Raw genomic sequence first — 57,671 nt, forward strand, 5'->3', positions numbered from 1 at the left:
CAAAAATAAGAAGAGCCAACATGTTCTGTCTGGAAAATAAAGCCGTAAATTCTCCTACTGTGAAGAAACTCACAATCCTATTTCCCCAGCTGTCCTCATTTGCTGCTTCAGTAATCATATCAGAACTTCCTGAAACCCCGGAAACCGGAAACAGATAGACTGCACAAATGGTGAAAATAGCAGCCGTCAGAATAAAAAACAGAAAGGTGAGTGCCATGATCAGAATGATCTTACCAAATTTAGACTGCTGTTCAAGAGAAGCAATAGAGTTGGATACCGCAAAAAATACAAGAGGTACAACACTTACGAAGAGAAGATTCAGGAAAATATCACCCAAAGGCTTAATGTATTCTACAAAGCCAGGAGCAACAATTCCAATAATGCTTCCAACAGTAATTCCCAAAAGTAAAAATATGATTCCGGAGTAATTTTTCAGTACCTCTTTCATGCGGTAGTTTTTATCAAAGATAGGTTTATTTTTAACACTCTGTTATGCAATTTTCAGACCTAAATTTCATAAATTTGAGTAAACATCGTTTCTATGGCTTATATAGATTACTATAAAATTTTAGGCGTAGATAAAAGCGCAACCCAGGATGATATTAAAAAGGCTTACCGGAAATTGGCCAGAAAACTGCATCCGGACCTTAATCCTGATGATAAAGAATCAGAAAAAAAATTCAAAGAGCTGAACGAAGCCAATGAAGTTCTCAGTAACCCGGAAAACCGTGCAAAATATGATAAGTACGGGGAAAACTGGAAACATGGTGAAGAATATGAAAAAGCTCAGCAGCAGCAAAGGCAGTATCAGCAGCAGAACTACAATGGTGGTTACTCTGGTGCAGACTTTGGTGAAGGCGAAGATTTCTCAGATTTCTTCCAAAATATGTTTGGAGGTTCTGGAGGCTTTGGTAAAAGCTCAAGAGGAAGAGCTTCAGGAAAGTTCAAAGGGCAGGATGTACAGGCAGAATTAACCCTTAATTTAAAAGATGCAGCGGTAACTCACCCACAAACCTTTGAAATCAATGGGAAGAAAGTAAGAATTACTATTCCTGCAGGAGTTTATGATGGCCAGAAAATCAAATTAAAAGGTCATGGAAATCCAGGAGCAAATGGCGGTCCCAACGGTGATCTTTATATTACTTTCAATATTCCGGTAGATCCCAATTTTGAAAGAGTAGGAGATGATCTTAAAACAAAAGTGGCTATTGATTTGTACACTGCCGTTTTAGGTGGAGATGTAAAAGTGAATACACTGGATGGAAGCGTTAACCTTAAAGTAAAACCGGAAACCCAAAGCGGAATGACCGTAAGATTGAAAGGAAAAGGCTTTCCTGTCTATAAAAAAGAAGGGGAACATGGCGACCTTTTTGTAACCTATGAAGTGAAACTGCCAACCAACCTTACCGATAAGCAGAAAGATCTTTTTGAACAACTTAAAAATTCCTAGGCTATGAGTGAAAGAATATCACGGGAAGAACTCGTAAGAATATACAATATAGAAATCACCTTTTTTGATGATCTTGTAGAATACGGTCTTTTAACTGTACATATTGAAGATAATATCCATTATCTGATGTATGAAGATCTGCCAGATCTGGAAAAATTTGCTAATTGGCATTACGACCTTGAAATAAACCTTCCAGGTCTGGAAGTTATTCATAATATGTTGAAGAAACTGGAAGCTTTAAAACGAAGAAACAGAGAGCTGATGAACAAACTTTCAGCCATCAGTGACCAATATGAAGATATTTAGCTTAGTTTTGTAGCTTTTTAAAGCAACCCTGTATTATGAGTGAGGAAAAAGTGATTACATTAAAACCTGAGAGAAAGAATTTTGAAGATATTTATTTTAGCGGAAATCAGGGCAGCCTGCTTTTTTCTCCTACAACTAAAAGTAAAACAATAACAACGGTTGCTGCAGCAGTTATTTTATTGGTAGCATTGCTTCTGAAAGATAATTTCAGCAAAGAAAGCCAAGGTATTTTGTACTTTTTCAGCTTTATCTTATTGCTTTGTGCTGTTTATCTGTCTGTAAGTGTTAATAAGGTTTCAAGGTGGAAAAAACAGGTCACCCGCTACCTGAACACTTTGGAACAGTGTAAAGTTTACGAAATCAGAATTGAGCAGAGTTTTTTTACAGTCAATATTGATGGGGAAAAAGAAACCAGCGAATGGAAAGATTTCGAGTTTTTCGACAGTAATCATGATTTTATTTCCCTTGAAGGAAAATACAGCTATATGTTCCCTAGAAAAGCAATGAGTGAAAGAGATTATTCTTTTCTGAAGACCATTTTAAAAGATAAAATACAGTCATAAAAAAATCAGAGCATTTTGCTCTGATTTTTATTTTATAGTGTTGTATTCTGGCTTATTCTAACCAGCCCATTTCCTTCATCCACTCATCATTGTAGATCTTCCCTACATATCTTGAACCGTGGTCGTGAAGCAATACTACAATAACATCATCCTTAGTAAACTGATCTTTCATCTGAACCAATGATGCAATAGCACTTCCTGCAGAATACCCACAGAAAATTCCTTCTTCCTTAGCCAGTTTTCTTGCATAGATTGCTCCATCTTTATCCGTTACTTTCTCAAAGTGATCAATAACAGACATATCATAATTTTCAGGAATGATGTCTTCACCAATTCCTTCTGTGATATAAGTATAAGCGTGATCGTAATGTAATTCTCCTGTTTCGTGGAATTCTTTAAGGATAGAACCGTATGTATCCACTCCAATTACCTTAATATCTTTATTTTTTTCTTTGAAGAATGTTCCACATCCTGTAATTGTACCTCCTGTTCCTGCACCTGCTACAAAGTGAGTCAGTTTTCCTTCTGTCTGTCCCCAGATTTCAGGAGCTGTAGACTCATAGTGAGCCGTTCTGTTAGATAAATTATCATATTGGTTTACATACCATCCGTTTTCTGTTTCTTTAGCCAGTCTTTTAGATACTGAATAATAGGAACGTGGATCAGTAGGTTTCACATCAGTAGGGCAAACGATTACTTCTGCACCTACAGCACGAAGGATATCACACTTTTCTTTAGATTGTTTGGAGTTAGTTACAAAGATACACTTGTAACCTTTGATGATAGCAGCTAATGCCAATCCCATTCCTGTATTTCCGGAAGTTCCTTCAATAATGGTTCCTCCAGGTTTTAATCTGCCATCTTTTTCAGCATCTTCGATCATTTTAAGAGCCATTCTGTCCTTTACAGAATTTCCTGGATTGAATGTCTCAACTTTTGCTAAAACTAATGCTGGAAAATCTTCACCCAGTACATTGTTAAGTTTTACCAATGGTGTGTTTCCTATCGTTTCAAGGATATTTTTTGCGTATTTCATAAATGTTTTATATGCGGTGCAAAGATAATGCTTTTAAAATTATCCGTACTGAGGTCACATGTGATTACAGCTCAAAACAGATGATTAAAAGCTTAATTATTTAAACCCGATAATAAGATTAATTGTATTTAATAGCTTTCACCGGAGAAATCTTGCTGATCAGATAACTTGGAATAATTAAGGCAAGTGCAGATATAGCCAGAATTCCTAATGAGATGGAAACAATGGCAACAGGGTTAAGGTCTACCGGAACTGTACTTACATAATAGTTTTCCGGATTAAGTTTAATAACCCCAAAGAATTTCTGAATAAGAATTAATCCCAATCCGATAGCATTACCATATAAAAGCCCCGGAATCATAATGATAAGGGTATAATTGATAAAGGTAGCTCTGATTTGCGCATTGCTTGCTCCTAAAGTCTTAAGTAAACCAATAGAATTGGTTCTTTCAATAATAAGGATAAGAAGAACCATAATAATATTAATAACCACCACAATCAGCATGATGATGATGATAAGTGCGATATTGGTATCAAAAATACTGATCCAGTCTGTGATTTGTGGGAATTTTTCTGTGGCTTTTTCAGCATAGTTTTTATAGCCGATCAGTTTTTCTATATCAGGGAAATCTTTATCAATATCGTTGACGTTCTTCAGGAAAATATCAATTCCACCAATCTCGTCAGGTTTCATATCCTGAATCTTTCTTGCATGGTTTATTCCGCCAATCACAAACTGTTCATCAATAAGCTTGATATCTGTTCTATAAATTCCGATGATTTTGAACTTACGGTAAAGAGGTTTTTGATCCGCTTTTAAGAAAACGGTAACAATGCTGTCATTCACCTTAAGATGCAGGTCGTTGGCTATTTTTTGTGAAACTGCCACATCATTATTGAAGCCTACTTCCGTTACTTTTGGAGTAGTCCCTGCAATAAGGAATTTTTTAAATCTTAAACTATCAAAATCCTTTCCGATTCCTTTAAATATAATTCCTGCAAAATTATGTTCATTTCGCATAATTCCGGTTACAGTTACATATTTCTGGATACTTTCTACATCCGGCAGTTCCTTGATCTTAGCAATATTTAATCCCTGATTATCTAAAACAGAGGTGTTATAAGAAGAGTTGGAGCGGGTAGACCTTACTGTAATATGTCCACTGAAATCTGCGAGTCTCTCTTTAATAGCTTTTTTGGAACCGAATCCGGTGGCTACGGTAATCAGGGAAACAATAATTCCCAGTGCTACAGAAAGCCTGCCAATGAAGATGATAACCCGTGAAAGGTTATTTTTGTTATCTTTGGAAAACGCTATTTTTCTAGAGAAATATAAAGGAAACTTCAAGCTTATGAATTTAGATTTCAAAATTAAAAATTTACTTCTGATTTGCCTAATTTTTTTAGGAGTATTCAACCAATATTATTCTCAAACTCAAGTTCAACCGGATTTTAAAACCGGAGCAGATCAGCCTGAGCTTTATTTACCTTTATTAAAGGATAAAACGATTGGAGTAGTAACGAACCAGACGGGTTTGATGAGTGACAGAACACATTTGGTGGATTTTCTAGTTAAAAACGGAGTAAAGATCAAAGCTATTTTTGCTCCTGAACACGGTTTCAGAGGGGATGCAGATGCAGGTGCGAAAGTAAAAAACGGAGTAGATGTGAAAACAGGAATTCCAATTGTTTCTTTATATGCGAGCAACAAAAAGCCGAAGCCTGAGCAATTGGCCGGGATCGATCTGGTTGTTTTCGATATTCAGGATGTAGGAGTGAGATTCTATACTTATATTTCTACATTAACTTACCTGATGGAAGCAGGTGCAGAAAATAATGTTGAAGTAATGGTCTTGGATCGTCCCAATCCCCACGATGGATATACAGATGGCCCTGTTTTGAAAAAGAAATGGACGAGTTTTGTGGGAATGCACGAAGTTCCTGTAGTATATGGGCTTACAATTGGGGAGTATGGAAAAATGGTGAATGGTGAAAAGTGGCTGAAAAATGGAGTTCAGGCAAAATATACGCTCATCCAGATGAAGAACTACCACAAAAAACTACGTTATCCTATGCTGGATAAACCGTCTCCGAATTTGCCTAATGATAAGGCTATTAATTTATATCCTAGTCTATGTTTTTTTGAAGGAACTCAGGTTTCTGTGGGGAGAGGTACAGATCAGCCTTTCCAGATCTATGGTTCTCCATGGACGGAAAATCTTCCCTATAAGTTTACCCCTAAACCAAGTTATGGAGCTAAAGATCCATTTTTAAACGGTAAGCTGTGCTATGGTGAAGATTTATCCAGCTATCCCAATGATTTAAGAGAACTGAATCTTGAATGGGTTATTAAAGCATATCAGAACTACAAAAATCCTCAGTTGGATTTCTTTTTGAAAAACCTTTGGTTTGATACTCTTTCCGGTACTGATGAATTCAGAAAGCAGATTATTGCCGGGAAATCAATTCCGGAAATTAAAGCCTCATGGAAAAAGGATCTGGAAGATTTTGAAAAGATCAGAACCCGGTATGTGGTATACGAAGATTAATAAGGACAGGCTTGAGGCTTGAAGATGGGAGCTGGAAGTTATGAAGGTTATAAAAAAGATTTTAACCTTCTTAAAAGATCAGCTAGTAGTAATACGGCTGAAAGTAACTTCCAGCCTTTAATCTAATCAAAATTCTGGGGTGGATTTTTATCGTTCTTGCCCTTATTGAGTATAAAGAGTCCAATTGTTAAACCAACAACACCTGCAAAAGCCGTTAATAAGGCTCTCTGTAATTTATCTGGAAGATCGTTTCCCAGATAGTTCATTAAAAAAAGGATCACAAAAGTGATCACTGAAATGATAATATGATTTTTTCCGAATGGCTTCATTGTACTATTTAAATTTATAAGAGATCATGACACCGCCTCTGTAGGGCATAATTTCACCACTTTTATTAAGGTTTTCTGCAGAATCGTAACGTCTGCCGGTTGTTCTATCATATCCCTTATAAAAACTTTGTGAAGTTCCTATGGTAGCATACAGGTCAAGATTCCAACGGTCGGATAACTGAAACTGGTATCCCCCGGTAATCCCCAACATGATAGAGTACCCTTTTTGGTAAAGATTAGAGTTTATAACATATTCTCCATCATCTTTTTGAACAACATTGTCATTCCAATAATTCCATTTTTGAGCATTGTAAGCTGCAACAGAAAGATTGGCTCCGATATACCAATGTTTGAAGGCTTCTTTGAAATAATATCTTCCTTCAGCAGAAACAGAGTAAAATTGTAACTCGTGTCCTGCAAAAGATTTCCAAGGTGAGATAAAGACATCTCCCTGAAGGGTATATTTAGGACTGATCTGCTTTTCTATACCCAGATTGAAAATACCTATTGGTAAAAAAAGAGCATTACCTTTTACATACAAACCTTTCTCTTCGCTTTGTTCCTGTTCCTGAGCTTTTAGTGAACCTATGCTCAGAAATGCCAAAGCTGCCATTAATACTCTGTATTTCATCAAGTGTTTATTTTATTTGTTTTAATAACTCTTCAGCTAATTTAGAGTCTCTGTTTGCCTGAACTGCCATGTTTTTAGACATTTCAGCATAGTTTTGAGCCATTTCCTTGTTTCCTGTTAAGAAATAAAGCTTAGCTAAGATATATGTGTTTTCTGAAGTTTCTCCTCTCATCACAGATTTTTCTGCCCATTCGGTTGCTTTCTTTAATGAAGCTGGAGTCTGTACATGATCTGCAAATACCCATGCTGCTCTTAAAAGTTCATCAGGATTGAATGGTTCCGGATTTTTATAGTAATCTAAGGCCGCTTTTTCATATTCCGGGAAATTGGCATTTCGCTCATAATAGTTAAGCTTGGTCTGGTTGAGCTTTGTAGTAGCTGTCTGTTTTCCTACCAATGGCTCAGCCATCTTCATAAAGTACTCGTCGTTTACTTTTTTATTTTTATCATCAACGGACTGTTCTACAATTTTTGACAGCTTTAGCTGGGCATCAAATTCATTATATGTTTCTTCTGGAAGAAATTTGATGATCTCTGCTTTTCTTGAAACAAAAGCTTTATAGTTAGAATCTTCTGTTGACTTTAAGAAAAATAACATAAACCCTATTTCATCTTTTGCAAGGGGGTCACCTGCTTTTTTGTTTTCAAAATATCTTTCAGAGGCTTTTTTAGCAAACTCGTAATCTGTATCAGAATTAAGCTTCATAATATTGATCAGGAAGTCAGGGTCTTTTTCTCCGTTAGCAAATCTTTCTTTCAGAGATCCTTTTTTACTCCCTTGTGAGTTGATATCCTGAGCCATTGTCACAAACATACTTTCTTCCATATAGCCTGTATTTCTGGAAACAAGCTCACCTTCACCGTTCAGAAAAAGATAAGTAGGATAAGAACGTACTCCGAATTTGGCAGCAAGATCTCTCCCTTCTCCTTTTTCCATATCAAATCTTGCGTTGATGAAGTTGGTATTGAAATATTCTCTCACGGATTTCTGAGGAAAAACATTTTTTTCCATCATTTTGCATGGTCCACACCAGGAAGCATACGCATCAATAAAAACCAATTTTTTTTCTTTTTTGGCTTTTGCTATAATTTCTTTAAATGGTAGTTCCTGAAACTGTATAGTCTCTTGAGCAGAGATGGCAATGGAGCAAACAATAGATATCCCGGAGATGATCTTCTTCATTTTCAAATAAGATTTGGAGCGAAGATAAATAATTTTCAAAATATAAAGGATGGAATCTGGAAGTTGAATGTTGATATTAACTAATTTTAAGACTTATATCTTCAGATTCTTGAAAGTAAGATCAAGTGGGTTGGCTTTCTTTTCTGTTATAATAAAATCATAATAATAAGGATTAGTCTTTTTTCTTAGATTCTTTATGCTCTTTACCCCAAAGTTCAAGCTGGCTGAGTACAGGGAGTAATTTTTTTCCTATTTCAGATAATTCATATTCTACTCTTGGGGGTACTTCAGCATATACTGTTTTAATGACCAGATTTTCCTGTTCCATTTTTTTGAGCTGCAGGGTAAGCATTCTTTCGGAAATATTCGGAATTCTGTTTTTAAGCTCAACAAACCTTAATCTTTCTCTTTTGAGTTGGTAGCAGATGGAAAGAATCCACCGTCCACTAATCAGGTTAACAGCATATATTTCGGAACAGCAGGATTCCATTGTCTTTCTATTCTCGTTATTGGTGGATGATTCTTTAATACTCATACTAACATTTTTGTTCGCTTCATACAATCTGTTGCATACTTGCAGGCTACAGTATCGATGATTTAAATTTACAAATAAAACAGGAAATATAGGGTGTATATCCTTTTTTCGTAGACTTTTATTATAGATTTTTTATATGGTAATGTTATGGATTTAAATAGAATTAATAAAGAACTTAGAGCGAGTATGGAAAGCGTTCCGTATTCACTGGAACTCGATGAAAATTTATTTTTGAATGCTCCCGAAGAAGTTCAGAAGGAAAGGATGGAATTTATAAAAAACCATCCTGTTCAGCAACCGGATCATATTAAGGTGAAAGATATTTTTATTTCAAGTTCAGTGGATGATGAGAAAATACGTTTACATATTTATCAGCCAGAAAAATTTGACAGAAATAAAACTCTGGTTTATTTTCATGGTGGCGGCTATGTTTTTGGTTTGCCGGAGCAGGTTGATATCCAGATGTTTGAAATAGCAGATAGATTGAAAGCAACTATTATATCAGTAGATTACAGACTGGCTCCTCAACATCCTTTTCCTGTTCCTGTTTTGGATGGTTTTGATGCGCTGAAATGGGTAATTGATAATGGCGGCACTCAATTGGGGATTGTTCCTGAAAACCTTACCATTTCCGGGGCAAGCGCTGGAGGACATTTGGCTGCATCAGTCACCCAAATGGCTGTAGATCAGAATATCAACAATATAAAGCATCAGTTTCTATTATATCCGGTTATTCATAATGGATTGAATAGCCCTTCTATGCAGGAATTTACAGATTCACCGTTATGGAACAGAAGATATGCTGAAATAGCATGGCAGCATTTTCTGGGGAAAGAGAATAAAGATAAAAGTGTTACCTATTCGGATCTGACGCATTATCGTAATTTTGCTAGGCTGCCTCAAACTACGATTGTGGCTTGTGAGCTTGATCCTTTAAGAGATGAAGGGATTGAATACTCTCAGTTATTATATCAGGCTGGAGTTGCTACAGAGTTGTGGGTGATTCCTGGAGCAGTCCATGTATTTGATCTTTTTGAATGTCCTTTAACAGATGAATACAAAGAGTTTTTGATGAATAAATTATTTAAATAAGAATAAAAACAAATGAATTTAAGAGAAAAAAGACCGGCTTTAATCCTAATAGATATTCAAAAAGGATTTCTTGATGAAGACTATTGGGGTGGAAACAGAAATAATAAAGATGCAGAAGTAATAAGCGGAAAAATACTGAAACAATGGCGGGAACTGAATTTACCAATATTTCACATTAGACATAGCTCAACCAATCCTCAATCTAAATTGCATGAGACTGATCCTGGATTTGAATTTAATGAATATGTCTTACCTCAGCATGGCGAAGATATTATTACTAAAAATGTAAACAGTGCTTTTATCGGAACAGACCTGAAGGAAAGACTGGATGATCAGAACATAAATACTTTGGTTATATTAGGAATTACCACCAATCACTGTGTCTCTACAACAACAAGAATGGCTGGGAATTTTGGATATGAAACCTATGTTATTTCGGATGCCACTGCAGCATTTGACAGGGTAGGAATACAGGGAGAAAAATATGATGCGGAATTGGTTCACCTCATGGCATTAGCTAATCTAAATGAGGAATTTGCTACGGTTCTGAATGCGGAAGAATTATTAAAAAAACTGTAAAAGCGCTGAATTTCTTAAAGTTTTAAAACTGTCATATTGGTGGCAGTTTTTACTTTTTCATAAAGAAAAAGATTTTTCACTTGAATTTTTTACCATTCACAGGTTATATTCAGAGCGAAATTTAAGATAATTTTAATTCACTCAATGGTCCTGAGATCTTTGTTATATCTTTGCAAACTAATAATTTATCCACAAAAAAGATCGTGAAAATATAGGCTTTACTTCAGGTATTGCCGGGTTTTCTTTTGTGGAAATAAAGATGCAGAAGAAATTGAGTATTAATTTTAAACACGCCTTATCCCGAAAATCTATTTATGTTGCTGCACTATCCACCTGCTTAATTGCAGTAGTGGCTTTTGCTGTTTTAAGTCATTTAATTGCAGAAGATAACCGTAAGAATAATGAAGATTTTGCGAAAAAAACCTTTTTCAGGAAATATGAATCCGTAGAAAGTGAATTCAGGAATATTGAAGATTATCAGTACCTGCTTCGTGAGCTGATCCAAAAAGACGGATTGAAAAACTATAGAGATTATTCTTTGGTTTTGAATGATTTAAATAAAAAAAGAAACCTCTTAACCTACAGTTGGTATTATTACGACAATAATAAAACAGGGAAATACGAAAGTAATAATCCTTTGTCCAGTGTTTTCAAAGACAGGAATAATGAAAAAGGGTCTGTTGCTATAAAAAATACAGGTTCCGGGCATTTTAAAGATCTTTTAATAAGTCGTAAAGACAGTATGTTCTGGGTAAGTTATGATTCTCTTGTGTTACCTCAGAAAAATGTTCTGTATTATGGCTCTACCGTAAGCCTGGATGATCTTCATCAATATTTTACCAATGTAGATAAAAGTTCCAATACCTATGCTTATGTCTTTACCAAAGAAGGCATCTGTATTACCCATCCTGAAAAAAAGTACATCGGGAAGAATGTTTCAATTTTACAGATATTAAAGCAAAAGATACTTTGTGTAATACAGTAAAAGCAGGGTATACAGAAGGACTTGCCAATTCAGAATATCTGGCGATGGAAGTTACCCGATTTATAAAACCTCTGAAAACGGATAATTTTGATGGGTATGCAGTGGTTAATTATGTCAACTTTATTACAGATGAGAATATCAATAAAGTAAAAGCGTATACGGTGTATATATTTCTGGCTGCCTTGTTTATGATTGTTACTGTTTTTATTCTGTTTCAGCGGTCTACCAGTATGGCTTATAAGGAAAAAGAAAAAATACAGTCTGAAAAAAATCTTCTGTTGATTGAAAATGAGAAAATGCACAAAGCTGAAGTAATTAACCAGCTGCAGCAGCTCAAGAATAATATCAATCCACATTTTCTGTTCAATTCTCTGAACTCTTTATATATGTTGATTGGAATTAATAAAGAGAACGCTCAGAAATTTACGATGAACCTTTCCAAGATCTACAGGTATCTGATTGTTCCGCCAAAGGAAAATATTGTGCCTGTTTCCAAAGAAATTGATTTTATTCAGAAATATATGGAGCTTCTGAAAAGCAGGTTTGATGAGGAGTTGGTTTTCCAGCTTATTATAAAAGATACTGAAAGTTTAAAGAAAAGAATTCCTTACTTATCCCTTCAGATTGTAACGGAAAATGCTATAAAACATAATGTTGCGACCATAGATCAACCTCTGGAAATTACAATAGAAGTAGAAGAGAAAGGGATCACGGTAAAGAATACCTATCAGCCCAAAACGGAAGGTGTACAGGGAGAAAAATTCGGAATTGACTATTTGAATCAGGTTTATGAGTATTTTAGAGAAAATCCGCTTCATATTTCTGTAGATGGTGAAAACTTTATATGTTTTTTGCCATTAATGAAATAAAATGGAAAAATCCATTCACTCCCGAATAATGACCTTTCACTCCCTAAAACACCCTATATAATTCACTATACCTATAGCTTTGCCAACTGAAACTAAGATATTTACTATTTGGAATGAATCGGACTATTTTAATGAAGAATTACAGACTTGCGCTGTATCTGGGATTAGCTATGGCATCGCCGGCTGTTCTGGCACAGAAAAAAGATACTGTAAAAACGACCAAGGACAAAACTGAAAAAGCAGATCTTTCATCATCAAAGAAAACAAAGAAAATTGACGAACTGATTAAGAAAGGAACGTATAAAAAAGGAATCTTCAATACCATTCAGGTAAAAACAGATCTTTATTTTGAAATTCCGGACAGCTTAATGGGACGCCAGTTTTTGGTAGTGAACAAGCTGTCTCAGGTACCATTACAGGTAAATGAGGCTGGTCTGAACAAGGGAATGAATTATGAAAATAAAATTATTTCTTTTTATAAAGACAGCGTTGCCAAAAAAGTGTGGGTAAGAACTTCTGAAGCTAAGGTATCTTCTCCTAAAAATGATGCCATTACAAAATCTGTTAAAGATAACTTTTCAGGATCTGTCATTGAAGTTTTTGATATTGAAGCTCAAAACAGTGACTCTACTTCGGTAGCCATTAAAGTGAATAAGGTTTTTGACGGAAATCAGAAAAGCTTTAATGATGTGTTGGCGAATGTTGGCCTTGGCGGATCAGTAAAATCAAGTCTTTCCTTTATTGAAGGAGTAAAAACATTCCCTGAAAACCTTGTGGTTAAATCTCAGTTAAGCACTTCAGTGAATGAAGGTGGAGTAGATTTACCGGTAACATTGGGAGTAACCAGCAACCTTGTATTGCTTCCTAAAGTTCCTATGAAACCAAGAATTGCAGATGCAAGAGTAGGATTTTTCAGCGAAAAGCACTGGTCTTTTAACGATCAGCAGCAGAAAATGGATGAGAAATTTTTCATCACCCGTTGGAATCTGGAGCCTAAAGATGAAGACAAAGAAAAATATCTGAGAGGTGAACTGGTAGAACCTAAAAAACAGATTGTTTATTATATAGATCCTTCAACACCAAAACAATGGCGTGAGAAAATCATTGCAGGAGTTCATGACTGGCAGGTTGCTTTTGAGCAGGCTGGTTTCAAGAATGCAGTGATTGCTAAGATGCCGGATGAGAAAGATGAAGATTTCGATATTGATGATGTAAGGTATTCTGTGATTACTTATGCGGCTTCTCCGAAATCTAATGCGATGGGACCTTCAGTGGTAGACCCGAGAAGTGGTGAGATCATTGAAGCAGATATCATCTGGTGGCATAATGTAATGACTTCTCTTCAGGAATGGATGAGAATTCAGATAGGACCTATCGATTCCAGAGCAAGAGGAAATAAATTCAGTGATGAATATATGGGTGAGGCTATTCGTTTTGTATCCTCTCATGAAGTAGGGCATACTTTCGGATTGAAGCACAATATGGGATCTTCCTTTGCATTTCCTGTAGAATCTCTTCGTTCTAAAGAGTTTACAGATAAAATGGGAGGAACTGCACCTTCTATCATGGATTACGCACGTTACAACTACGTAGCACAGCCGGAAGACGGAGTTACAGCCATCACTCCAAAGATCGGAATCTATGATAAACATGCTATTGAATGGGGGTACCGTTGGTATCCGGATGAATTTGTTGAGAAAAAAGCATTAAAAAATCTGATCGATAAGCACGAAGATGATCCTTTGTATTTCTATGGTGAGCAACAGAGCTACCTTGAAACCATAGATCCTCGCTCGCAGTCGGAAGATTTGGGTGATGATGCGATGAAAGCCAGCGAATACGGAATGAAAAACCTGAAAGTGGTTGCCAATAATCTTTTAAAATGGACGTATGAAGACGGTAAAGATTATACGGATGCAGGTAAATTATATATGGGTGTAATTGGACAGTGGGATTTGTATACAGGTCATGTAATGGCAAATGTAGGTGGAATCTATCTGAACAATACCGTTTTTGGAAACAAGAAAAAAGCCTATGAAGCAGTTCCTGCTGAAACCCAGAGAAGAGCGGTTGATTATTTGGTTAAAAATTCAATCCACCTTCCGGAATGGTTATTCTTTAATCCGATTACTGAGAAAACATATTCGGTGAAAAATTCACCAATGGGACCGTTTGAACAGACGCCATATACCCTGGCGAGAGGAATGCAGTATGCCAATATCTATTCCCTGTTTATGGACGACAGATTGCTTAGACTTCTTGAGAACGAGTTAAAGCATGAAGTTTCAGGTTCCAAAGAGGAAATTTATACCGTTGAAAACCTGTTTGAACAGGTGAGAACAGCTATTTTTAATAAGAAAGGAAGCCTCACGATGCTTGAGAAAATGGCGCAGAAAAATTACGTGGATGCATTGATTGTTTCGGTGAACAAATTATTCGAAAAAACAGCCGTAAAAACATTGAAAACAGATCAGACATTAAATATGCCAATGATCTGCAACTATCATGAAGAAGGTAAAAACCTAAGAAACATCAATTATTCATCCATGAAGAGAGTGTCTGAAGTTACGACGTATAAGAGAGCAGAACTGCAGAAAGTTCTGAATATACTGAACAACACCAGATACAGAGGTGATGACGCTTCAAGAGCGCATTATACAGACTTAATTATTCGTATTGAAGAGGCTTTAAACAAATAAACAGCAATGAAAAAAACTCTAATCCTTTTACCTCTTTTAGCTGCCCAGGTTGCGTTGGCTCAGGAAAAAAAGACCATTACAGGAAAGATAGAAGACGGTAATACTTCCAGCGTAATTGCAGGAGCATCCATAAAAATAGAAGCTCAGTCGGTTTCTACGAAAACCGATTTGGATGGCATTATCGAAAGTGTATCAGTAGGTACAGTAGCCGATAAAGACGGAAAATTTATATTGGAAATTCCGGTAGGTACGAAATCTATCATGGTAAGTTTTCCAGGGTATGAATCCCGCACTATTCTGATCAATGAAGATAAAACCAATTATACCGTAAGACTGGTTCCTGAAGTTTCAGATAAAAACAAAATTCAGGAAGTTATCATTACCGGATATCAGAAGATTGAAAAACGTAAGCAGACCTCTGCAGTTGCTACAGTAAAAATGGATAATATCAACCAGGCCGGGGTAGCGAGTGTAGACCAGATGCTATCCGGACAGATTGCCGGGGTAGTGGTGACTCCGGAAACGGGATCTCCAGGTGGACCTGCAAAAATCAGAATCCGTGGAACAGCTTCTTTGTCTGGCCCACAGGATCCGCTATGGGTAATTGATGGTCTTCCATTAGAAGGAAACGATGTGCCTAACTTCAGTGATAAAGATAATATCGATCAGCTTCAGAACTTCTCCATTGCAGGACTGAACCCGAATGATATTGAAGATATTACCATTCTGAAAGATGCTGCTGCAACGGCAATTTATGGAGCAAGAGCAGCTAACGGGGTAATTTCCATCACGACGAAAAAAGGAAAGAAAGGAACGATGAGAGTCAATTTCTCTGCAGATACTTTCGTAACAGCCCGTCCTGATTTTGAAAAATTAAACCTGATGAATGCATCAGAAAAAGTAGATCTTGAATTAATGCTTGCCAAGCGTGCAGATCTTACTTACCGTGCAGATAAAGGGGAGGTGATGAGAATTTTAACTCAAAACAACCAGCTTAATGATTTTAGAAAGGGTGGTCTTGATGCTTTAACTCCATTAACGCTTAATCAAATCAATGGATTAAGAAATAATACAACCGATTGGGGAAAACTGCTGTACAGAAATGCCATCAATAAACAATATGGGGTAAGTATTTCCGGAGGTGGAGAAACTTCAGATTACTACTTCTCCTTAGGGTATTATGATGAAGAGGGAACCACTATTGGTACAGGGTTTAAGCGTTATAACCTTACTTTAAAGAATAATTATAAGTTAAGTGATAAGTTAACGGCTGGGATCTCTGTTTTCGGGACTCAGAGTGAGAAAGAATCATTTATGACGGATGCAGATGCTGCTGCAAGCCCGATTAATTATTCAAGAAATGCCAATCCGTACATGAATCCGTTCAATCCGGATGGAAGCTACAGATATGATAAAGATATTGATGGTTTTGCAGATACTTATGTTCCTTTCAACTTCCTTGAAGAAAGACAGAATACAAGTTATACCTTGAAAAACCATTCCTTAAAGGCTATTTTAGACTTAGAATATAAAGTTTCAAAAAACCTGAAATTCACGTCTCAATTAGGAATTCAGTATGATACCAACAAGACGGAAAAATATGCCGGACAAGAGACCTATTTTACCAGAAAAATGAAGGAAGGTACCCGTTATTATAAAGATGGCGGATATAAATATTTCCTTCCTGCAGGAGACATCAAGCAAAACTGGGATAATGATTTCTTCCAATACAACTGGAAATTACAGGGAACTTATAACACCAAAATCAATTCTGTACATGAAATTGATTTGATGGCAGGAACAGAGCTTCGTAAGACAGAAGATAATACCACGCTTACAAGAGCTTTTGGGTATAATAAAAATACAAGAACCGCTACTCCTATTGCGTTCCCAAGTGCCAATTTTGCTGCTGAAAAGAAGTATGAAACTTACCGTGAAATGCCGCCGGTAGAGAATGCTTATGCCTCTATGTTTGCTACTGCTTCCTATACTTACGATCAGAAATATACTTTCTTCGGAAGTGTAAGATACGATGGTACCAATTTATTTGGGGTAAACAAAAAGTATAAATATCTTCCGATATGGGCTGTTTCCGGTTCATGGCTGGTAACGAAGGAGAACTTTATTCAGAATATCACTCCTGTTTCTAACCTTAGGCTGAGAGCTTCTTATGGTCTTCAGGGAAATATTGACCGTAATACTTCACCATTCTTTATTGGTGAATACAATTATACCAATATTCTTCCGGGAATGAGAGAAGATGTAATCAACGTGATCAGCCCGCCAAATGATAAACTTCGTTGGGAAAAAACAACCAACGTGAACTTTGGTCTTGATCTGGGATTATTCAAAAACCGTATCAACCTTACTGCCGATGTGTACAGTAGAAAAGGAACAGATATGATCAGTATGAAAGAAACTCCGCTTGAGTCAGGATTTGAATATACGATGATGAACTGGGGAAGTCTTACCAATAAAGGTTTTGAATTGGCTTTATCTACCAGAAATATCGACAACGAAAACTTTAAGTGGTCTACAACCATCAACTTTGCCCACAACAAGAGTAATGTATTAAGTGAGCAGCCTCGTGACAATGCGTTTCTTCCATCCAGAGAAGGGCTTCCTGTAAATGCAGTGTTTGCTTTAAAAACTGCTGGAATGGATGCCTATGGGAACCCATTGTTCTGGAAAGGAAATGAAAAAGTATCTGCTGAAGAATTCTTTAAGCTTTTTGATGTATATGCAGACTTCCTTCCGGGGCAGTTCGTAGATACAAAATTAACCAATGAGGAGATGAGAAACCTGTTTACGTATGTAGGAGACAGAGATCCTAAGTTTACAGGAGGTATCATCAATAACTTTAAGGTGAAGAATTTTGACCTTACTATTGCTGCAACATTCAACTTTAAACAGACCGTGATGCGTAGCCCGTCTTACAGAGGAATGGAGCTGGATAGAGGAAGAAATTACACAAGAGATATTTACGAAGCAGGAGGTGCTTTGCCAGGAATTACAAGTCCGGATATGGATGCAAATCCAAATGGATGGATGGCTAATAAGTGGTTTGCGGGTAACCGTTCCAATACTTACGGATTGCTTGATATATGGGCTAAAGAAGTAAGTTATCTGAGAATAAGCAGTATTCGTCTTGGGTATACATTACCAAAAGAATTTACGGTTCCTATGGGAATCAACAGTCTTAGATTAAGTGTGGAAGGACGTAACCTGTTTGTATTCAGTAATGGGTACAAAGGATTCTTTGATCCGGAAACGTATGGTAATATTTATGCACAGCCTATTGCGAAATCGGTTACAGTAGGATTTAATGTTTCTTTTTAAAACTTGAAAAAATGAAAAAAATAACAACTATTATAGCATTAGCCGTTATCAGCTTTACCACTGTAGGATGTGACAGATTTCTGGATATTCAGCCAGAAGGAAAAGTAATCCCAACTTCTGTTGAAGATTACCGTAAAGTTCTTACCTCAGCATATGCAAAATATCCTAATCACAAATCTTTATCAGTGCTTCGTACCGATGAGGTAAACATTAATGAAAATATAAATGAATTTAATGTATACCGAGAGGTTGCAATGTGGAAAGATGCAAACAATGACTCCGCAACTATAGAATTTCCATGGGTGAAGTTTTATTCAGTGATTTTTATCTGAATCAGATTATTAATGAAGGAAGCAAAACAATGGCAGACTCTCCGGAAAAGAGACAGATTCTTGCTGAAGCCTATGCTTTGCGTGCTTACACCTATTTTGATTTGGTGAATCTGTATGCAAAGCCATATAACAGCGCTACAGCTTCTACAGACAGAGGAGTTCCTATAAGTCTTGAAATGGATATTGAAGCAGTATTGAAGCCTTCCAGTGTACAGGCTGTTTATGACCTTATTCATGAAGATATGAAAAAAGCAGAAGGTCTTATGGTAGAGCAGAAGCAGACTGCCGGAATCAATTACAGATTCTCAAAGATTGCATTAACAGCTTTACAGGCAAGAACTGCTCTTTATCAAAATGACTGGAATAATGCGCTGTATTATGCAGAACAGGCATTAGCGATAAAAGGAGATCTTGTTGATTTGAATACAAGCAGTACACTTCCTCATCATTATATGGCTGTAGAATCTATTATGGCTTTGGATGATGCGTTTGACAGTGCTGCACAGAACTTATCTTTTGCGTCTTCTGAGCTGATGTCAAAATTCAATACGACTACAGATAAAAGATTTAAACTCTATTTTGAAAAAAATGGAAGCCAGTATAAAATCATTAAAAAGGGAAGTTCAGAATTTAAAGTATCCTTCAGAACTACTGAAATGTATTTCATAAAATCTGAAGCACTTCTGAAGCTGAACAAACTTGATGAAGCAAAAGTAACCTTGTCCAAGGTTCTTAAAAACAGATATACTCCTGAAGGATATACTGCTGTTCAGAATACAATAACACCTATGAATGCTGCAGATTTCATGACTTTTATCCTGGATGAAAGATCCAGAGAGTTTGCGGTAGAAGGACACAGATGGTTTGATCTGAGAAGAGCTAACCAGAAAGAAATTAAACATACCATTAACGGTAAGGACTATATTCTTCAGAAGAATGACCCGAGATATACAATAGAATATCCAATGAGTGCGAAGAAGAATAATCCTAATTTATAGAACACTTCATATTAACAACCCCTGAAACCGCTAGAATTTAACCGTTCTAGCGGTTTTTTTGTACTTTTGCAGTATGAAAATTGCCATTATTGAAGATGAGCTGCTGGCTGTTAATTATCTGAAAGATCTTTTAGATAAGCAAAACATCATTCCTGTGACGGAAATAGTAGTTCTTCGTTCCAAAAAAAAGGCAATAGACTTCTTTGAAAATGATTCTGCCGATCTTATTTTTATGGATATTCATCTTGGTGACGGAATGAGCCTTGAAATTTTCGAGCAGGTAGAACTTTTTACCCCTATCATCTTTATTACAGCCTTTGATGAATATGCAATGCGGGTTTTCAAGCATTTCACGATAGATTATGTGCTGAAACCTTTTGAAGAAGAAGATCTTCATCAGGCATTACAGAAATTTGTTTCCATCAGAAATAACTTTGACCCCGAGCCTTTATTGAAATCCATTTCCACATTACGTCAGGGAGAAGATACTGAAATGATGAAGCGTTTTATGGTAAGAGAAGGCAACAAGCTGAAATCTGTAGATGAACAGAACACGGCCTATTTCTTTGCTTCCGGAAAATATCTTTTCCTTACTACGATGGATAATCAGACTTATATTTATGATGATACCATCAAGGATATTATCCAGAAACTGAATCCTCAGGTTTTCTTTAAAGTGAGCCGAAAGTTTATCATCAATAAAGAGGCAATTACGGAGATCATCAAACATTCAAGCCAGAAAGTGGAATTGAAACTTTCTCCCAAGCCCGAAGTAAGTGATGAGGTTTTTATCAGTAAAATGCAGATTGCAGAATGCCTGAACTGGCTGAAGAATTAGATAGGTTGACAGTGATAGTGCATCATTATACCTTTTATCTTTTCTGAGCTTCTTGCTGTTGTATCTGCTTTAACCATTCCATCAATACCGAGAACAATTTTTCAAAAGCTGAATATTTCCTTCAAAATATTTAGAATGAATAGCTTCTATACGAATGTAAAGAATTTTGAAAATGACGAAAAAAGCATTAGCTTTCAATAATTTTATCAACCAGAATTATACTGAAATCATTTTATAGGTTGGAAAAATTACAGATAACAGGTTTATCATAAAAAACTTATGAAATGAGCGCAAAAATGATTTTTTTACCAATGATGATAATCAGTTTCTTACTGAAGAAGAGGCGTTGGAGCTGGGGAATTATAGAAAGCATATATGGATTAATAATGCTTTAAAGAAAGTAGAAACCTACATAGAACATCAGCTTTGGGGTGGGATTTATTATATATCACCGGAAGAAAATGTTCCTGAGGTGCTTATTGCATTGGGACAAAACCTGAAGTGGACGCTTCAGGATAATAAGCAGGTAAGTAATGGCTATACAATTTGGGATTGTAAGTTGTATAACAATCTGAAGCAGGAATCTACCTATTCAAAAATAGTTTTAGATGCTGATGATAATAAAATAGCGGCCATTACTCTTGATAGTCTTACTCACCAGGTAAAAGGTGGTATCAAAGTCTATAAGTTCGGAAATAAGCCTATCCCGTGGGGAGATCCTGAAGCTGTATTTGATAAAGATGCTGAAATTCTTTTTAGATTGGGAGAAGACGGCGAACTGGAATTGGTATATGTAAATGACTTCCTTTTTAGTAATGATTTTAGCTATACTGCTTCTCAATTCTTTAGGGCTGCAGGTAATTTCTTCGAGGAAATGGGACTTTCTGAGGATGAAATATATTATTATACCCATGCAGAACCTGTTGTTCCTAATTTTTAAACCCAGTGGTATCAACCGATAATTTAAAAACACAAACTCATAATTAGATGAGAAGAGGTTTAATGGGAATTTTTTGGTTATATTTTCAAAGTATAAAAAACAAAAAACCTCTGACTAATCAGAGGTTTTAAAGTGGTTTCTCCAGGAATCGAACCAGGGACACATGGATTTTCAATCCATTGCTCTACCAACTGAGCTAAGAAACCATTATATTTTTGTTTGACTTACTTCGTTGTTTTAAAGTGATGCAAAAGTAGTAAGTTTTAGTATACAAAGCAAGTATTCATCGTGCTTTTTTCGATTAAAACTAAAAACTTATTGATTATCAGTTGGATTATTTTCCTGCTCCTTTCTGATCTGCTCACTCATCTCTTCCAATACCGGTTTAATCGTGCTTTCCGGAAGATCACTGATTCTGATGTACATCAATCCGTCAATCGCATCATTAAAATTCGGGTCAACGTTGAAAGCAATTACTTTAGCATTTTGCTTGATGTATTTTTTAATCAGAACAGGAAGTCTCAGTTCAGGTTCAAGATCATCAATAATCTTATCCAGTTTGTTAAGATCAGACTCCATTTCCTCAAAGAAAAGACTTTTATCCCTATCACGAAGTTTTACCTTGTATTCATTTCTCGGAGTGATATACTGAGCTACTGCAGAGTCAAAATAATTGGAACGCATAAATTCAATCATCAGAGATTTGGAGAACTCAGAGAACTTATTGGAAATACTTACTCCTCCCATCAGGAATTTATGGTCAGGATTTCTCAGGCATACATGCACAATACCTCTCCATAAAAGGAAAAGCGGAAGTGGCTTCTGTTGGTATTCCTGGCAGATGTAAGCACGGCCCATTTCAATTACCTTCTTAAAGAAAGGGTGAATGTCCTGTTCAAACTCAAATAAAGAGCTTGTATAAAAGCCTTTGATACCGTATTTCTTCATCACCTCTCTACCCAGTGCCATTCTGTATGCTCCGGCTAGCTTTTTCTCAGCATTATCCCATAGGAAAAGGTGGTGATAATGTTTGTCGTACTCGTCAAGGTCAAACGGAAGATTACTTCCTTCACCTACTGCGCGGAAAGTTAACTCTCGTTGACGTCCGATTTCCCTCATAATTGAAGGGATCTCTTCATAGGTAGTAAAGTAAATCTCGTAGTTTCCGTTGCTAAACAACATCTTGTCAGTTCCCCTAAGTTTGTCAACATCTTTCATAATATCTTCAACTGGAGTTTCATCAATGATATTCTGAACAATATTTTCCTCTTTTAATAAAGGGAATTTAACAGACAGATTCTGAAGATTGATGCTTTGAGCCAGAGATTTTCTTTTTTCATAGTAAGACTTCATCATATAAACCTTACGTTTCAAAAATTCTCCCAGTTCCTCAATAGTTTCCATCTCATCCATAGCTTTTACAGAGATGGGTTTTCCAATCCTGATTCTGATAGGTTTCTCTCTATCATTCATCATTTCTGCAGGAAGCATCAGCGTTTGTAAACTTGGGTGAAGTTTAGCTACCTGATAAAAAAGTCTGCTGTTTTTGGCATGAAAATACATAGGAACAACGGGCACTTTAGCCATTCTTATTAGCTTAAGTGCCGTTTTTTCCCATTCTTTATCTAAGATTTCTCCATAAGGATTGTTTTTGTTAGAAACTTCTCCCGCCGGAAAAATACCTACGCAGCCTCCATCCTGTAAATGCTTGAGCGTTTCACGCATTCCTGAAGCACTGCTGTAAGCTTCTTTTCTGTTTTCAAAAGGATTTACAGCGATTACGTACGGTTCCATAGGTTTGATCTTTTCCAAAAGGAAATTTCCCATTACCTTAAAATCCGGACGAACCTCTGATAAGATCTTGCACATTAGAATTCCGTCAATAGCACCTAGTGGGTGATTGGAAACAAGAACAAACGGTCCTGTCTTCGGAATTTTTGCCAAATCCTCTTCAAAAGCTACATAGCTTAGGTTTCTTTCTCTCACAAATGAGTCGAAAAAGTCTTTGCCTTCCTTATCTTTTAATTTGTCGTATAATTTATTTACTTCATTTATTTTAGCAATGCTCATCACAGCAGATGCTACTGGGTTCTTTAGGAACCCAATTTTACTTAAGCCGGAAGCTTTGATCAGATCGTTTTTCGAAATTAAACTCATGTGTGTTTAGTCGCAATTAATATTATTGTGTTACCATTGAAGAGTATTCTTGGAAATTTGTTCCAATAATACATTTTTTTCATGGTAAAATTTATCAATGTGATCCATCTTCGCATTTCTTACTGTGAATAAAGATACATTTTTAATTGCTTCGGTTTTAAAAATTTTTTGAAGCTCTTCGTTGAGCTCGTCAAGGTGATTAAATTTATCTTCCAGACACAAAGCCAGTGAAATGGCAGAATTCTGCATTAGGGAAACCTTAATCTTATATTTAGATAAATATCCAAATATCAGGCTCATATGATCTTCTGCAATAAAAGAGAAGTCTCTTGTAGAGATCTTTAAAAGCTCCTGATTTTCCTTAAGGATGTAAGATTCCTCCTGCTGATTCTTGTCTGAAGCTCCTACTTTAGTTCCTTCCTTAGTAGGATCTACAAAGGATTTTACATAAAAAGGAATGTCTTTTTGTTGTAGTGGTTGTAATGTTTTTGGGTGAATAACACTTGCACCGTAATAAGCCATTTCAATAGCCTCTTCATAAGAGATATTGGAAAGCAGAGATACATCACTGAATTTTCTCGGATCTCCCGTCATTACTCCAGGAACATCCTTCCAGATTGTCATCGCTTCAGCATTTAAACAATACGCAAAAATGGCAGCAGAGTAGTCAGAACCTTCTCTTCCCAATGTTACTGTAAAGTTATTGTCATCCGAACCAATGAAACCTTGTGTTACATAGCAGATTTCAGGATTTAAATGGGAAATAAACTCTTCAGTTCTTGCCCAGTCTACCGTTCCTTCTCTGTATGAATTATCAGTTTTAACATAGTCTCTGGCATCCAGCCACTGATTGGTAAATTGAATCTCATTCAGATACTCACTTACGATTTTAGTAGAAATCATTTCTCCACAGCTTACCACCTGGTCATACACGAAGTTGTAATTAGGAGATTTGTTTCTTCTTAAGAAAGAATCAATATCGTCAAAAAAGAGATTGATTTCAGCAAAAACCGCATGATTTTCTGGAAAAAGACCCTCCGCAATCTCAATGTGTTTTCGTTTTATCTTTTCAATCTCAGCTTGATAGTTGTCCTTCTTGAAATAAAGTTCTACAACTTTTTCCAACTCATTGGTCGTTTTGCCCATTGCTGAAATTACCAGCAAACATTTGGCAAATCCCTGGCTTTTTAGAACCATGGACACATTTTTCACACTGTCAGCATCTTTCACAGACGCGCCACCAAACTTGAAAATTTTCATTAAATTGTTAAAAATAAAATTGTTAGATAAAAATTACATGAGTTTTTTACGGAGGACAAAATTATAAATTTACAGCGAGATATGAAATAGGCTGGAGATAACGGAGAATTAAGATTTCCTTAAAATACCTCTGAATATAAGATTTGATAATGGTTGAATGCAGGAACAGAGTGGATTAAGTTCTATGAAGAATCCCTATTTATCCCATACTTTTATTTGATATTTATTTTTAAACGCTCCATGTTAAAATAAATAATCTGAATTTTTCAACAGTCTGGGATAACGAAATGGGAGCTGTAATCATAAGCCTACATTTAATATTATGTTTTGTTTTATGTGTATTGTATTGATATACAGTATGTAATCTCTTTTGTAATTAAATTTTCTTAATGCAATAAATTTTCCGAAATTTGGGGGAAAAGTAAAAAGAAAAATATGTCAAATCAACCATTACAGACTTTAGGAGAATTTCTTATCGATAAACAGGACGATTTTCAGTATTCAACAGGTGAATTTTCTCGTCTTCTAAGTGCAATAAGATTGGCTTCGAAAGTGGTTAACAGAGAAGTAAATAAAGCTGGAATTGTAGATATTACAGGAGCTGCAGGAAACCAGAATGTTCAGGGAGAAGAGCAGCAGAAATTAGATGTAATTGCTAACGAGATTTTTATTACAGCTCTATCTCAAAGAGAGGTTGTTTGTGGTATTGCTTCTGAGGAAAATGATGATTTTATTGATATTAAATGTGGAGAAAACGGTCACTTAAGTAAATATGTAGTGTTGATTGATCCTTTGGATGGGTCTTCAAACATTGATGTGAATGTTTCCGTAGGAACTATTTTCTCTATCTACAGAAGAGTTACAGAACCGGGAACTCCTGTGCAGCTTGAAGATTTCTTACAGAAAGGAGTTAATCAGATCGCAGCTGGATACGTAATTTACGGTTCTTCTACCATGATTGTTTATACAACAGGAAATGGAGTAAACGGATTTACATTGGATCCGTCTTTAGGAACATACTATCTTTCTCATCCTAATATGACTTTCCCAAAAACAGGAAAGATTTATTCCATTAACGAAGGAAACTATATTAAATTCCCTCAGGGAGTAAAAAACTACCTTAAATATTGCCAGATGGAAGAAGGAGACCGTCCTTATACTTCCAGATATATCGGTTCTCTGGTAGCCGATTTCCATAGAAATATGCTGAAAGGTGGAATCTATATTTATCCGTCTTATTCCCAGGCTCCAAACGGTAAATTAAGATTATTATACGAATGCAACCCAATGGCTTTCCTTGCAGAACAGGCAGGTGGAAAAGCTACGGATGGTTTCAGAAGAATTCTGGAAGTAGAACCTACAGAACTTCACCAGAGAATTCCGTTCTTCTGCGGAAGCATCGATATGGTGGAGAAAGCAGAAGAATTTATGCGTATTGACAGCGTAAAATAATGAAAGCATCCTATTTTAAATATGTATTAGAATTCAAACGCCCGAGTGGAACATCTCGCGGCGTTTTGCTTGATAAAGAGACCTTCATCCTGGAAATTTCAGATAATGAAAAGAAAGGAATGGGAGAGTGTGCTATCTTCAGAGGGTTGAGTTTTGATGACAGACCGGATTACGAAGAGAAACTGAAATGGCTTTGTGAAAACATTCACCAGAGTCCGGAGTTTCTGAAAGAAGAATTAAAAGATTTCCCATCCATTTGGTTTGGATATGAACAGGCAGTTCAAAATCTGAAATTTGGAGAGAATCTTTATTTTCCAAGTGAATTTACCGAAGGAAAATCTGCCATCACAATCAATGGGTTAATCTGGATGGGGGATGTTGGGTATATGGAAGAACAGATCCAGGATAAGCTGGATAAAGGATTCCATTGCATCAAATTAAAAATTGGTGTTGACTGGAAGTCTGAGCATGTTATTCTTCAGAAATTAAGAGAAAAATTCTCAAAAGATCAGCTTGAACTTCGTGTAGATGCCAATGGCGGATTCAGTAAAGAAGAGGCTGTAACAGTTCTGCAACAGTTGGCAGATTTACATATTCATTCTATCGAACAGCCTATTAAAGCAGGAAACTGGAGTGATATGGCGGAACTATGCTCCATTACTCCTACACCTATTGCGTTGGATGAAGAATTGATAGGGATTACAGATCATGAAGAAAAGAAAAGACTTTTAGAAACCGTAAAGCCACAATATATCATTTTGAAACCTGCTTTAATTGGTGGTTTTGAAGGTTCTGATGAGTGGATTGCTCTTGCAGAAGAGCAGAGTATTGGCTGGTGGATTACTTCAGCATTAGAAAGCAATATCGGTTTAAATGCTATTGCACAATATACTTTCACAAAAAAAAGCCCAATGCCTCAAGGTTTAGGCACCGGAGCTTTATTTGAGAATAATTTTGAATCCAGCTTAGATCTCAGAAATGAGTTATTGTGGTTCAAAATATAAAAGAATAACTAGCAAATTGGGCGATCTGAGTATTCCCGATCCCATTCTTTGCAACATCTGGCTCTGGCATCCCAGATGTTGCAACCTATAGGCACCACTGGAATATTCCCCCCATTTATAGTTTTCAATTCTCTTTTTTCTAGTTTTCTTAAATTTTCCATATTTGATACTGCTTTTGATTGATTTTTAAATAGATAAAGGCTGAAAGTTACAGAATAGGAATACTTTCATAATCCTTTAAAAGTTCAAATATGTAAGATATTAACAGGTTCTGTTACCTGAATGCTCAGCATCCCATTCTTTACAGCATCTGGCTCTAAAATCCCATCTGTCACAGCCTATTGGAATTTCCGGGATATCTCCGCCATTAATTTTTTTAATGCTCTTTTTTCCAGCTTTCTTAGATTTTTCATGATTGATATTTAGTTTTGATTAATAGATAAATTTGGTGTGCGACAATCGGTAGTGTAGCGACTGTCAGAGGTATTTAATAAAAAGTCCAATGCCACAAAGTTTAGGCATTGGAGCTTTATAGATGATTGTTCTGAGCCTGATTGCTATTCAGAAATGAATCGCTTTGGTTCAAAACATAGAAGTTAAATAATAACTAGCATAATGGTGGTGGTGAACTAGGGCAGGTTTTTCCACCGCAGTATCCTGATGCCCATGATCTGCAGCATGCTTCTTCCGGATCCCAGTTGTTGCATCCAAGCGGCGGTCTTCCCCCATTAATCTTTTTTAATTCTCCAGTGTTTAATTTTCTAAGATTTTTCATTGTTAAATGTTTTAATTTGTTTGATAAGTAAATATCTAAAATCATTTTAAATTATACAATACCTGGTGAATTATTTTATTGATTTTTAACAGAATCATAGAGGTTGTGTATCAATATGATAAAAGTGAAAGTTGAAATGTATCACTTATTATTTATAATATCTAGCAATGAAGAAAAATCCCTGCAAAGTAGTTGTAGGAATTAAGTTTAGTTCAGCGGGATTTAAAGGATAAAGTAATTTTAGGATCGGATAATTAATCGTTTTTTTTTAAGTTATTATTAATTTAAATCACATCTTTTACGAAAATGGCTTTCTTTATATACGTTAAAATATAAGAAAACCTTTTTTTTATTTTTTCCATGATAAAAAATTGTAATTCTCTGTTATTTGAATTGGCAATCATTATGCCATTTAGAAGGTCTCAGGTAACTTTAACATAGGTCTGTTTTTATAGGATTTTTTTAATTAATCATTAAGAAATAATTGTGAAAATATTTTCGTTATTTTTTGTTCTATTACTGATAAGATTTCTATCTATACCATATAAATTCTGAAAAATATCATTCTGTACCTGTGAACTGGAAAGGTATCCCCAATGATTTCCAACTTCAAATTTGAAACTGCTTAATACATCATCTTTCACAAAAGTACAGTCTATGATAGATACAATATCTTTATAAGGAGTAATATCACTCGGTCCGTTTTTGCCCAGTCTTGGAGTAAGAATGTTTTTGGTGAATTGTGAGACTCCCAGAATCAAATCTTGTCTGTTCAGATAAATAGATATCCGGTTGGCAAGCAGTGGTAATTTATTGAAAGAATCTTCTGTGTCTTCAAATACTTTATAAGAAACATCGGCATTAAGGAGAATCACCTGATCGATTACTCTGAGGATATTTTCTCTTTTAAGACTGTACAGCATACTCTGAAGAACCCTGTTTCCCATAGAATGAGCCATAATATGAATTCTCTGGTTGCAAGGAACAAGATCACGGTTAGAGAAAATATCTTTTAAAAACTGGGTATAAAAATAAAACAGTCTCAGCAATGATGTTCCGGAATTAATGCTTGATGCCTTGTCATCAAAATAACTCAATGGAATAATACTGCCGGAAGCTGGCCAGCTTACAAATAAAATATGCTCAACAGGAGATGCCGGATTATCAATGAATAGCTTTTTAAGGTCAATCATGGCCTTCAGTTCGTCATCAAAATCATACAGATAACCATGGATGAATATCAGTACATCACTTCTGTCCTTGGTGGCAGACATATTTTTGTACAGTTCGTAGAATAGTTTTTGAGTTCCGCCCAGATTATTGGCTGTAAGTGTGGACTCTTTGATGCCTTTTTCTTTCAATAAAACTTCCAGAACTTCTTCATATCCTTGTTTTTCAGGTTCGGAGAAGAGCTTGTAATTCAGAATATTTCTGTTGGTATAGTCTTTTTTCTTTTTGGCCGCAGCAGTAGGTTCCTTATAGTTATCAAAATCACATTTTGCAATTCTGAAGTTAGGAATTGAATATTCGTCATTGGAAAAAGAATCTACTTTTTCGCCTTTATGACGGACGATTTTCCGATTGCTTAAGATATAAACAGCCATAGGCAATAATTTGGTACGATGGTTTTAGCTTTTCCTAAATTAATGAAAAATACTGAATTACAATGCATAATGCTTAAAAATTATCATTTTCAAAAACGCTTATTTTTCCGTAACTTTGTACCACTTTTTTTGCTATAAAACAAAAGCTAATTTAATGGAAGAAGAAAAAAATCACTCAATTTTATTGAGCAAATTATTGAAGATGATCTGGCAAACGGTTTGAATAAAGATCAGATCCGTTTCCGTTTTCCGCCTGAGCCAAACGGTTACCTGCATGTAGGGCATACAAAAGCCATCTGCATCAACTTTGGTCTGGGTGAAAAATACAATGCTCCTGTAAACCTTCGTTTCGACGATACGAATCCTGAAAAAGAAGAGCAGGAATTCGTAGATTCTATCATGAAAGATGTTGAATGGTTAGGTTTTAAATGGGATAAAGTTTTGTACGCATCCGATTACTTCCAGCAGCTTTACGATTGGGCAGTACAATTAATTAAAGAAGGAAAAGCTTATGTAGATGAGCAACCATCTGAAGTGATTACTGAGCAAAGAAAAAATCCTACAGAACCAGGAATTGAATCTCCATATAGAAACCGTCCTGTTGAAGAATCTTTAGATTTATTCGAAAGAATGAAAAACGGAGAATTTGAAAGTGGTTCAATGTCTCTACGTGCAAAAATCGACATGGTTTCACCTAACATGAATATGCGTGACCCTGTTATGTACAGAATTTTGAATAAACCTCACCACAGAACAGGAACTGCATGGAAAATTTATCCAATGTACGACTGGGCACATGGTGAATCTGATTATATTGAGCAAATTTCGCACTCGCTTTGTTCTTTGGAATTTGAAAACCATAGACCGTTGTACAATTGGTATTTAGATCAGGTTTATGAAGAAGGAAAGGTTAAAAACAAGCAAAGAGAATTTGCAAGGATGAATGTTTCCTATATGATTACTTCTAAAAGAAAGTTACAGAGATTGGTGGCTGAAGGAGTGGTAACAGGATGGGATGATCCAAGAATGCCAACCATTTCCGGGATGAGAAGAAAAGGTTTTACGCCAACTGCTATCAGAAACTTTATTGATAAAGTAGGAGTTGCGAAAAGAGAAAATCTTATCGAGATCCAGTTGCTTGATTTCTGTGTACGTGAAGACTTGAATAAGGTGGCTAAGCGTGTAATGACCGTAGTAGATCCTGTAAAATTAGTGATTGAAAACTATCCTGAAGATAAAGAAGAATGGGTAGAAACAGAAAACAATCCTGAACAGGAGAATGCTGGTACCAGAGAAATTCCATTCTCAAGAGAGTTATATATTGAGCGTGAAGACTTCAAAGAAGAAGCTAATAATAAATTCTTCAGACTGAAATTAGGAGGTGAAGTTCGTTTAAAATCAGCATACATCATCAAAGCTGAAAGAGTAGAGAAGGATGAAAATGGTGAAATCACGACTATTTATGCTACTTACGATGAGAAAAGTAAGTCTGGAAGCGGAACAGAAGAGAGTTTAAGAAAAGTAAAAGGAACACTTCATTGGGTATCTGCTAAACATGCGATCCCTGTTGAAGTAAGAATTTACAACCAACTATTTACGGTAGAACAACCGGATGCTGAAAAAGATGTAGACTTCTTAAACTTCATCAACCCTGAATCTGTAACTACAGTTCAAGGTTTTGCTGAGCCAAGTTTAAAAGATGTTGCTGTTGGAGAACCTCTACAGTTCCAAAGAATCGGATACTTTACAAAAGATCAGGATTCTACGGATGCTACAATGGTATTCAACCGTACTGTAACTTTAAAAGATTCTTATAAGCCTGAATAATTTTCAGGAATCTATAAAACAAAAAACAGGACTTAGAAATAAGTCCTGTTTTTTATTTACATAAATCGTAGTGATAAAAATCTTTAGGTTATCCAACATTAAAAGTATTCTAACCCTTTACTCCTTTAATCCATTCCTGGAACTTTCCAACCTGTTCCATAAAGAAAGATTCATGTTCCTCTTTTTCTTCAGGGCGGTCAACCAATATATGTTCAAAGTAAGTATTTTTCAGAATTTTTCTTAGGATACCTTCTCCAAGGAACGGTTTATAGTCATTTAAGGCCTGGGTAGCTTTTAATAAATGTCGGATATCATATTGTAACGGATTAATATCCGGAACCTGTTTGTTGAGGTTAAGAAGGTTATATACTGCTATTCTTGCTGTTCTTACAGAGCTTTCCATGGTAAATACCACGTCATTATTGGTTTCTACGAATTGCCCAACCAGTCCTAAATTAGTACAGCCTTCAGGAACTACTCTTGGACGGTCTCCCTGGGCTCTTGGCATAAACATAGAGGTAATATAAGGCATAAATGCAGTACGGACGATTGTATTTTCAATAACATTATCCAATTGATCTGTCATTCCAAGATGATGGCATAATTCTGCAAGAATCTCATTTCCGGTACATTCAGGCATCGTTTTTTTAACATGATTTCCTTCTTTATCCATCAGTAGGGCATATACCCATACTACAAGGATATCATCCGGTTGGGTAGGGAAATGAGGCTGTCTGTTGCAGGTGAAGCTCATTACCCAATTGGAGTCTGTAATCGTGATGATACCACCTGTTGCTGTTTTCCCGGAATAAGGATCATTCACACATAATTCTTTTAATTTCTCTGTAAATGCAGATGGACGGCATGTTAACGTAGCAGATTCCCATGAAGACTTTTCAATATGACTACAGAATTTCTCAGGTTTTCCAAAGACTTCAGATTTGGCTGCCAGATTCTTCCATAATTTCCATCCTGCACTCTGACCCGCACTGCTATTATCTATGGTTACTTCAGGAACAGTAGTATTATCACCATAGAAAGTACTTTCCGTCATGGATCCGGTAGTTACAATCACATAGTCATCTTTACCGATTGGGATTCTTACTTCTTCTCCGTTTTGTTCAGTAATGATTCCTTCTACTGTTTTTCCTTCTGTATTGATATGAACATCAAGATCTTTTACTAAGGTATCAAACTGAATCTGTACTCCTTTCGCCACTAAAAAGTCTTTTAAAGGCGTAACAAAGGTGTCATATTGATTGTATTTAGGGAATACAAGGCATGAGAAGTCTTTCATTCCATCAATAGCGTGAAGGAATCTGTGCATGTACAGTTTCAATTCCAGTAGGCTGTGCCAGTTTTCAAAAGCGAACATAGAACGCCAGAAGAACCAGAAATTACTGTTCAGGAATGATTCTGAGAAGTAGTCTTCAATACTGAGGTCATCAAGTTCCTCTTTTTTCTTCAATAAAAGTTTGACAATAGCCAGCTGATCTTTTTTCTCCAATCCGAATTTGCTGAAATCCTGAATCTGTCCCTGATTATGTATTAATCTTGCTTTTGAATAGTTGGGATCATTGTCATTGATAAGACGGTATTCGTCCAGAACGCTGTAAGGTGCAGGCAATTCCAGAGCAGGAATATCCTGGAACATATCCCATAAATTTTCGTAAGTCATATCCATTTCACGTCCGCCACGGATGATATACCCGTCTTTTGCATTTCCGGCCCCGTCCAGAGAGCCGCCTTCTACGGAAAGTTGATCTAAGAAAATGATGTTTTTACCGGGAACATGGCCGTCACGGATGAAATAGTAAGCTGCAGACATTCCTGCAATTCCGCTTCCTACAATATAGATTTTGCTGTTTTCGTAAGACTGTAAAGGAATTCCTTTATTTCTCTGATAGTTTCCGATCTGGTCTGAAAAAGGCATTGTCTTTTCAGGGGTGTTAATCTGAACTTCTTTGCTTGAGTCTGGTTCGTGGTTTATTTTTCCAAACTGGTCAGAAGTATTTAAAATTTTGTCGAATTTTGAATTGATCGTACTCATTTTATGTTGTTTTTAATGAACATTATAAAGGTACCTCTATTCAAAAAGCAATGTATATCCCTAATGTCAGAATTAGTGTCCCGAAATTCCTAAGACTGTATATTTTCCGTTATTCTGTATTCAGAAGGTGAAATTGCAGTATGTTTTTTAAAGAAACGGCCAAAGGCAGAAGTGGAATTGAACTGTAGCTCAAAAGCTATTTCTGAAATAGTGAGATCCGGATTTCCCAGCATGACATAGGCTTCTTTCAATAAAGTTTCATTAATGACTTCGTGAGGTGTTTTTCCACTGGTTTTTTTAATAATCTCAATAAGATATTTATTCGAAATGCAAAGTTGATCGGCATAAAACTGAACCGTTCTTTGCTGTCTGATGTTCTCCCGTATCAGCTGACTGAACTTAAGGTAGAGATCCTTTTTTCCTTCTTCTTTCTCTGAGGCTATAGAATGTTTTGTTTCCAGAATTTCTGCTGTTTCCAACAGAAGATTGAAAATAATGGCCCGAACAATTTCCTCTGTGAATTTGCCTTGTTTTCTTGATTTCTTTTTGAGATAATTCAGTAGATTCTGAAGTACCAAAGAGTTTTTAGGCGTAGTCTTTACAAGGCTGTATGAACCCCTGGTAAACAGGTTCATTTTTTCGATGATAAAAGGGTTCGAGATATTTTTAATCAGAAAATTTTTGTCGAAGAACAATAGTTTCATCATAAAATCCGGACTCGTTTTCAGAAATTTTACAATAGTAGACGGTGCCGCAACCAGAATACTGTTAGCATCTGCTTTATACTGATGATGGTCTATTTCAACACTAACTTCTCCTGCGGTACAGATGCAGAGCGCATAGTAATCCATTCTGAAAGAAGCGGCAGGGAATTCAAAAATGGGTTTTCCAGATGAGATATAGTAGGATTGGCGGCAGTCAATACTGTAAAAAGACAGAGTATCATGTAAATTCTCGTAGGTTACCATTTTGTATTTTGGTTGATTTTTTATAGGTGTTTTTTGAAATTCAGGACTGAAAAGTCTGCTATTACTGCAATTTACGAATTTTATAAACGCTTTTGAACCTTATGTGTCAAAAATATTCGTTTTTATACAGGTACAGCTAATTGTTTATTTTTATGAATGTTATTTGTAAAAAAGGCTTAAAATAGAGGTGTTTGAGGCTATTTTTACCTAATTTTGCATTTTCAAATTTCCCCCAAAATATTATTGTGAAACTAATAAACGTATACACGAGTTCTTTCAAAGGACTCTCGCAGGAGAGTTGGATGCTGGCGTTGGTAATGCTCATCAACAGAGCCGGTTCTATGGTACTTCCTTTTTTGGGAGTTTATATGACGGATCATTTACACTTCAGTATTGAAAATTCAGGGATTGTCCTGAGTTTCTTTGGAATCGGTTCGGTCATTGGTTCATGGTTTGGTGGGATGATCACCGATAAAATTGGTGAATATAGGGTACAGAGTCTGAGTTTATTGCTCAGTGTACCTTTGTTCTGTATGATTCCCTTATTTAAAACAGAGGTGGGCTTAGCAGCAATTATCCTTGCTCAGAGTATTGTTAGTGAAACATTCCGTCCGGCCAACTCCGTAGCTATTACAAAGTATGCGAAGCCTGAAAATATAACCAGAGCTTTTTCTCTGAACCGTATGGCGGTTAATTTAGGATTTTCTATAGGTCCTGCGCTAGGAGGAATCCTATCTGCTATTTCCTATGAATTTCTGTTTTACAGTAATGCTTTGGCAGCTTTACTGGCTGGGTTAATGTATATATGGTTCTTTAAAGGTCGCGCAAAACTGGATAAACAGGAAGCGAAGAAAGTAAAAGAGGTCATTGAGATTAAAAAAGAAAATTCACCTTACCAGGATGGTAAGTTTTTGATTTACTGTATACTTTGTATGCTGTTTTCTATCTGTTTCTTCCAGTTATTCAGTACATTGACTATTTTCTATAAGGATACCGCACATTTAAGTCAGCAGAATATCGGTTATATCCTTGGCTATAGTGGATTCCTGATTGTTTTACTGGAGATGGGTCTGGTACAGGTTGCAGAAAAGTATTTCAGTCTTGCATTTACCATGTTAATAGGAACTCTTATCTGTGGATTTTCCTATGCAATGTTAGCGTTTGACTATAGCATGATTACGTTATTAGTTTCTATGACCCTGCTTTGTGTAGGAGAAATCTGGACATTACCTTTTATGTCAACTATCACAGCATTGCGCTCCGGAGCCAATAATAAAGGAGCTTATATGGGATTGAATGGAATGTCATTTTCCATAGCTTTTATTATTACTCCTTATATAGGAACTATGATTGCTGATAAATTAGGGTTTAATATTTTATGGATCGGAACCGGAGTGCTGGCAATGGGAATTGCGGCAGCTCTTTATTTTGTGATTCCATGGATGCTTAAAGATAAGAAGGAAATAGAGGAGGATATGGTTTAAAATGATGATTCTTTTCTTAAATAATATACAAAACCCAGCCAAATTATTTCGGCTGGGTTTCTCGTTAAATATAAAAACCTGAAGATTATTTGATAATTACTTTTTTTGCCACTTTTTTACCGTCTACACTGAAGACCATAATATAGTTACCTTTTGTAAAGCTGGTAAGATCTATTCTGGTATCATTAGTGATATTGGCCTGGCTGTGTACCAGTCTTCCGGCAATATCAAAAATTTGTACCTCTGTAGAAGTATTCTTTTTCATAAGGATGTTAAACCTTCCATTGGATGGGTTTGGATAGATCTGGAATCCATCTTTCTCAAATACCTTATCATTTACAGCAAGAGTGGAGACCGGTTGTCTGGTACAAAGTTCGATGGCAGCGGCTTTTACTGTTCCAGAAGTAGTGTTTGCAGTAACGTTACTAAGTACATCTGAAGTGTGTAATGCTTTTATAAGCCAGTTTCCATTTGGATTTTGGCCATAATATCTGCTCAGATCCAGCCTTATAGGTTCTATGTGAGGATTAGTTCCAAGGTTAGAACAATTCATCAGCAGAGACTCACCTTCCTGATCAAAAGTGGCTTTCAGTGCATTGGTTCCAGAGCACTGTCCCAGCCAGAATATCTGATTACCCTGATCTGCAGGACCTTTAAGCATTAATGCTGATTCTTTGATATCAGTATAAGAAAGATCCATAATGATATTAATATCTTCAATCAAGGTTGTATTAGATACATTAATATTGATATTTGCAGGTGAACCTGGGCTGAATGCGAATGTTCCGCTGGCAGGATATTGTGTACAATTCATAGTTATATTGTAACCAATAGCAAAAGCCGGGCTGGCTGCATAGTAAATGTTTCCTACAGACTCTACAATTATAAATGCTTTTTCTGTTGGAGTAGAAGGAATGGTTATCACTTCTTGTCCATCGTTAGATGTATTGGTAACAAGAGGAGTGAAAGTATTTCCTCCGTCTGTAGAAATTAAAATATTAACAGACTGAGTGCTAATTGGAGCAGTATTGGTACCAGCTACATTCCATTGTAAGAGGTGAGATGACCCTGGCGAGTAGTTCTGGTTTAATAATAATGACGTAATTTTAAATGGTCCGGTGTTTCCATTTATACTTACGATTGCCTCGTCTGCTGCTGTTTGTCCACCTCCGGCGGCATTATCTCTTACAAGACTTATGAATTTCATATTTCTGGCAACATCAGACGTCATATTCCAAGTACTGTATAAACTTCCTTCCAAGACTTCTTTAAGAGGTGGAAAGTAACGTGTTGGACTTGATACAGGGGGATATACTCTAAAATTGGGAGTAGTAGCAGATTTGCGATCTGGAAAGGTAAAGCTTCCCGGTATTACAAATATAGGATTGGGAGGAGAGATATCAGCCTCTTCCCAGGAATATGTAAGATTGTTATTATCAGCATCACTGGCAACTGCAGTTAGTTTGAAGGCCGTTCCTTTAGGTATTGTGTAATCATTTCCAGCATTAACTGTTGGAGGATTATTAGATAGATTAACTACTGTTGCACAACTTGTTGTTTTAATATAGTTATTGATTTGGCTTATGCTATAGTGAAGAAATTGGTCACTATGTTTATCTGCCACATCATGAGTACCTGTAACACCGGGATAGCCCATAATTGTTGTGCCACTGCCTGGCTCCCTGTTAGCTCCAGTCTCAGGTAGATTAACGATAATAAGATTGGCATTTTCCGGTCTTGAAAATGTATGGTTTGCTCCAAACATATGCCCCATCTCATGAGCTGCAGCCATAGCATAGATAAAACCTTGCGGAGTAAAGCCACCAATATAAGCGAAGCCCCCGTTACATACTGACCCAATCGCTGAAGCTTTTCCTCCACCTGTTTTCTGATTGGTAAATAACATTCCCAAATCATAATTGCTGCTGCCGATAGTGTTGTCAAGAGTTGCTTTAATTTCCTGGTCTAATGTTTGAGTAGTTGTAAACGTGGAATAAGGATCTGTAGTTTTATCTAAAAATACCACCTGGTCATTATTGGCTACTAAATTCATGTGAATGGAAAGATCTCTCTCATAAACAGGATTAATATAACTCATTAGATTATTGATGACAGCTATAGAATTGGCAAGAGTACCACCATGGTATTCACTAAATTCTCCATCTGCAGATGCAGCCAGCCTATAGGTTCTGAACTTCTTATCACTGGTATTATCACTAGGGAATACTTTGGCTGCAGTACCAGAGTTTTTTTCCAGGACCTGGCATTCAAAATTGCTGATTTTTGAAAGTACTTCAGGAACTGCTGGACTAACAAGATATACTGTAGCATCTTCAGTGGCAGGCTCAATTACTGTTGGTTTCTGATCAGGAATGAATATAATTATATTTAATCCTTTCGCTGAAAGACCGAAACTGATGGTTTTCTCAGGATGATTTACAGATATCCCCCTGTAGGATTTAATGTCAGGAAACTTAACAGCCAGTTCAGGTGCCATGTTTGATGTTTCATAAATACTGTATTTTTCAAACTTTCCATCCAATCCTGGAATATCTATGGTTACAGTAGATTGGGTTGCTAATCCTGTTTTCGATACTGGAGCTGCTTGTAATACAGATTTCAGCTGATTAATATCCAGCGTGTAGACATTGGAATAATCCGCTCCGATATTCCTTTTGGAATCAATTACATTTCTCTCATTGATTTTTGTTTTTTTCCAGAAGTTCTGTGCATGCAGACCTTGGCCTCCTATGGCAGCGATGGCCAAAAGTAGATAAAAATTTTTTTTCATGTTTTTACTTTTTGGTTTTTTTTGTTATTAAAATGATAATAATTTTGCTAAAAGTATAAATTTATCTCATATGTTGGAAATATTTTATTTTATGTTAAATTATTGATTGTCATGTGTTTGTGGTTATTATTTTCGTTTTAAAACCATATTGTATTTAAAAATGAAATCTTTATTTTTTATGAATAATAAAATTTTCTTGATAAAATCATAATTATATGAAATTATAAAGCAGCCCATTTGTTGAACTGCTTTATAATTTATTTTGTAAAGACAGGAAATAATCAGAAATATGAAGCTATAAAATATTTTACAACTGAATTAGATCTATCTGTATTTATCGATTCCCATTAATATATAGGAGATCATCAATACAAAAATGATGAGTAATGAAATACCGGTGGGAAGGAGCCATACTCCAGTTTTTTTCTGGTTTTAAAATATCTGAATATTATAAGAACCAATACGCAGATACTGAATACAGCCAGGATATTTAATTCTATAAATGATTGAGGAATCTGTCCGTCTTTATATAAATAAGTATACCACACATGCCAGATTCCAGCCAGTTGTAATAAGGTGATGATGATTGGAATAATATTTATTTTTTGCATCTTCTATTTTGTGAAAACTTTATACAGTTGCCTGTTATTGACAAAATAAATTGGGCTATTGATTTTAGAAGGAATTGTTTTAAATTCCGGATGGCTGCCTGACATTATTTTGAATTTTCCCTTTTGTTCATTCATAGATATATTGATGTAATAATATCCGGCTTCTAGCATATAGGGAATAGATAAAACATAATGATTTCCGCCGCCACCCCATACCCAGGATTTATTCATCATGGTATAGTCATATTCTTCAAAAATATTTTTTGTAGCACGTGCATCTTCAAGAGACGCAAAATGTCTTTTAAATGTTGGAAGTATTCTTTTTGAAGTTGGCTGTAACAACGGATTTAGAAATTGATCCAAAGAATAAGGAACATTCAAAATGATAAATTGATCCTGTCCTGTATGTACATAAAGATCTTTATTTTTAAGCTCCTGTGTAAATGGAATTCTATCTTTCGGAATGTTATATTTAGCAGAAAAATATTTAATAAATAAGGAATCATTCATCTGACTGATTTCAGAATCTGATTTTTGAGCAAAGGTATTTTTTAGACTGTCTTCCATTCTTTTATATCTGGCAGACTCATCAATCGTTCTGATCGCCTGTTTTTTTAAAGAAATATCATGGAGAGCTTCATACTTTCCTTCTTTTTCTACAATAAAAAAGCCATTAGCATATACAAAAATACTGCTCTTAATACTGTGACTCTCACCTGTCTGGGTAGAATAGAAACTTATACTGTTCTTATGATGTGTATAAATCAGAGTAGAATCATTGAAGAAAATTTTATCTATTTCATTTATGATGGGCTGTATGGTAATGTTGGAATTAGAGGTGGCTGGAAAAACCGGAATATCTGGATGTTTATCCTGTCCTTTCTCTTCTTTACAACTTAATAGAAGAATAGAAAAGATTCCAAAAAGTAAGTATTTATTCATCATATCATTATGTTTCTATACTTGCCTCTTCATCTGTATCCTCTGCTTTTATGATTAATAGTAATATCTGTTTTTAAAATTATGGGTGTTTTGCTATATGCTTAGATAGAATAGAGTTAACAATTATACTGGCATGAACTCTGGAATTTTCAATGAACCACAGATGAGTATCTTTTCCGCCACAGACTACGCCTGCAAGATAGAGATTGTGAACATTGGTTTCCATAGTTTCAGGATTATAGAATGGGTTCAGACAATCACCATTAATTCAATTCCGGAATTTTTCAGAAATTCAAAATCAGGAAGATAGCCGGTCATCGCCAGAACAAAATCATTTTCAAGCTTATGAAGTCTGTTGTTTTCATCTTTAAAAATTACAGAATTTTCTTTTACTTCCACCATTTCAGCATTAAAATAAGCCTTAATGCTTCCTTCTGCAATTCTGTTTTCAATATCCGGCTTCACCCAATATTTTACGCTTTTTGAAATTTCGGAATGGCGGATAATCATACTAACTTCAGCCCCTTTTCTATACGTTTCAAGGGCTGCATCCACAGCTGAATTGCTGGATCCTACCACTACCACTTTCTGTCTTGCATAGGGATAAGGTTCAGTATAATAATGTTTCACCTTTGGAAGTGCCTCGCCGGGGATATTCATCAGATTAGGGATGTCATAAAATCCGGTGGCAATCACTACATTTTTGGCTTTATAATTTCCTTTCGTGGTTTCAATATCAAATACATCAAGAGCTTTGGATACTTTTAATACCTTTTCGTAAAGGCGAATATTCAGATTCTTTTGTCGGGCAATTCCCTGATAATATTCCAATGCATCTTGCCTTCCCGGTTTGGGAGCGGTGGAAATAAAAGGAGTTCCATCAATTTCCAGTTTTTCAGCTGTTGAAAAGAAACGCATATATAAAGGATAATTGTACAGTGAATTGACAATGGTTCCTTTTTCTATGATTAAATAACTTAAGTTGTTTTTCTGGGCTTCAATTGCACAGTTGATGCCAATAGGTCCTGCTCCTATGATAAGAATATCCAAAATTTCCATATTCCAAAGGTACAATCTAATTGGGAAAAAGTATTCATCAGAGGAGAGATAATAGGTATTTAGATAATAGACAGATAAATAGTAGACGGACAGATGAAAGACGGGATAGTCTGAAAAGGGAAGTCAGAAACTAGTGTTTTTAAATTGGAAATTATGATCGCACCCCGAATCCTGTATTGGCATTAGTTTTGGTGCTTTTTTATGTATTACAAAACTAAAAGATATGAAAAAACTACTCGTTGCAGTGATTGTACTTAGTTTGGCGGTGGCCTGTAAAAAAGAGGTCGGAAAGCCGGTTCCAAGCGAAATTGATACTATTACCCGCGTACAGCCAAAGGATAGTGCAACAATTGCTAAAGAGAAGATCAAAAAAGAAGGAGAGCTTAAAAAGGTAAATGATGAGGTTTTACAAGCTTTAAAAGCCAAGGATTATAAAACATTTGCTTCATTTATTCATCCTGAGAAAGGAATTAGCTTCTCCATGTATGCTTTTGTTGATCCAAAAGCAGATAAGCATTTTTCTAAAGAAGATTTTGAAAAATATCAGCCTACCAAAACATTATTTACGTGGGGAGCAATGGATGGTTCTGGTGATCCTTATAAAGCAACAATCAATGATTATCTTGGCAAATGGGTTTTCGCTGCCGATTTTACAGCATCCCAATATTCTCAGGGTAAATTTATAGGAGGTGGAAATTCTCTCAATAATCTTGAAAAAATCTATCCTAATAAAGATTTTACAGAAAACTATATCAAAGGAACTGAAGAAAAGAGTGATATGGACTGGAAAACACTTCGTATGGTATTTGAAGAATTCCAGGGGAAATATTATCTGATCGCAGTGGTCAATGATCAGTGGACAATATAAAATAGAGAAGCTGGATGTAGGAAGCAGGAAGAAGTTTTAGATATAAAATGTTATTTCATAACTTCCTTCTTCCAGCTTCAAACCTCCATTCTTTATAAAATTTCGCTTAATTGCTTTGTAAGATTTCTTCTGGAAAACTGTTCGATATGTTGAGTGTTTTCAGAAAGGGTTCCGTTTCTCCAAAGCTCAAATTTTTCAAGGATGAACTTCTTAACGGTTTCAGAATCATGATAACCGAAATGTTTTCCGGCTTGGGTTTCTTCCAGAATTTTAGCAACATCTGCCTGCTCCGGACCGAATGACAGGATCTGTTTTCCGGATGCCAGATATTCAAATATTTTTCCAGGGATAATTCCTTTGGAAGATTCATTCGGGAAGTTGGTAATCAGAAGCATTTCCGAAGTCTGCATTTCTTCAACAGCTTTGCCATGTGGCAGGTATCCAAGATTTACAATATGATCTTTCAGACTTGAATTTTCAATAGTATGAAGAATCTTATCATCAATTCTTCCAACAAATTTTAAGCTGAAATGCTTTGCAAATTCTGTATTTTCCTTTACCAGTTCATCTAATGCTTTCCAAAGATTCTCAGGGTTTCTAAGCTGCTCCAGAACTCCGATATAACTTAATACAAAGGTTGTGCTAGCCTCTTTTTGCTCTGTTCTTTCACTTGCATCACTTTCATCAAAACCGTTCGTAATACAAACAGCATTAGCCCCGGCTTTTCTGAAGTTTTCAGCATCCGTATAACTTGTTGCAAGGGTAATATCTGCTGTTTTAAACACAGCACTTTCCAATTGATGATGCTTCTTGTCTGAACTTTTGGTAAGTTTCAGATGTTTATAATAGGAGATTTCTGTCCAGGGATCACGGAAATCTGCAATCCATTTTAAATTCGGTAATTTTTCTTTTAAACCCAATCCAATCAGGTGAAGAGAGTGGGGTGGACCTGAAGTTACAATCGTATCAATATTATTTTCTTTCAGATATTTTTCTAAAAACTGAATAGAAGGCTTTACCCAGAAAACTCTTGCATCAGGAATGAAAAAATTTCCTCTTACCCATATAGAAAGCTTGGATTTCCAGCTCTGGTTTTTTCCTACATCAAATTGACCGGCTTTGAATTTTTTGTTGCTTTTATTAAGCTTTTCTGCCAGCTGATAAGGTTCCCAGATTTTTGTTCTTACAATTTCAATGTTTTCAGGAACATCCTTCATCAGAGTCTCATCTATCAATGGATAGCTTGGGTTTTCCGGAGTGTAGATAATGGGTTTCCATCCAAAATCAGGAAGATATTTTGCAAACTTCAGCCATCTTTGAACACCAGGGCCTCCCGCAGGAGGCCAGTAATAGGTGATTATCAATATTTTCTTTTGTTCCATTTTTGGTTTAAATCAATCTTTGTCATTCTGAACGAAGCGGGGTAATGTTATGCTTTCTGTTCAATTAAAGTTTCTTTTTTCTTCTTATTCATCCAGAAAATTCCAAAGGCTGCCAGTGCGATAAATAAACCGAAGCTTAAAAGAGAAATCCATTTTCCTTTTTCAATCACTTCCGGCTCAAATACCATTCTGATGTGATGACTTCCAGCAGGAACGTGTACTGCACGAAGTAAGTAATCTGCTTTAATATAAGGTACCTCTTTTTCATCAATAAGAACTTTCCATCCATGAGGATAGTATACTTCAGAGAAAACAGCCAATTGAGGAGTTTTCGAATGAGATTTAAATTCTAACTCGTTAGGTTGGTATTTTGTTAAATTGATAAATGCTGTAGAATCTGCCTGAACAGGTTTATTGTTGAAATAAGCCTTATCGGAAGATGCAATTACAGCAGTTTTTTTATTGTCGATTTCTCCGATAGATTTAATTTCTTCGTTAGGAGTATCTACAAATTTAAGATCGCTTACAAACCATGCATTTCCGTTAGCTTTAGGATTCGGAACCACCTGAGGCTGATCCGGACCTCCGAAAATCATATATTTTGCGTTCAGTAAGTTTAATATTCTTGGTGTTTTTACTGTATCAGCATTGGAGATATACTCATTCAGTACATCATCATATCTTCTCAGTTTTACTGCGTGGTAACCACCAATTGATGCTTTAAAGTAAGAGGTGTTGGTTTCGCTGGTAACACCAAGGGTTTGGTTGTAAATTCTGTAGTGAGCTTTATCCTTATCAGCAATTGTTTCTAACGTCTTATTGATATTTACATTAGATAAAATAGATTCAAGATTGGGATTTCCCTGTACCTTTTCAGCTAACAGATCTGAACTTTCCGTCTGGAAAGGATTCTCTGCAAAGATCTTGTCTACATAGTTTTCGTCATTTAAATAACGCTTGTTAACGGTCCACAGATCAAATAAGCTTACCAGACCAATTACCACTAAAGCAATGTTCGGATTAAGCTTTTTCTTTAAGCTAAAGAATAGAGCAGCAGCAGCAATTGCTACATAGATAAATGCTTTTACAGCGTCTGCTTTAAACAGTTTATATCTTTCATCCACCAGATAATCCAATAGGAAAGGTGGGAAGTAAGTTTTCTCTCCTGCTGTAGAAAAACCTAGTAATGATTTACCGAAGATTAAAAGAATTAATAGTAAACCTAATGTTCCGCCACTTACATATACCAGGATTTTCTGTTTGTATTCTTCAGTAAGTTTTTCATCCGTGAAGAATCTGTATAATCCTAAAATAGCGATGAGAGGAAATAATAATTCTACCACTACAAGGATAGAAGATGGCGCTCTGAATTTATTGTAAAACGGAACGTAATCAATAAAGAAATCAGATAACGGCATAAAATTGCTTCCCCAAGCCAGTAAGATGGTCAGAACAGAAGCTCCTAAAATCCAGTATCGGTATTTTTTCCATGCAAAGAAGAATCCTAACAGTGCAAGGAAGCATACGATAGCACCCTGATATGCAGGTCCTGAAGTTCCAGGCTGGTCTCCCCAATAGGTCATTCCGCTGAAACCTTTTGAAATTCTGTCCATTTCAGCCTGTGATCCTACATTTTCCTGAACAAGCTCTTGTACCTTATTCATCATTTCTTTAGCTTCCGGTTCCTGGCTTCCACCACCCATTAATCTTGGGATGAAAAGGTTTAAAGTTTCCAGCTGTCCGTAGCTCCACATCAGCATACTTTCTTTATCCATTCCGGATTTTCCTGAAGTATGGCTATCATTGGTTAAAATCTGTTTTCCACGAACGGTTTCCTTTACATATTCAGAATTGGCCATAATTCTTTGGGAATTCATTCCAACTCCAATAATGCAAGATGCTGCGATGATTCCTGAGGAAATCAGGAAATGTTTCATCGGAGTCTTTTTCTGGATCGCTCTGATTAGCTCGGAAAGGAATAAAAATCCTAAAGCCAGAAACAGATAGTAAGTCATCTGCGGGTGGTTCGCTGCAATCTGAAGTCCCATAAACAGGGTAGTAACAATGAATCCCCAGATGTATTGTTTTCTGATATAAACCAGTAAAATTCCGGCTAAAAGCGGTGCAAAATATTCAATGGTATTTACTTTTCCATTGTGTCCTGCAGCAATAATGATGTAAAAATAAGTGGAAAGTCCAAAGAAGGTGGCGCCCAGTAAGGCGTACTTCCAGTTTCTTACCACTACCATTCCCAAAAGGAAAAAACCTGCAAAAAGCAGGAAGAGATAATTAACCGGTCTTGGCAGGAAATTCAGGTTACTGTCGATCTTCTTAATGATGTCGCCTTTAAACTGGCTACCCATCTGGTAAGTCGGCATTCCCCCGAACATGGAGTCACTCCAATAGGTTTCATTTCCTGTGTTAGCTCTATAGTCTAGAAGTTCTTTTGCTCCTCCTCTGTACTGCACAATATCATGCTGGAAAAGCTGTTTTCCTGAAAATACAGGAGTGGAATATAAAAATGCTAAAACTATAAATACTACTAATGAAACTGCAATATAAATTAAGTTTTTATTTTTTGCCATGCTGGTTATTATCTTTTATTTCTTGGATTTTTTACCTTTTGTCATTACTCTCTTTTACCTCTTCATAGTCTACGGTTTCCGCATCCCATTTAAGGTCTTTTTTGTTATTCTTATTCGAGTTGTGAATGTCTTCCCTGGAATTATTTTGCGGTTGGTTATTAAACCTGTAGCTGTAAAATGTCTTAAAGAAAATTCTTTTCAGAATATTCCAGACAAAGAAAATAATAATGGCAGACAGTACTAACTCAAGAATGTACTTCATAATAAATTGATTTAAGGTTTAAAGGGTAAAAGTCAAGTTTGATTTTTACCCTTTTAAGCTTTAATTATTTTGCAGAAGGATTTACCATTACAGAAGAATTGGAAACACTTTTCATAGATTGAGACTGTTTTCCGTCTGAAATGGATTCTACCTGCGTAGTTTTTACATTGATGTTCTGATTGATGATCCATCCTGTATTTTCATCAAACTTGATGGTTCCGTTCTGAGCAAGTTCACTGCTCATGCTGTGGGTGATAGGTCCCTGAGCTTTCTTTTCAGTTTTCTTAGGAATCCCCCCAGCTACAGCAATTTCAGCAATACCATTTCCTAAGCTTTTTAGAACATAGTTTGAAGTTACTTTGATGGTTCCGCTTGGATCTGCATTTTCAGAAGTTGACCATTTTTCACCTACTTTTACTCCTTTTTTAGGAATAATAGAAAGGTTTTTATTGAACTGATCTTTCAGTACTTTCTCATTAAAAGATTCTTTAAGGCTTGCTACAACGCTTGATCTTTCATTAGCGTCTTTAATTAATGTTGAAAGAGCTGTTGACACTTTAGTATAAACAGCATCAAAACCTGTAATGGAGATTACATTTCCTTTGGTATCCATCTTCATATCAAGCTTGTTGCTGGTAAGCGCTTTGTTGATATTCCAGATCATTTTAAGGTCATCTTCTTTAGGAAGAGCCTGCTTAGTATCTACTACAACCGTTTTACCCTGTGCAGACTGAGAGCTTCTCTTAGAAACAAGATTAAGTGTCATTTCGTAAACGTTTCCTTTGATATCATTTACGGTGAAGTTCATTTCATCTGTAGATTCTGAAGTAGCCGTGATGGATTTTCCCTGAGGATCAGTCATCGTTTTTACATCTCTCTGGTAAGTCGTAAGAGGATATGTTTTTCCTTTTTCAAGCTTGAAAGTCTGAGTAACAATTCCAGCAGAGTCTCTGATCGCTGGGTTTTCTGCCACCTTTGCAACAGAATCAGCAGGAACTTCTACGGTAACTGTTTTTCCTGTTTTAGGATCCACTTTCGTGATTTTTGCGGTCTCTTTTTTACAAGATACAAGAGCTATAGATGATAATAGCGCTATTGCTGCTATGTTTTTCATTTTTAATTTTTTTAAGTGTTGTGTGTTATCGAATTAATTTATTTTCAAACTCTTCTGTCTCACTGCTTCATAAAGGATTGCTCCACATGCTACGGAAACATTCAGAGATTGAGTTTTTCCTTCAATAGGAAGTTTAATTTTTTCATCAGAATGATGCAGTACTTCTTTAGAAATACCTGTTTCCTCATTTCCCATAACAATAGCGCATGGTTCTGTGAAGTCTACATCATAGATCAGTTTCTGAGCTTTTTCAGATGCTGAAAATACAGTAATTCCACTCTGTTGAAGGAAATCTACTGCATGAGCAAGATTGTTTTCCTTACAGATTTTAATATTATAAATTGCACCTGCAGATGTTTTGATGGCGTCAGAATTGATAGGTGCTGCCCCTTTTTCAGGAATAATCACAGCATCAATCCCTACACACTCTGCCGTTCTGCAGATCGCTCCAAAGTTTCTTACGTCTGTAAGTCTGTCCAGAATTAATAGGAAAGGAGTTTTACCTTCCTCAAATAATTGTGGAACAAGATCCTCCACTTTATGAAACGGAACATCCGAAATAAAAGCAACCACACCCTGGTGGTTTTTTCTTGTAAAACGGTTCAGTTTTTCAACCGGAACATAATTGGGACGGATTTTATTTTTCGCTAAAATTGCTTTTAGTTCAGCATAAATAGGACCCTGAAGTGCATTCTGCACAAAGATCTTGTCAATCGTTTTTCCCGCTTCAATTGCTTCAATCACGGGACGCAGCCCGAAAATAAAATCGTCTTTCATTGATTTGTATAAAATTTTTATGTTTAAGGTTATCGGGGTTCGGGATTGGAAGGTTCGTGGTTTGTGTGGACTACAAACTTCCAGCCTCCTTTCTTCCAGCTTCCTATTATATTAATATTTTTCTCCTAAAATTGCTCTTTTCTGCGCCATTACATACCCATAATGCAGGCTTTCGTGCATATTGTTAAAGATAATGGCATCCTGAATGCTCTTCAGATCCATCCCGAAACTTGTAGTATAAGGAGTGTAATCTGAAAAGAAATCACTGTCATAATCTTTCATTAAAATTTTTGAGGTTTCTGTGAGTAAAAACTCCAGATCTTCAACCTCTGATTTTTGGACATTTAAGTTGGGTAAGGTTCCTTTTTTATAAGTTTCAACCCAATATTTATCAATACGGAATGGATTTCCGCTTAAATAATAATGCAGAAGCTGCTGAGTAGCAACGGTGTGGGCAATATTCCAGTAAATATTATTGTTGAAGCCATCAGGAATCAGCAGAAGATCCTCATGAGAAGTGTTCTGCAGGATATCTAAAAGGTTTCTTCTTACCTGTCTGTGTGCTTGAAAATGATAATTCATTTTGCAGAAATTTTAATCACCAAAAATAGTTTAATAAACTGAAAATGACAATTTTTTGGGTAAAGGATTAAAGTAAAAGTTCTATAATGCCGGAAAAAGACATTATTTATTATTTTCCTTTTAAGGGAAAATTCGACGGGATCATAATAGGTTTTAGAAAATTTAACGTCTCCTTTTTAGATATTTATCAATTTTTATGAAGCTAAAAACCCTCCAGTGATTTTTGTCAGAGGAGGGTTTTTTATTATTTCATTAACTGTTTTTTATGAGTTATTTTATCTTTTTCAAAGAGAACCATAAAAAGCAGCTGATTTTTGTTCTGATTGAAATGAACTATTTTTTGATGATTTTATGTTTGAAAGTAGTTCCGTCTTTCAAAACAATGTTTAAAAAATAGACTCCTGTGCTGTATGAAGAAAGATCGATCCTGTTTTCTTTGTAAACTTCAGTTAATTTTCTTCCATCCATACTGAAAAGAGTCATAGATGCCGCATCCTCTTTTGATTTTATATTAACAAAATCGGTAGTAGGATTGGGGTAGATATTCACATCTATGGTTTTTACATCCTTTACATTTAAAGAAGCATTGCTCTTCCCCTGCATATAAACAGACAGGTAAACTTCCCCTTGTTGTCCGTTAAAAACGGCAGTAGGAATGGTATGTTTTAAAGTATGGTTTCCTGCAGTCATAGAAGGTAAAGTAAACCCACGAATAGGAACTGAATTGCCTGGGCACCAGTTGTTCCATGAAGTCCATTGCGCAAATGTTGCCGGAGCACTTTGGTAGATTCCGTTACCTTGTGTGTTGTATACTCTGTAAGGTTCACATGAAATTCCTCCCGGAGTGTAGGTGAGAACCTGTACATCATCTACATAAGTGAAATTTTGTCTTCTGATATATTCTTCACCACCTGAATTAGCTCCATGGGGAGTAGAGATTACAAAAAAATTAGCATTGGTAACAGCAGTAGGAAGGTTGAACGTAACCAGCCTTACCGTTTCTCCCGGAGCATCAGTACTGTTATAGTTATTAAGCTTATTATAACTCAATATAGGAACCAGAGTGTTATAATCAGTAGGAGTAGCCCCTACATCTGTTGAGAAAAAAGTAAGGTTACCCGAAAAAACATCAATTCTGCCTGTACATCCTGCAACCTGGGTCTGTGCAGCATAAGGAACACCAAAACATCAAGTTCCATATACATATCATATGTGTTTCTCAGTTCGGTATTATGAAAAACACTATACAGATTGCTGACGTCATAAGTATAGGGAACTTCTATAGGAGAACGGTTTTTGTTCATGAACGGAGTAATGTATCGTGCTGCTTCAATTCTTTTTACATTAGGGTCGTCCAGAGTATAAGTTGACTGGTTTTTAGGAACAAGTGCCAGAAATACTTCTCCAAGGCGGTCGTAATTATCACACAGAGCACCAATGGTTACTCTCATGGCGATTTTAGCTTTAAAGGAATCCATTTCTGTGTCTGTAAGCTTTCTCGCATATCTGGTATTTCCCAATCTGATCAGGCCGGTAGGTACCGGATTGGTTACAGTAGCAGCATAGCCGTCATAATATACAGCATCTGAAATCAGATTTGTCATGGTTGTTGTCTGTGATTGGAAGAGACCTGCGAGGAACAGACTTGCAAAAAATAGTCTTTTATACATATCATTGATATTTCATGTAAATATATTAAAATATGTATTAAAAATAATGTTTATTTGATTTTGTTTTTAAGTTAATGATTGTTTTGTTGTTAAATGTTTAAATATTTTAATTGAATGATGGGATTTATGCTTAAAGTATTCATCATGGTTAATAGATATGATTGAATAATTTTTTTTTATTACAAGAATCAATATTTTATTATTAAATTAGCATTGTATTCAATAGTAATATTATTAATAATGAAAAGAATTTTACTTTTAGCTTTGTTCTTTGTAGTGTTTGTAGTTAATGCTCAGATCAATATCAATATCGGGAGTGCAAATGTGGGAACTGCACCGGTGAGCAGCTTTTTTTCCTATTCCTATGTTCAGCAGATTTATCCCAAGCAGGAAGTGAATGCCACTGCTGCCGGAAATATAACAGGTTTAACCTTTTATGTAGATCCTTCCGCAACCATTAATGACTCATCCAACTGGACAGTTTATCTTGGGCACACTCCAAAACTTTCTTTTACATCCGGTACAGACTGGGTTCCTGCTGCTCAGCTGACTCAGGTGTTTTCAGGTACCGTTAGTAAAAATGGGAATAAAGTTGAAGTAGCGTTTACAAATCCCTTCGCTTATAATAATACAGATAATCTAGTTATTGCTGCCAAAGAAAATTCGCCAAGCATTGATATTAACAATTTTGATGAGGTTTTTCGTGTTTATCCTTATTTACAGAACTCCACTCTTATTTATAAAGGTGATCGTAATGTTGTTGACCCTGCCTCTCCACCAGGAGGAATAAGAGTAGATTATAAATCTGCAGTAACTATTTTGGGTTTAACAGCTAATCTTACTCCAGGTTGTCCTTTTGTGATTTCTCCTGCCAATAATGCACAATTTATTACTTTGTCACCTAGTATTAGTTGGCAATCTGTTATGGGAGCAACTTCTTATAAAATATCTTTGGGAACAACACCTGGCGGAACAGATGTTATCAACCATCAGACTGTAAATGGTGTGAGTTATAACCTTTCACCATCTATTGTTCTTAATAATGATACTAATTATTATTTTAAAGTAACTGCTGTATCTGCTAATGGTGAGTCTTCTGGTTGTGCTGAGTATACTTTTAAAACAATTCCTCCCATACCTGCAAATGATGCATGTTCCGGAGCATTACAGGTTTCTGCTTTTCCTTATGCTTATACACAGGCTGATGGAATGTCTTCCACTAATAACAACGGGTTCATATTAGCATGTGCTAATGATGGAATGAATGATGGTTTATGGTTTAAATTTACAGGAGACGGAAGTCAGTACACTATTAAGACAACTCCTTCTGCGGCAACATTTGATCCTAAAATAGGAGTATATAGTGGAACTTGTGCTAATTTGGTATGTGTAGGTACACAGGATAATGGAGGCGGAGGTTCTGCTGAAACAATGACCGTTACAACAACTGCAGGAACAGAATACTACATCAATGTAGGATCTTATGAAGATTCAGTAGATAAGCCGGAGGGTGCATTTACAATTAATATTACAAAACTATAGTTTCTCTGGTTTTCACTTTAATAAAAATATAAATTGATAAAAAGTGTTGTGGCGATTCTTGGTCACAACACTTTTTATAATGAGTTGAATGATAATGGGAAAGCTTGGAATATAATGACAGTATTATTTATTGTAAAGTTTAAAGGCTTGTTAAACTCGGAATATTTAACAAACTTTAACTCAAATATGGCATTCATTATGTTGATTAATGCAAGTATTTATCAGAAATTTACCACTTATTTTAAATCAAGCTATGTCAGATACATATCAAGCCGAGGATATCCGTCAGTTGACGGAAAAAGTAAAAGAAAAAAACTACTTATTTTCTCTTCTGAGACAGGAAATCAACAAGGTGATTATTGGGCAGGAATACATGGTAGACCGTCTGTTAGTCGGGCTTTTAGGAAATGGTCACGTTCTTCTTGAAGGAGTTCCAGGATTGGCCAAAACCTTAGCGATCAAAACCCTGGCAGATGCTGTTCATGGTGAGTTCTCAAGAATTCAGTTTACACCGGATTTACTTCCTGCAGACGTTGTGGGAACTATGATTTATAATATCAAAGACAATGATTTTTCCATAAAAAAAGGGCCGGTATTCGCAAATTTTGTTCTTGCGGATGAGATTAACCGTGCTCCTGCAAAAGTGCAGTCAGCTCTGTTAGAGGTGATGCAGGAAAAACAGGTGACCATTGGTGATGAAACAATGAAGCTTCCAAAACCATTTTTGGTACTGGCTACTCAGAACCCAATTGATCAGGAAGGAACCTATTTGTTACCCGAAGCACAAAGTGACCGTTTTATGTTGAAATGTACCATTGATTATCCAGCTTTTGAAGATGAAAGACAGGTAATGAGAATGGTTTCCACTTCTCATCAGCCAACGGTAAAACCTGTGATCTCCCTTCAGGATATTATTGATGCAAAAGAGATCATCAATCAGATCTATCTGGATGAAAAAATAGAAAAGTATATTCTGGATATGGTTTTTGCAACCCGTTATCCTGAGAATTACGGGTTATCTGAGCTTAAAAACTATATCAGTTTTGGGGCTTCTCCAAGAGCATCCATCAACCTTGCTATTGCTTCAAGAGCCTATGCATTCTTAAAAGGAAGAGCGTTTGTGATTCCTGAAGATGTAAAAGCATTGGCCAAAGATGTATTGAGACACAGAATGGGCTTAACCTTTGAAGCTGAAGCAGAAGAAATTTCAACAGAAGAGATCATTAACAGAATTTTAGCAAAAATCCAGGCACCATAATGAGTGACGTTATAATCAGAAAAGCAGTTCAGGAAGATTGCAGTTCCATGCTGGAATTAATTAGAGAACTGGCAGAATACGAAAAAGCATTACATGAAGTAACCGTAACTCTGGATGAGTTTACAGAAGACGGTTTTGGAAAATCTCCGGTTTGGGGAGCCTTTGTAGCAGAACTGAATGGAGAAGTTGTGGGGATTTCATTATACTATGACCGATATTCAACCTGGAAAGGAAGAAGACTATATCTTGAAGATTTAGTAGTCACAGAAAAGATGAGAGGAAAACAGATCGGAAAACTTCTGTTTGATGCTACAGTAGAATATGGGAAATCCAATGCATACAGCGGAATGGTTTTCCAGGTATTAAATTGGAATGAACCCGCCATCAATTTTTATAAAAAATACAGTCCAAAGTTTGATGACGAATGGTTGAATGTTTCTATTGAGTTTAAGTAATAATCAGAAAAAGTGAATTAGAGGCAATAATCATATATTTAGAAGTATATAGAAAATCCCGAAACTCACACCTCGAATCCCGATAAACCTTAAACCCAAAACTTTCAACTTTAAACATAAAAACCCTCTATGCAGATAAAAGATATTGTAAAAAAGTAAAGCAGATAGAAATCCGTACCAGAAAAAAGACGGAGGCTGCTTTAATGGGGCAATATCACAGTGCCTTTAAAGGGCAGGGGATGACTTTCTCAGAAGTTCGTCCGTACCAGTTTGGTGATGAGATCAGAAGAATAGACTGGAATAAAACCGCACGTTTCCGTGAACCATTTGTAAAGGTGATGGAAGAAGAAAGGGAGCTGACCATGATGCTTGTGGTAGATATCTCTGCCTCTATGGATTATGGAACAAAAGCCCAGCTGAAAAGAGAGTATGTTGCAGAAATTGCTGCCAGTCTGGGATTTTCAGCAGCCGGAAATAATGATAAAGTAGGATTAATTCTATTTGCAGATAAAGTATATAAAGTAATTCCGCCTCAAAAAGGAAGAAAGCATATCCTTTCTATCATCAGCAACATTCTTACAGCAGACTATGTTTCTGCTGAATCTAAAATAGACAAAGCGCTGGAATATATGATGGGGATTTTTAAAAGGAAATCTCTGGTATTTTTATTTTCAGATTTTCAGGATGCATATGATTCTAAAATGCTGAGAGTAGCATCAAAAAAACATCAGCTTTTAGGAATGAGGATCTATGATGAAAAAGACAATGAAATTCCTGATGTAGGATATACATTGCTTTATGATGCTGAAACAGGAAAAGAAATATGGGCAAACACTTCCAGTGCAAGATGGAGATATACCTTTGCGGAAGCTCAGAAACAGAAATTAAGAGCGTTGGAAGATGATTTCGCCAACAGTTCGGCTAGTTTTATGAATGTAAATACCGGTTCGGATTATTCAAAATTGTTGTATAATTATTTTCAGAAAAAATAACAGCGGGTTTTCCCGTCAATAAAACATCAGGCTTTAGCCTTTATATTTAACATTGAAAAAAATATTTTTAATACTATCTTTTCTAGTCTGTGCAAATGCTTTTTCACAGATACTATCTTCCAATGTAGAAAAGAAAACCATTGCTCTGGGAGAAACCAATCACCTTGTTATAAAGATTGATAATCTGCATGATGAGCAGGTAAGCTCTGCAGCCAAAAATGAATTACTGCCTTTCCACTTTGAAGAAACCAAAGACAGTATTGGTCAAAATGCCAATTCATATGAAAGAAAGATAGAATTTGCTGTTTTTGAAGAAGGAAAATTTACCATTCCCGAACTGGAATTTAAAGTAGGAGATAGGATATTGAAAACCATTCCTTATGAAATAGATGTCATTAATACGGCTCAGAAAGCAGACCAGATCAATGACATCATGAAAATAAGGAGGTGAAGCTTGAAACCAAGGATTATTGGGAAATGTATAAGTTTTATATTCTGGCAGCCTTAGCAGTTATTGCTCTCATTATTGCCATCATTATGATTGTAAAATGGGGCAGAAAAGCGAAAAGTTCTCCGGTGGTTGCTACTAATCAGACTTTGAAGGAATTGGATTCCCTTAAAAAGAAAAAATATATTGAAGGCGGTAATTTCCGTTCATTCTATGTGGAACTGATCGAAATCTCAAGGAATTTTATTGCCAAACAATACCATCTTCCGGCAGATGTTCTTTTAACAGATGACCTTATTGATGTGATGAAGAAAAATAATACCATTTCTCAGGATAATGAGAAAATAGTAGAAGAAGTATTCTTAAGAGGTGATTTGGTGAAATTTGCTAAAACATTTCCGGATCAGGCAATGATGGAAAAAGACTTCGCAGACATCAGAGACTTTGTGAAAAGATCTTCCAAAGATTTAGAATTCGAAAACTTAAGAAAGGATGCCTGATTTTGAATTTTACAGTCCGTGGTTTTTGCTGCTTTTTCTGCTGTTTATTCCTCTTATCATAAAAGATGCAGGTAAAAAGAAAAGAAAAGGTATAAAAGTTCCTACCATAAAAAATATGGAGACGGGTGGTGGTATACAAGGTGTTCTTTTCTTATTGAAAATATCAAAGTATATCATTCTTTCGGCACTTATTATTGCTATGGCAAGGCCGAGAACTTTTACAATTTCGCAAGATAGAGATGATACTAAAGGAGTGGATATTATGCTGTCTATTGATGTTTCACTCAGTATGCTGGCAAAAGATTTAAATCCTGACCGTATCACAGCTCTTAAAGATATTGCCGTTAAGTTTGTTCAGAAACGTCCGAATGACAGGATAGGAGTGGTAGCATATGCTGCGGAAGCATTTACTAAAGTTCCTGTTACTTCAGACCATCAGGTGGTGATTGATGAGATTAAAAATCTTAATTCTACAGGGCTTGAGCCAGGAACAGCTATTGGAGAAGGACTTTCTGTAGCAGTTAATCATTTAATTAAAAGTAAAGCCAAAAGCAAGGTGATCATTTTGATGACAGATGGGGTAAGCAATATTGAAAATGCAATTCCCCCACAACTTGCTGCAGAACTTGCAAAAAATAATAATATAAAGGTATATACCATTGGAATTGGAACAAACGGCTATGCGCTGATGCCAACAGCTGTGGATTTTTTCGGAGATCTTATTTTTACCGAAGCTGAGGTAACTATTGATGAAAATACATTGAGAGAAATTGCTCAGACGACAGGCGGAAAATATTTCAGAGCCACTTCCAACAGCAGTCTTGAAGAAGTATACGATGAGATCAATCAACTGGAAAAATCTGATGTAAAAGTATCCAAGCTGTATAATTATGATGAATATTTCAAGATCTTTCTATGGATAGCTCTGGCGATGTTGGTACTGGATGCATTATTGAGATGGGTGTTTTATAAAATTTTAAGCTGATGAGTTGGTCTTTAGGAAATTATTGGTATTTATTTTTACTGTTGCTGTTGCCGCTGTTAGCTTTCTTTTTTGTCCGTTTTTTAAAATGGAGAAAGAGAAAAAGAGAAATCTTTGCAGCCAGCCAGTTTCATGATAATTTATTCGAAAAAAATTCAGGATTTACAAAATTCTTTCCTGCATTGTATTTATTGGGAACACTATTCCTGATATTTTCAATTATTGATCTTCTGAATGGTTCTGAAGAAGTTAAAAGCAATCAGAGATTGAATAACGTAATCTTTATGCTGGATGTTTCCAACTCTATGAACGCTGAAGATATTGAGCCGAGCCGTCTTACGGAAGCTAAAAATCTGATGATGCAGACCATGTCAAAAATGAAGAACGATAAAATTGGAATTGTCATTTTTGCAGGTCAGGCCATATCTATTATGCCTTTAACAACAGATTATAATTCTGCAGAAACTTATATTGGTGCCATTGAAACCAATTCTATGAAGATTCAGGGAACAGACTTCCTGAAAGGTATGCAGGCAGCTACAGAGAAATTTAAAAATGTAAGCAAAGGATCCCGAAAAATTATATTGCTAAGTGATGGTGAGGATAATGAAGGGAATGACAATGCTGCTATAAGACTTGCTAATAAAGAAGGAATTACTATTACCTCTGTAGGAATAGGAACAGACGAAGGTGCTCCGGTTCCGGTATATAATGAAGGTCAGCTGATGGGGTATAAAACAGATGTTAATGGAAGTACCGTTATTTCTAAAAGACAGACCGAAGCCTTAAATAAAATGGCAGGTTCTACAGGGGGAACATACATTGACGGAAATAATATCAATGAAGCTCCGGACAGGATTATTGATGCCATTAATAAAAAGTCTTCAGGATCGGAAACGCTAGTGAAATCGCAGAATGCGAACCATTATTATCAATATTTTTTAGCCGTATCTATTCTCTTTTTCTTTTTAATTTATATTTTTAATCCCAAAAATGATTTTAATCTGTAAATTTCCT

General features: G+C 36.0%; 49 protein-coding genes, 1 tRNA gene and 5 pseudogenes (1 of these 55 only partly in view). 28 read left to right on the forward strand and 27 right to left on the reverse strand.

Features of this window, described 5'->3' with window-relative positions:
• Window positions 1–448: the start of a dicarboxylate/amino acid:cation symporter gene (locus BOQ64_RS11290; protein WP_129055317.1), read on the reverse strand. It extends 752 nt beyond the left edge of the window; the window shows 448 of its 1,200 coding nt (coding positions 1–448); the start codon lies at window positions 446–448; the stop codon falls past the left edge of the window.
• A 93-nt stretch (window positions 449–541) separates the two neighbouring features.
• Here BOQ64_RS11290 and BOQ64_RS24835 point away from each other — a divergent pair.
• From BOQ64_RS24835 to BOQ64_RS11305, 5 genes and pseudogenes are all read left to right on the forward strand, one after another.
• Window positions 542–730, forward strand: a pseudogene (locus BOQ64_RS24835) (DnaJ domain-containing protein); the annotation flags it as partial.
• Between the two features lie 34 nt (window positions 731–764).
• Window positions 765–974 (forward strand): hypothetical protein, encoded by a 210-nt coding sequence (locus BOQ64_RS24840; RefSeq protein ID WP_410494446.1) that lies wholly within the window; start codon window positions 765–767, stop codon window positions 972–974.
• Window positions 974–1,450 (forward strand): annotated as a pseudogene (locus tag BOQ64_RS24845) (DnaJ C-terminal domain-containing protein); the annotation flags it as partial. The gene BOQ64_RS24840 and the pseudogene BOQ64_RS24845, both read left to right, overlap by 1 nt.
• A gap of 3 nt (window positions 1,451–1,453) precedes the next feature.
• Window positions 1,454–1,756: a chaperone modulator CbpM gene (locus BOQ64_RS11300; RefSeq protein ID WP_129055321.1), complete on the forward strand. Its 303-nt coding sequence runs from the start codon at window positions 1,454–1,456 to the stop codon at window positions 1,754–1,756.
• A gap of 35 nt (window positions 1,757–1,791) precedes the next feature.
• A complete protein-coding gene (locus BOQ64_RS11305; RefSeq protein WP_129055322.1) occupies window positions 1,792–2,319 on the forward strand; it encodes a hypothetical protein in 528 nt (175 codons plus the stop codon).
• Between the two features lie 52 nt (window positions 2,320–2,371).
• On the opposite strand, the gene BOQ64_RS11310 is transcribed toward BOQ64_RS11305, so the two are convergent.
• Together BOQ64_RS11310 and BOQ64_RS11315 are read right to left on the reverse strand one after the other, a co-directional pair.
• Complete coding sequence (locus BOQ64_RS11310) at window positions 2,372–3,355, reverse strand: PLP-dependent cysteine synthase family protein (protein ID WP_129055324.1); 984 nt, start codon at window positions 3,353–3,355, stop codon at window positions 2,372–2,374.
• Window positions 3,356–3,473: 118 nt separating this feature from the next.
• Complete coding sequence (locus tag BOQ64_RS11315) at window positions 3,474–4,703, reverse strand: ABC transporter permease (protein WP_129055326.1); 1,230 nt, start codon at window positions 4,701–4,703, stop codon at window positions 3,474–3,476.
• A 4-nt stretch (window positions 4,704–4,707) separates the two neighbouring features.
• Between BOQ64_RS11315 and BOQ64_RS11320 the strand changes: the two genes are divergently transcribed.
• A complete protein-coding gene (locus BOQ64_RS11320; protein ID WP_129055328.1) occupies window positions 4,708–5,904 on the forward strand; it encodes an exo-beta-N-acetylmuramidase NamZ domain-containing protein in 1,197 nt (398 codons plus the stop codon).
• A gap of 122 nt (window positions 5,905–6,026) precedes the next feature.
• Here the strand turns inward: BOQ64_RS11320 and BOQ64_RS11325 are convergent, their stop codons facing one another.
• The 4 genes from BOQ64_RS11325 to BOQ64_RS11340 all read right to left on the reverse strand — a co-directional run bounded on the left by BOQ64_RS11325 (window position 6,027) and on the right by BOQ64_RS11340 (window position 8,582).
• A complete protein-coding gene (locus tag BOQ64_RS11325) occupies window positions 6,027–6,233 on the reverse strand; it encodes a hypothetical protein (RefSeq protein WP_065398796.1) in 207 nt (68 codons plus the stop codon).
• A gap of 4 nt (window positions 6,234–6,237) precedes the next feature.
• Complete coding sequence (locus tag BOQ64_RS11330) at window positions 6,238–6,864, reverse strand: DUF3575 domain-containing protein (RefSeq protein WP_129055330.1); 627 nt, start codon at window positions 6,862–6,864, stop codon at window positions 6,238–6,240.
• 7 nt (window positions 6,865–6,871) lie between these two features.
• Window positions 6,872–8,047 (reverse strand): thioredoxin family protein, encoded by a 1,176-nt coding sequence (locus BOQ64_RS11335; protein WP_129055332.1) that lies wholly within the window; start codon window positions 8,045–8,047, stop codon window positions 6,872–6,874.
• A 172-nt stretch (window positions 8,048–8,219) separates the two neighbouring features.
• On the reverse strand, window positions 8,220–8,582 hold the full coding sequence (locus tag BOQ64_RS11340; protein ID WP_129055333.1) for a winged helix-turn-helix transcriptional regulator: 363 nt from the start codon (window positions 8,580–8,582) through the stop codon (window positions 8,220–8,222).
• Between the two features lie 147 nt (window positions 8,583–8,729).
• On the opposite strand from BOQ64_RS11340, the gene BOQ64_RS11345 reads away from it, so the two are divergent.
• From BOQ64_RS11345 to BOQ64_RS11380, 10 genes are all read left to right on the forward strand, one after another.
• On the forward strand, window positions 8,730–9,674 hold the full coding sequence (locus tag BOQ64_RS11345) for an alpha/beta hydrolase (RefSeq protein ID WP_129055335.1): 945 nt from the start codon (window positions 8,730–8,732) through the stop codon (window positions 9,672–9,674).
• A 12-nt stretch (window positions 9,675–9,686) separates the two neighbouring features.
• Complete coding sequence (locus BOQ64_RS11350; RefSeq protein ID WP_129055337.1) at window positions 9,687–10,253, forward strand: cysteine hydrolase family protein; 567 nt, start codon at window positions 9,687–9,689, stop codon at window positions 10,251–10,253.
• A 259-nt stretch (window positions 10,254–10,512) separates the two neighbouring features.
• The gene (locus BOQ64_RS23870; RefSeq protein ID WP_228448329.1) at window positions 10,513–11,238 is read left to right on the forward strand and encodes a hypothetical protein; all 726 of its coding nucleotides are present in this window, start codon (window positions 10,513–10,515) and stop codon (window positions 11,236–11,238) included.
• A complete protein-coding gene (locus BOQ64_RS23875; RefSeq protein WP_228448330.1) occupies window positions 11,223–12,107 on the forward strand; it encodes a sensor histidine kinase in 885 nt (294 codons plus the stop codon). The genes BOQ64_RS23870 and BOQ64_RS23875 overlap by 16 nt, the downstream gene beginning before the upstream one ends.
• Before the next feature lie 113 nt (window positions 12,108–12,220).
• A complete protein-coding gene (locus BOQ64_RS11360) occupies window positions 12,221–14,806 on the forward strand; it encodes a zinc-dependent metalloprotease (protein ID WP_129055338.1) in 2,586 nt (861 codons plus the stop codon).
• 6 nt (window positions 14,807–14,812) lie between these two features.
• A complete protein-coding gene (locus BOQ64_RS11365; RefSeq protein ID WP_129055340.1) occupies window positions 14,813–18,145 on the forward strand; it encodes a SusC/RagA family TonB-linked outer membrane protein in 3,333 nt (1,110 codons plus the stop codon).
• 11 nt (window positions 18,146–18,156) lie between these two features.
• Window positions 18,157–18,477, forward strand: coding sequence for a hypothetical protein (locus BOQ64_RS24850; protein ID WP_410494438.1), 321 nt, complete (start codon window positions 18,157–18,159; stop codon window positions 18,475–18,477).
• Window positions 18,444–19,475 (forward strand): RagB/SusD family nutrient uptake outer membrane protein, encoded by a 1,032-nt coding sequence (locus tag BOQ64_RS24855; RefSeq protein WP_410494439.1) that lies wholly within the window; start codon window positions 18,444–18,446, stop codon window positions 19,473–19,475. Before BOQ64_RS24850 ends, BOQ64_RS24855 begins: the two co-directional genes overlap by 34 nt.
• A gap of 73 nt (window positions 19,476–19,548) precedes the next feature.
• Window positions 19,549–20,313 carry a LytR/AlgR family response regulator transcription factor gene (locus BOQ64_RS11375; RefSeq protein ID WP_129055342.1) on the forward strand — a complete coding sequence of 255 codons (765 nt, stop codon included), beginning with the start codon at window positions 19,549–19,551 and terminating at the stop codon, window positions 20,311–20,313.
• Window positions 20,314–20,659: 346 nt separating this feature from the next.
• Entirely contained in the window at window positions 20,660–21,253 is a 594-nt protein-coding gene (locus BOQ64_RS11380) for a hypothetical protein (RefSeq protein ID WP_129055344.1), read from the forward strand.
• Window positions 21,254–21,386: 133 nt separating this feature from the next.
• Here the strand turns inward: BOQ64_RS11380 and BOQ64_RS11385 are convergent.
• The 3 genes from BOQ64_RS11385 to BOQ64_RS11395 form a co-directional block, all read right to left on the reverse strand.
• Window positions 21,387–21,459, reverse strand: a tRNA-Phe gene (locus BOQ64_RS11385).
• A 109-nt stretch (window positions 21,460–21,568) separates the two neighbouring features.
• Window positions 21,569–23,410 carry a lysophospholipid acyltransferase family protein gene (locus BOQ64_RS11390; RefSeq protein WP_129055346.1) on the reverse strand — a complete coding sequence of 614 codons (1,842 nt, stop codon included), beginning with the start codon at window positions 23,408–23,410 and terminating at the stop codon, window positions 21,569–21,571.
• 30 nt (window positions 23,411–23,440) lie between these two features.
• Entirely contained in the window at window positions 23,441–24,670 is a 1,230-nt protein-coding gene (locus BOQ64_RS11395; RefSeq protein WP_129055348.1) for an aspartate kinase, read from the reverse strand.
• 435 nt (window positions 24,671–25,105) lie between these two features.
• Between BOQ64_RS11395 and fbp the strand changes: the two genes are divergently transcribed.
• The gene (fbp, locus tag BOQ64_RS11400) at window positions 25,106–26,122 is read left to right on the forward strand and encodes a class 1 fructose-bisphosphatase (protein ID WP_045499772.1); all 1,017 of its coding nucleotides are present in this window, start codon (window positions 25,106–25,108) and stop codon (window positions 26,120–26,122) included.
• The gene (locus BOQ64_RS11405) at window positions 26,122–27,126 is read left to right on the forward strand and encodes an o-succinylbenzoate synthase (protein WP_129055349.1); all 1,005 of its coding nucleotides are present in this window, start codon (window positions 26,122–26,124) and stop codon (window positions 27,124–27,126) included. The genes fbp and BOQ64_RS11405 overlap by 1 nt, the downstream gene beginning before the upstream one ends.
• Window positions 27,127–27,134: 8 nt before the next feature.
• Here the strand turns inward: BOQ64_RS11405 and BOQ64_RS24860 are convergent, their stop codons facing one another.
• The 3 genes from BOQ64_RS24860 to BOQ64_RS11410 all read right to left on the reverse strand — a co-directional run bounded on the left by BOQ64_RS24860 (window position 27,135) and on the right by BOQ64_RS11410 (window position 29,505).
• The gene (locus BOQ64_RS24860) at window positions 27,135–27,287 is read right to left on the reverse strand and encodes a bacteriocin-like protein (RefSeq protein ID WP_410494440.1); all 153 of its coding nucleotides are present in this window, start codon (window positions 27,285–27,287) and stop codon (window positions 27,135–27,137) included.
• 446 nt (window positions 27,288–27,733) lie between these two features.
• Complete coding sequence (locus tag BOQ64_RS23085; protein ID WP_164975793.1) at window positions 27,734–27,901, reverse strand: bacteriocin-like protein; 168 nt, start codon at window positions 27,899–27,901, stop codon at window positions 27,734–27,736.
• A gap of 473 nt (window positions 27,902–28,374) precedes the next feature.
• Window positions 28,375–29,505: an alpha/beta hydrolase gene (locus BOQ64_RS11410; RefSeq protein ID WP_129055351.1), complete on the reverse strand. Its 1,131-nt coding sequence runs from the start codon at window positions 29,503–29,505 to the stop codon at window positions 28,375–28,377.
• 183 nt (window positions 29,506–29,688) lie between these two features.
• Here BOQ64_RS11410 and BOQ64_RS11415 point away from each other — a divergent pair, with 183 nt between their 5' ends.
• Window positions 29,689–31,332 (forward strand): glutamine--tRNA ligase/YqeY domain fusion protein, encoded by a 1,644-nt coding sequence (locus BOQ64_RS11415; protein WP_129055353.1) that lies wholly within the window; start codon window positions 29,689–29,691, stop codon window positions 31,330–31,332.
• Window positions 31,333–31,441: 109 nt separating this feature from the next.
• Here the strand turns inward: BOQ64_RS11415 and BOQ64_RS11420 are convergent, their stop codons facing one another.
• Together BOQ64_RS11420 and BOQ64_RS11425 are read right to left on the reverse strand one after the other, a co-directional pair.
• Complete coding sequence (locus BOQ64_RS11420) at window positions 31,442–33,382, reverse strand: oleate hydratase (protein ID WP_129055355.1); 1,941 nt, start codon at window positions 33,380–33,382, stop codon at window positions 31,442–31,444.
• An 89-nt stretch (window positions 33,383–33,471) separates the two neighbouring features.
• On the reverse strand, window positions 33,472–34,350 hold the full coding sequence (locus BOQ64_RS11425) for a helix-turn-helix domain-containing protein (protein ID WP_129055357.1): 879 nt from the start codon (window positions 34,348–34,350) through the stop codon (window positions 33,472–33,474).
• 302 nt (window positions 34,351–34,652) lie between these two features.
• On the opposite strand from BOQ64_RS11425, the gene BOQ64_RS11430 reads away from it, so the two are divergent.
• The gene (locus tag BOQ64_RS11430; protein ID WP_129055900.1) at window positions 34,653–35,834 is read left to right on the forward strand and encodes an MFS transporter; all 1,182 of its coding nucleotides are present in this window, start codon (window positions 34,653–34,655) and stop codon (window positions 35,832–35,834) included.
• A gap of 85 nt (window positions 35,835–35,919) precedes the next feature.
• Here BOQ64_RS11430 and BOQ64_RS11435 read toward each other — a convergent pair whose 3' ends face one another.
• From BOQ64_RS11435 to BOQ64_RS11450, 4 genes and pseudogenes are all read right to left on the reverse strand, one after another.
• Window positions 35,920–38,625 carry a reprolysin-like metallopeptidase gene (locus tag BOQ64_RS11435; RefSeq protein WP_129055359.1) on the reverse strand — a complete coding sequence of 902 codons (2,706 nt, stop codon included), beginning with the start codon at window positions 38,623–38,625 and terminating at the stop codon, window positions 35,920–35,922.
• Between the two features lie 365 nt (window positions 38,626–38,990).
• Window positions 38,991–39,236, reverse strand: a complete 246-nt coding sequence (locus BOQ64_RS11440; RefSeq protein WP_129055361.1) for a hypothetical protein — start codon at window positions 39,234–39,236, stop codon at window positions 38,991–38,993.
• 3 nt (window positions 39,237–39,239) lie between these two features.
• Window positions 39,240–40,181 carry a hypothetical protein gene (locus BOQ64_RS11445; protein ID WP_129055363.1) on the reverse strand — a complete coding sequence of 314 codons (942 nt, stop codon included), beginning with the start codon at window positions 40,179–40,181 and terminating at the stop codon, window positions 39,240–39,242.
• A gap of 76 nt (window positions 40,182–40,257) precedes the next feature.
• A pseudogene (locus tag BOQ64_RS11450) lies at window positions 40,258–41,237 on the reverse strand (YpdA family putative bacillithiol disulfide reductase).
• A 223-nt stretch (window positions 41,238–41,460) separates the two neighbouring features.
• Between BOQ64_RS11450 and BOQ64_RS11455 the strand changes: the two are divergent.
• Window positions 41,461–42,105 carry a hypothetical protein gene (locus BOQ64_RS11455; protein ID WP_129055364.1) on the forward strand — a complete coding sequence of 215 codons (645 nt, stop codon included), beginning with the start codon at window positions 41,461–41,463 and terminating at the stop codon, window positions 42,103–42,105.
• A gap of 92 nt (window positions 42,106–42,197) precedes the next feature.
• On the opposite strand, the gene BOQ64_RS11460 is transcribed toward BOQ64_RS11455, so the two are convergent.
• From BOQ64_RS11460 to BOQ64_RS11495, 8 genes are all read right to left on the reverse strand, one after another.
• The gene (locus BOQ64_RS11460) at window positions 42,198–43,487 is read right to left on the reverse strand and encodes a glycosyl transferase family 1 (protein WP_129055366.1); all 1,290 of its coding nucleotides are present in this window, start codon (window positions 43,485–43,487) and stop codon (window positions 42,198–42,200) included.
• Between the two features lie 47 nt (window positions 43,488–43,534).
• Window positions 43,535–46,072: a YfhO family protein gene (locus BOQ64_RS11465; RefSeq protein ID WP_129055368.1), complete on the reverse strand. Its 2,538-nt coding sequence runs from the start codon at window positions 46,070–46,072 to the stop codon at window positions 43,535–43,537.
• Window positions 46,073–46,103: 31 nt separating this feature from the next.
• Window positions 46,104–46,334, reverse strand: coding sequence for a hypothetical protein (locus BOQ64_RS11470; RefSeq protein WP_129055370.1), 231 nt, complete (start codon window positions 46,332–46,334; stop codon window positions 46,104–46,106).
• Between the two features lie 64 nt (window positions 46,335–46,398).
• The gene (locus tag BOQ64_RS11475; RefSeq protein WP_129055372.1) at window positions 46,399–47,448 is read right to left on the reverse strand and encodes a DUF6263 family protein; all 1,050 of its coding nucleotides are present in this window, start codon (window positions 47,446–47,448) and stop codon (window positions 46,399–46,401) included.
• A gap of 33 nt (window positions 47,449–47,481) precedes the next feature.
• On the reverse strand, window positions 47,482–48,225 hold the full coding sequence (rlmB, locus tag BOQ64_RS11480; protein ID WP_066694653.1) for a 23S rRNA (guanosine(2251)-2'-O)-methyltransferase RlmB: 744 nt from the start codon (window positions 48,223–48,225) through the stop codon (window positions 47,482–47,484).
• Between the two features lie 111 nt (window positions 48,226–48,336).
• Window positions 48,337–48,807 (reverse strand): DinB family protein, encoded by a 471-nt coding sequence (locus BOQ64_RS11485; protein ID WP_066694648.1) that lies wholly within the window; start codon window positions 48,805–48,807, stop codon window positions 48,337–48,339.
• Window positions 48,808–49,140: 333 nt separating this feature from the next.
• A complete protein-coding gene (locus BOQ64_RS11490; RefSeq protein WP_129055374.1) occupies window positions 49,141–49,857 on the reverse strand; it encodes a peptide-N-glycosidase F-related protein in 717 nt (238 codons plus the stop codon).
• A gap of 38 nt (window positions 49,858–49,895) precedes the next feature.
• A complete protein-coding gene (locus BOQ64_RS11495; protein WP_129055376.1) occupies window positions 49,896–50,477 on the reverse strand; it encodes a PNGase F N-terminal domain-containing protein in 582 nt (193 codons plus the stop codon).
• Window positions 50,478–50,717: 240 nt separating this feature from the next.
• On the opposite strand from BOQ64_RS11495, the gene BOQ64_RS11500 reads away from it, so the two are divergent.
• The 7 genes and pseudogenes from BOQ64_RS11500 to BOQ64_RS11530 all read left to right on the forward strand — a co-directional run bounded on the left by BOQ64_RS11500 (window position 50,718) and on the right by BOQ64_RS11530 (window position 57,664).
• Complete coding sequence (locus BOQ64_RS11500) at window positions 50,718–52,019, forward strand: hypothetical protein (protein WP_129055378.1); 1,302 nt, start codon at window positions 50,718–50,720, stop codon at window positions 52,017–52,019.
• 253 nt (window positions 52,020–52,272) lie between these two features.
• A complete protein-coding gene (locus BOQ64_RS11505; protein WP_129055379.1) occupies window positions 52,273–53,277 on the forward strand; it encodes an AAA family ATPase in 1,005 nt (334 codons plus the stop codon).
• The gene (locus tag BOQ64_RS11510; protein ID WP_129055381.1) at window positions 53,277–53,732 is read left to right on the forward strand and encodes a GNAT family N-acetyltransferase; all 456 of its coding nucleotides are present in this window, start codon (window positions 53,277–53,279) and stop codon (window positions 53,730–53,732) included. Before BOQ64_RS11505 ends, BOQ64_RS11510 begins: the two co-directional genes overlap by 1 nt.
• 129 nt (window positions 53,733–53,861) lie before the next feature.
• Window positions 53,862–54,724: pseudogene (locus BOQ64_RS11515) on the forward strand (DUF58 domain-containing protein).
• Between the two features lie 52 nt (window positions 54,725–54,776).
• Window positions 54,777–55,672: pseudogene (locus BOQ64_RS11520) on the forward strand (BatD family protein).
• A complete protein-coding gene (locus BOQ64_RS11525) occupies window positions 55,665–56,657 on the forward strand; it encodes a VWA domain-containing protein (protein ID WP_129055387.1) in 993 nt (330 codons plus the stop codon). The pseudogene BOQ64_RS11520 and the gene BOQ64_RS11525 overlap by 8 nt, the downstream one beginning before the upstream one ends.
• Window positions 56,657–57,664 carry a VWA domain-containing protein gene (locus BOQ64_RS11530; RefSeq protein WP_129055389.1) on the forward strand — a complete coding sequence of 336 codons (1,008 nt, stop codon included), beginning with the start codon at window positions 56,657–56,659 and terminating at the stop codon, window positions 57,662–57,664. The genes BOQ64_RS11525 and BOQ64_RS11530 overlap by 1 nt, the downstream gene beginning before the upstream one ends.
• Window positions 57,665–57,671 lie beyond the last annotated feature (7 nt).

Source organism: Chryseobacterium sp. CH25 (assembly GCF_004119455.1).
Taxonomy (GTDB): domain Bacteria; phylum Bacteroidota; class Bacteroidia; order Flavobacteriales; family Weeksellaceae; genus Chryseobacterium.

Bases quoted from the DNA above. Each gene is read 5' to 3' on its own strand.
- BOQ64_RS24840 (WP_410494446.1), top strand. From the start codon at position 765: ATGGTGAAGAATATGAAAAAGCTCAGCAGCAGCAAAGGCAGTATCAGC.
- BOQ64_RS11300 (WP_129055321.1), top strand. From the start codon at position 1,454: ATGAGTGAAAGAATATCACGGGAAGAACTCGTAAGAATATACAATATA.
- BOQ64_RS11305 (WP_129055322.1), top strand. From the start codon at position 1,792: ATGAGTGAGGAAAAAGTGATTACATTAAAACCTGAGAGAAAGAATTTT.
- BOQ64_RS11310 (WP_129055324.1), bottom strand. From the start codon at position 3,355: ATGAAATACGCAAAAAATATCCTTGAAACGATAGGAAACACACCATTG.
- BOQ64_RS11320 (WP_129055328.1), top strand. From the start codon at position 4,708: ATGAATTTAGATTTCAAAATTAAAAATTTACTTCTGATTTGCCTAATT.
- BOQ64_RS11325 (WP_065398796.1), bottom strand. From the start codon at position 6,233: ATGAAGCCATTCGGAAAAAATCATATTATCATTTCAGTGATCACTTTT.
- BOQ64_RS11330 (WP_129055330.1), bottom strand. From the start codon at position 6,864: ATGAAATACAGAGTATTAATGGCAGCTTTGGCATTTCTGAGCATAGGT.
- BOQ64_RS11335 (WP_129055332.1), bottom strand. From the start codon at position 8,047: ATGAAGAAGATCATCTCCGGGATATCTATTGTTTGCTCCATTGCCATC.
- BOQ64_RS11340 (WP_129055333.1), bottom strand. From the start codon at position 8,582: ATGAGTATTAAAGAATCATCCACCAATAACGAGAATAGAAAGACAATG.
- BOQ64_RS11345 (WP_129055335.1), top strand. From the start codon at position 8,730: ATGGATTTAAATAGAATTAATAAAGAACTTAGAGCGAGTATGGAAAGC.
- BOQ64_RS11350 (WP_129055337.1), top strand. From the start codon at position 9,687: ATGAATTTAAGAGAAAAAAGACCGGCTTTAATCCTAATAGATATTCAA.
- BOQ64_RS23870 (WP_228448329.1), top strand. From the start codon at position 10,513: ATGCAGAAGAAATTGAGTATTAATTTTAAACACGCCTTATCCCGAAAA.
- BOQ64_RS11360 (WP_129055338.1), top strand. From the start codon at position 12,221: ATGAATCGGACTATTTTAATGAAGAATTACAGACTTGCGCTGTATCTG.
- BOQ64_RS11365 (WP_129055340.1), top strand. From the start codon at position 14,813: ATGAAAAAAACTCTAATCCTTTTACCTCTTTTAGCTGCCCAGGTTGCG.
- BOQ64_RS24850 (WP_410494438.1), top strand. From the start codon at position 18,157: ATGAAAAAAATAACAACTATTATAGCATTAGCCGTTATCAGCTTTACC.
- BOQ64_RS24855 (WP_410494439.1), top strand. From the start codon at position 18,444: ATGGGTGAAGTTTTATTCAGTGATTTTTATCTGAATCAGATTATTAAT.
- BOQ64_RS11375 (WP_129055342.1), top strand. From the start codon at position 19,549: ATGAAAATTGCCATTATTGAAGATGAGCTGCTGGCTGTTAATTATCTG.
- BOQ64_RS11390 (WP_129055346.1), bottom strand. From the start codon at position 23,410: ATGAGTTTAATTTCGAAAAACGATCTGATCAAAGCTTCCGGCTTAAGT.
- BOQ64_RS11395 (WP_129055348.1), bottom strand. From the start codon at position 24,670: ATGAAAATTTTCAAGTTTGGTGGCGCGTCTGTGAAAGATGCTGACAGT.
- fbp (WP_045499772.1), top strand. From the start codon at position 25,106: ATGTCAAATCAACCATTACAGACTTTAGGAGAATTTCTTATCGATAAA.
- BOQ64_RS11405 (WP_129055349.1), top strand. From the start codon at position 26,122: ATGAAAGCATCCTATTTTAAATATGTATTAGAATTCAAACGCCCGAGT.
- BOQ64_RS24860 (WP_410494440.1), bottom strand. From the start codon at position 27,287: ATGGAAAATTTAAGAAAACTAGAAAAAAGAGAATTGAAAACTATAAAT.
- BOQ64_RS23085 (WP_164975793.1), bottom strand. From the start codon at position 27,901: ATGAAAAATCTTAGAAAATTAAACACTGGAGAATTAAAAAAGATTAAT.
- BOQ64_RS11410 (WP_129055351.1), bottom strand. From the start codon at position 29,505: ATGGCTGTTTATATCTTAAGCAATCGGAAAATCGTCCGTCATAAAGGC.
- BOQ64_RS11420 (WP_129055355.1), bottom strand. From the start codon at position 33,382: ATGAGTACGATCAATTCAAAATTCGACAAAATTTTAAATACTTCTGAC.
- BOQ64_RS11425 (WP_129055357.1), bottom strand. From the start codon at position 34,350: ATGGTAACCTACGAGAATTTACATGATACTCTGTCTTTTTACAGTATT.
- BOQ64_RS11430 (WP_129055900.1), top strand. From the start codon at position 34,653: ATGCTGGCGTTGGTAATGCTCATCAACAGAGCCGGTTCTATGGTACTT.
- BOQ64_RS11435 (WP_129055359.1), bottom strand. From the start codon at position 38,625: ATGAAAAAAAATTTTTATCTACTTTTGGCCATCGCTGCCATAGGAGGC.
- BOQ64_RS11440 (WP_129055361.1), bottom strand. From the start codon at position 39,236: ATGCAAAAAATAAATATTATTCCAATCATCATCACCTTATTACAACTG.
- BOQ64_RS11445 (WP_129055363.1), bottom strand. From the start codon at position 40,181: ATGATGAATAAATACTTACTTTTTGGAATCTTTTCTATTCTTCTATTA.
- BOQ64_RS11455 (WP_129055364.1), top strand. From the start codon at position 41,461: ATGAAAAAACTACTCGTTGCAGTGATTGTACTTAGTTTGGCGGTGGCC.
- BOQ64_RS11460 (WP_129055366.1), bottom strand. From the start codon at position 43,487: ATGGAACAAAAGAAAATATTGATAATCACCTATTACTGGCCTCCTGCG.
- BOQ64_RS11465 (WP_129055368.1), bottom strand. From the start codon at position 46,072: ATGGCAAAAAATAAAAACTTAATTTATATTGCAGTTTCATTAGTAGTA.
- BOQ64_RS11470 (WP_129055370.1), bottom strand. From the start codon at position 46,334: ATGAAGTACATTCTTGAGTTAGTACTGTCTGCCATTATTATTTTCTTT.
- BOQ64_RS11475 (WP_129055372.1), bottom strand. From the start codon at position 47,448: ATGAAAAACATAGCAGCAATAGCGCTATTATCATCTATAGCTCTTGTA.
- rlmB (WP_066694653.1), bottom strand. From the start codon at position 48,225: ATGAAAGACGATTTTATTTTCGGGCTGCGTCCCGTGATTGAAGCAATT.
- BOQ64_RS11485 (WP_066694648.1), bottom strand. From the start codon at position 48,807: ATGAATTATCATTTTCAAGCACACAGACAGGTAAGAAGAAACCTTTTA.
- BOQ64_RS11495 (WP_129055376.1), bottom strand. From the start codon at position 50,477: ATGTATAAAAGACTATTTTTTGCAAGTCTGTTCCTCGCAGGTCTCTTC.
- BOQ64_RS11500 (WP_129055378.1), top strand. From the start codon at position 50,718: ATGAAAAGAATTTTACTTTTAGCTTTGTTCTTTGTAGTGTTTGTAGTT.
- BOQ64_RS11505 (WP_129055379.1), top strand. From the start codon at position 52,273: ATGTCAGATACATATCAAGCCGAGGATATCCGTCAGTTGACGGAAAAA.
- BOQ64_RS11510 (WP_129055381.1), top strand. From the start codon at position 53,277: ATGAGTGACGTTATAATCAGAAAAGCAGTTCAGGAAGATTGCAGTTCC.
- BOQ64_RS11525 (WP_129055387.1), top strand. From the start codon at position 55,665: ATGCCTGATTTTGAATTTTACAGTCCGTGGTTTTTGCTGCTTTTTCTG.
- BOQ64_RS11530 (WP_129055389.1), top strand. From the start codon at position 56,657: ATGAGTTGGTCTTTAGGAAATTATTGGTATTTATTTTTACTGTTGCTG.